Annotated in this window: 55 protein-coding genes and 1 pseudogene (1 of these 56 running past the window's edge); 24 read left to right on the forward strand and 32 right to left on the reverse strand. The window is 73.5% G+C overall.

Going from position 1 to position 56966, the window contains the following annotated elements:
• The coding region (locus VG869_00985) for an amidohydrolase family protein (GenBank protein ID HEV3449754.1) at positions 1-552 on the reverse strand (552 nt) is incomplete at its 3' end.
• A gap of 85 nt (positions 553-637) precedes the next feature.
• Between VG869_00985 and VG869_00990 the strand changes: the two genes are divergently transcribed.
• Positions 638-1855 carry a cytochrome P450 gene (locus VG869_00990; protein ID HEV3449755.1) on the forward strand — a complete coding sequence of 406 codons (1218 nt, stop codon included), beginning with the start codon at positions 638-640 and terminating at the stop codon, positions 1853-1855.
• 31 nt (positions 1856-1886) lie between these two features.
• On the forward strand, positions 1887-2954 hold the full coding sequence (locus tag VG869_00995; GenBank protein HEV3449756.1) for a phosphotransferase family protein: 1068 nt from the start codon (positions 1887-1889) through the stop codon (positions 2952-2954).
• Here VG869_00995 and VG869_01000 read toward each other — a convergent pair.
• Positions 2951-3322: a hypothetical protein gene (locus tag VG869_01000; protein ID HEV3449757.1), complete on the reverse strand. Its 372-nt coding sequence runs from the start codon at positions 3320-3322 to the stop codon at positions 2951-2953. The two genes, VG869_00995 and VG869_01000, sit on opposite strands and share 4 nt — an antisense overlap.
• On the opposite strand from VG869_01000, the gene VG869_01005 reads away from it, so the two are divergent.
• Together VG869_01005 and VG869_01010 are read left to right on the forward strand one after the other, a co-directional pair.
• The gene (locus VG869_01005; GenBank protein HEV3449758.1) at positions 3312-4397 is read left to right on the forward strand and encodes an ABC transporter substrate-binding protein; all 1086 of its coding nucleotides are present in this window, start codon (positions 3312-3314) and stop codon (positions 4395-4397) included. The two genes, VG869_01000 and VG869_01005, sit on opposite strands and share 11 nt — an antisense overlap.
• Positions 4397-5212, forward strand: coding sequence for a coniferyl-alcohol dehydrogenase (locus VG869_01010; GenBank protein ID HEV3449759.1), 816 nt, complete (start codon positions 4397-4399; stop codon positions 5210-5212). Before VG869_01005 ends, VG869_01010 begins: the two co-directional genes overlap by 1 nt.
• A gap of 7 nt (positions 5213-5219) precedes the next feature.
• Here the strand turns inward: VG869_01010 and VG869_01015 are convergent, their stop codons facing one another.
• Positions 5220-6254, reverse strand: coding sequence for an aldo/keto reductase (locus tag VG869_01015; GenBank protein ID HEV3449760.1), 1035 nt, complete (start codon positions 6252-6254; stop codon positions 5220-5222).
• Positions 6255-6303: 49 nt separating this feature from the next.
• Entirely contained in the window at positions 6304-7833 is a 1530-nt protein-coding gene (locus VG869_01020) for an AMP-binding protein (protein ID HEV3449761.1), read from the reverse strand.
• Positions 7834-7944: 111 nt separating this feature from the next.
• On the opposite strand from VG869_01020, the gene VG869_01025 reads away from it, so the two are divergent.
• Positions 7945-9255, forward strand: a complete 1311-nt coding sequence (locus VG869_01025) for a hypothetical protein (protein HEV3449762.1) — start codon at positions 7945-7947, stop codon at positions 9253-9255.
• 31 nt (positions 9256-9286) lie between these two features.
• On the opposite strand, the pseudogene VG869_01030 reads toward VG869_01025, so the two are convergent.
• The 4 genes and pseudogenes from VG869_01030 to VG869_01045 all read right to left on the reverse strand — a co-directional run bounded on the left by VG869_01030 (position 9287) and on the right by VG869_01045 (position 13288).
• Positions 9287-10387: pseudogene (locus VG869_01030) on the reverse strand (alpha/beta fold hydrolase).
• An 11-nt stretch (positions 10388-10398) separates the two neighbouring features.
• Entirely contained in the window at positions 10399-11241 is an 843-nt protein-coding gene (locus tag VG869_01035) for an SDR family NAD(P)-dependent oxidoreductase (GenBank protein ID HEV3449763.1), read from the reverse strand.
• On the reverse strand, positions 11242-12393 hold the full coding sequence (locus VG869_01040; protein HEV3449764.1) for an epoxide hydrolase: 1152 nt from the start codon (positions 12391-12393) through the stop codon (positions 11242-11244). It lies immediately after the preceding gene.
• A 1-nt stretch (position 12394) separates the two neighbouring features.
• Positions 12395-13288, reverse strand: a complete 894-nt coding sequence (locus tag VG869_01045) for an SDR family NAD(P)-dependent oxidoreductase (GenBank protein ID HEV3449765.1) — start codon at positions 13286-13288, stop codon at positions 12395-12397.
• Between the two features lie 150 nt (positions 13289-13438).
• Here VG869_01045 and VG869_01050 point away from each other — a divergent pair, with 150 nt between their 5' ends.
• Complete coding sequence (locus VG869_01050; protein HEV3449766.1) at positions 13439-14266, forward strand: SDR family oxidoreductase; 828 nt, start codon at positions 13439-13441, stop codon at positions 14264-14266.
• A gap of 212 nt (positions 14267-14478) precedes the next feature.
• Here the strand turns inward: VG869_01050 and VG869_01055 are convergent, their stop codons facing one another.
• The 7 genes from VG869_01055 to VG869_01085 all read right to left on the reverse strand — a co-directional run bounded on the left by VG869_01055 (position 14479) and on the right by VG869_01085 (position 22301).
• On the reverse strand, positions 14479-15186 hold the full coding sequence (locus tag VG869_01055; protein ID HEV3449767.1) for a hypothetical protein: 708 nt from the start codon (positions 15184-15186) through the stop codon (positions 14479-14481).
• Positions 15187-15375: 189 nt separating this feature from the next.
• Positions 15376-16305 carry a cyclase family protein gene (locus tag VG869_01060; GenBank protein HEV3449768.1) on the reverse strand — a complete coding sequence of 310 codons (930 nt, stop codon included), beginning with the start codon at positions 16303-16305 and terminating at the stop codon, positions 15376-15378.
• Positions 16302-17483, reverse strand: coding sequence for a phytanoyl-CoA dioxygenase family protein (locus VG869_01065; protein HEV3449769.1), 1182 nt, complete (start codon positions 17481-17483; stop codon positions 16302-16304). Before VG869_01065 ends, VG869_01060 begins: the two co-directional genes overlap by 4 nt.
• A complete protein-coding gene (locus tag VG869_01070) occupies positions 17480-18469 on the reverse strand; it encodes an LLM class flavin-dependent oxidoreductase (GenBank protein ID HEV3449770.1) in 990 nt (329 codons plus the stop codon). Before VG869_01070 ends, VG869_01065 begins: the two co-directional genes overlap by 4 nt.
• Positions 18470-18619: 150 nt before the next feature.
• Entirely contained in the window at positions 18620-19801 is a 1182-nt protein-coding gene (locus VG869_01075; protein HEV3449771.1) for a glucosaminidase domain-containing protein, read from the reverse strand.
• Positions 19802-20076: 275 nt separating this feature from the next.
• Positions 20077-21273, reverse strand: a complete 1197-nt coding sequence (locus VG869_01080; GenBank protein ID HEV3449772.1) for an amidohydrolase family protein — start codon at positions 21271-21273, stop codon at positions 20077-20079.
• 206 nt (positions 21274-21479) lie between these two features.
• Positions 21480-22301, reverse strand: coding sequence for a hypothetical protein (locus VG869_01085; GenBank protein HEV3449773.1), 822 nt, complete (start codon positions 22299-22301; stop codon positions 21480-21482).
• Between VG869_01085 and VG869_01090 the strand changes: the two genes are divergently transcribed.
• Positions 22300-23220, forward strand: coding sequence for an SDR family oxidoreductase (locus VG869_01090; protein ID HEV3449774.1), 921 nt, complete (start codon positions 22300-22302; stop codon positions 23218-23220). The genes VG869_01085 and VG869_01090 overlap by 2 nt on opposite strands.
• Before the next feature lie 35 nt (positions 23221-23255).
• Positions 23256-24062, forward strand: a complete 807-nt coding sequence (locus VG869_01095) for an enoyl-CoA hydratase/isomerase family protein (GenBank protein HEV3449775.1) — start codon at positions 23256-23258, stop codon at positions 24060-24062.
• A gap of 49 nt (positions 24063-24111) precedes the next feature.
• Here the strand turns inward: VG869_01095 and VG869_01100 are convergent, their stop codons facing one another.
• From VG869_01100 to VG869_01110, 3 genes are all read right to left on the reverse strand, one after another.
• Positions 24112-27018 carry an ATP-binding cassette domain-containing protein gene (locus tag VG869_01100; protein ID HEV3449776.1) on the reverse strand — a complete coding sequence of 969 codons (2907 nt, stop codon included), beginning with the start codon at positions 27016-27018 and terminating at the stop codon, positions 24112-24114.
• Between the two features lie 108 nt (positions 27019-27126).
• Complete coding sequence (locus VG869_01105) at positions 27127-28368, reverse strand: ABC transporter substrate-binding protein (GenBank protein ID HEV3449777.1); 1242 nt, start codon at positions 28366-28368, stop codon at positions 27127-27129.
• A gap of 80 nt (positions 28369-28448) precedes the next feature.
• Positions 28449-29582 (reverse strand): ABC transporter ATP-binding protein, encoded by a 1134-nt coding sequence (locus tag VG869_01110; GenBank protein ID HEV3449778.1) that lies wholly within the window; start codon positions 29580-29582, stop codon positions 28449-28451.
• A gap of 645 nt (positions 29583-30227) precedes the next feature.
• On the opposite strand from VG869_01110, the gene VG869_01115 reads away from it, so the two are divergent.
• A complete protein-coding gene (locus VG869_01115) occupies positions 30228-30530 on the forward strand; it encodes a hypothetical protein (protein ID HEV3449779.1) in 303 nt (100 codons plus the stop codon).
• 402 nt (positions 30531-30932) lie between these two features.
• Here the strand turns inward: VG869_01115 and VG869_01120 are convergent, their stop codons facing one another.
• The 4 genes from VG869_01120 to VG869_01135 form a co-directional block, all read right to left on the reverse strand.
• Positions 30933-31466: a hypothetical protein gene (locus VG869_01120; protein ID HEV3449780.1), complete on the reverse strand. Its 534-nt coding sequence runs from the start codon at positions 31464-31466 to the stop codon at positions 30933-30935.
• Between the two features lie 215 nt (positions 31467-31681).
• Entirely contained in the window at positions 31682-32209 is a 528-nt protein-coding gene (locus tag VG869_01125) for a hypothetical protein (GenBank protein HEV3449781.1), read from the reverse strand.
• A gap of 46 nt (positions 32210-32255) precedes the next feature.
• Positions 32256-33005 (reverse strand): SDR family oxidoreductase, encoded by a 750-nt coding sequence (locus VG869_01130; protein HEV3449782.1) that lies wholly within the window; start codon positions 33003-33005, stop codon positions 32256-32258.
• Positions 33006-33096: 91 nt separating this feature from the next.
• Positions 33097-33891 (reverse strand): hypothetical protein, encoded by a 795-nt coding sequence (locus tag VG869_01135; GenBank protein ID HEV3449783.1) that lies wholly within the window; start codon positions 33889-33891, stop codon positions 33097-33099.
• Between the two features lie 131 nt (positions 33892-34022).
• On the opposite strand from VG869_01135, the gene VG869_01140 reads away from it, so the two are divergent.
• From VG869_01140 to VG869_01150, 3 genes are all read left to right on the forward strand, one after another.
• Entirely contained in the window at positions 34023-34940 is a 918-nt protein-coding gene (locus VG869_01140) for a haloalkane dehalogenase (GenBank protein ID HEV3449784.1), read from the forward strand.
• A 35-nt stretch (positions 34941-34975) separates the two neighbouring features.
• Positions 34976-38815, forward strand: a complete 3840-nt coding sequence (locus VG869_01145) for an ATP-binding cassette domain-containing protein (GenBank protein ID HEV3449785.1) — start codon at positions 34976-34978, stop codon at positions 38813-38815.
• A 367-nt stretch (positions 38816-39182) separates the two neighbouring features.
• A complete protein-coding gene (locus VG869_01150) occupies positions 39183-40880 on the forward strand; it encodes a hypothetical protein (GenBank protein HEV3449786.1) in 1698 nt (565 codons plus the stop codon).
• Here VG869_01150 and VG869_01155 read toward each other — a convergent pair.
• Positions 40850-41527, reverse strand: a complete 678-nt coding sequence (locus VG869_01155; GenBank protein HEV3449787.1) for an acyltransferase — start codon at positions 41525-41527, stop codon at positions 40850-40852. The genes VG869_01150 and VG869_01155 overlap by 31 nt on opposite strands.
• Positions 41524-41712 carry a hypothetical protein gene (locus VG869_01160; protein HEV3449788.1) on the reverse strand — a complete coding sequence of 63 codons (189 nt, stop codon included), beginning with the start codon at positions 41710-41712 and terminating at the stop codon, positions 41524-41526. Before VG869_01160 ends, VG869_01155 begins: the two co-directional genes overlap by 4 nt.
• 94 nt (positions 41713-41806) lie before the next feature.
• On the opposite strand from VG869_01160, the gene VG869_01165 reads away from it, so the two are divergent.
• The 4 genes from VG869_01165 (at position 41807) to VG869_01180 (ending at position 44042) form a co-directional block, all read left to right on the forward strand.
• Positions 41807-42382, forward strand: a complete 576-nt coding sequence (locus tag VG869_01165; GenBank protein HEV3449789.1) for a DUF6529 family protein — start codon at positions 41807-41809, stop codon at positions 42380-42382.
• Position 42383: 1 nt separating this feature from the next.
• Positions 42384-42725: a cytochrome c gene (locus tag VG869_01170; protein ID HEV3449790.1), complete on the forward strand. Its 342-nt coding sequence runs from the start codon at positions 42384-42386 to the stop codon at positions 42723-42725.
• A complete protein-coding gene (locus VG869_01175; protein ID HEV3449791.1) occupies positions 42726-43775 on the forward strand; it encodes an ABC transporter substrate-binding protein in 1050 nt (349 codons plus the stop codon). It begins immediately after the preceding gene.
• 96 nt (positions 43776-43871) lie between these two features.
• On the forward strand, positions 43872-44042 hold the full coding sequence (locus VG869_01180) for a hypothetical protein (protein ID HEV3449792.1): 171 nt from the start codon (positions 43872-43874) through the stop codon (positions 44040-44042).
• Positions 44043-44051: 9 nt separating this feature from the next.
• Here the strand turns inward: VG869_01180 and VG869_01185 are convergent, their stop codons facing one another.
• The gene (locus tag VG869_01185) at positions 44052-44906 is read right to left on the reverse strand and encodes a Ku protein (protein ID HEV3449793.1); all 855 of its coding nucleotides are present in this window, start codon (positions 44904-44906) and stop codon (positions 44052-44054) included.
• Between the two features lie 19 nt (positions 44907-44925).
• Between VG869_01185 and ligD the strand changes: the two genes are divergently transcribed.
• The 4 genes from ligD to VG869_01205 are packed head-to-tail and all read left to right on the forward strand — an operon-like array spanning position 44926 to position 48315.
• On the forward strand, positions 44926-45834 hold the full coding sequence (gene ligD / locus VG869_01190) for a non-homologous end-joining DNA ligase (GenBank protein ID HEV3449794.1): 909 nt from the start codon (positions 44926-44928) through the stop codon (positions 45832-45834).
• Between the two features lie 26 nt (positions 45835-45860).
• The gene (locus VG869_01195) at positions 45861-46670 is read left to right on the forward strand and encodes an SDR family NAD(P)-dependent oxidoreductase (GenBank protein ID HEV3449795.1); all 810 of its coding nucleotides are present in this window, start codon (positions 45861-45863) and stop codon (positions 46668-46670) included.
• A gap of 55 nt (positions 46671-46725) precedes the next feature.
• Complete coding sequence (locus VG869_01200; protein HEV3449796.1) at positions 46726-47388, forward strand: hypothetical protein; 663 nt, start codon at positions 46726-46728, stop codon at positions 47386-47388.
• A gap of 9 nt (positions 47389-47397) precedes the next feature.
• A complete protein-coding gene (locus VG869_01205; GenBank protein ID HEV3449797.1) occupies positions 47398-48315 on the forward strand; it encodes a cation diffusion facilitator family transporter in 918 nt (305 codons plus the stop codon).
• 31 nt (positions 48316-48346) lie between these two features.
• On the opposite strand, the gene VG869_01210 is transcribed toward VG869_01205, so the two are convergent.
• Positions 48347-48859: a pyridoxamine 5'-phosphate oxidase family protein gene (locus tag VG869_01210; GenBank protein ID HEV3449798.1), complete on the reverse strand. Its 513-nt coding sequence runs from the start codon at positions 48857-48859 to the stop codon at positions 48347-48349.
• Between the two features lie 25 nt (positions 48860-48884).
• Here VG869_01210 and VG869_01215 point away from each other — a divergent pair, with 25 nt between their 5' ends.
• Together VG869_01215 and VG869_01220 are read left to right on the forward strand one after the other, a co-directional pair.
• Positions 48885-49349, forward strand: coding sequence for an MmcQ/YjbR family DNA-binding protein (locus VG869_01215; GenBank protein HEV3449799.1), 465 nt, complete (start codon positions 48885-48887; stop codon positions 49347-49349).
• Positions 49346-49597, forward strand: coding sequence for a hypothetical protein (locus VG869_01220; GenBank protein HEV3449800.1), 252 nt, complete (start codon positions 49346-49348; stop codon positions 49595-49597). The genes VG869_01215 and VG869_01220 overlap by 4 nt, the downstream gene beginning before the upstream one ends.
• A gap of 9 nt (positions 49598-49606) precedes the next feature.
• Here the strand turns inward: VG869_01220 and VG869_01225 are convergent, their stop codons facing one another.
• The 3 genes from VG869_01225 to VG869_01235 are packed head-to-tail and all read right to left on the reverse strand — an operon-like array spanning position 49607 to position 52133.
• On the reverse strand, positions 49607-50653 hold the full coding sequence (locus tag VG869_01225; GenBank protein ID HEV3449801.1) for a phosphotransferase: 1047 nt from the start codon (positions 50651-50653) through the stop codon (positions 49607-49609).
• Complete coding sequence (locus tag VG869_01230) at positions 50650-51579, reverse strand: SDR family NAD(P)-dependent oxidoreductase (GenBank protein HEV3449802.1); 930 nt, start codon at positions 51577-51579, stop codon at positions 50650-50652. Before VG869_01230 ends, VG869_01225 begins: the two co-directional genes overlap by 4 nt.
• A gap of 23 nt (positions 51580-51602) precedes the next feature.
• Entirely contained in the window at positions 51603-52133 is a 531-nt protein-coding gene (locus VG869_01235) for a gamma carbonic anhydrase family protein (protein ID HEV3449803.1), read from the reverse strand.
• Between the two features lie 23 nt (positions 52134-52156).
• On the opposite strand from VG869_01235, the gene VG869_01240 reads away from it, so the two are divergent.
• Positions 52157-52969 (forward strand): phytanoyl-CoA dioxygenase family protein, encoded by an 813-nt coding sequence (locus VG869_01240; GenBank protein ID HEV3449804.1) that lies wholly within the window; start codon positions 52157-52159, stop codon positions 52967-52969.
• A gap of 6 nt (positions 52970-52975) precedes the next feature.
• On the opposite strand, the gene VG869_01245 is transcribed toward VG869_01240, so the two are convergent.
• Complete coding sequence (locus tag VG869_01245; protein HEV3449805.1) at positions 52976-53743, reverse strand: glucose 1-dehydrogenase; 768 nt, start codon at positions 53741-53743, stop codon at positions 52976-52978.
• A gap of 74 nt (positions 53744-53817) precedes the next feature.
• On the opposite strand from VG869_01245, the gene VG869_01250 reads away from it, so the two are divergent.
• The gene (locus tag VG869_01250; GenBank protein HEV3449806.1) at positions 53818-55887 is read left to right on the forward strand and encodes a helix-turn-helix domain-containing protein; all 2070 of its coding nucleotides are present in this window, start codon (positions 53818-53820) and stop codon (positions 55885-55887) included.
• Positions 55888-55962: 75 nt separating this feature from the next.
• Here VG869_01250 and VG869_01255 read toward each other — a convergent pair whose 3' ends face one another.
• Entirely contained in the window at positions 55963-56745 is a 783-nt protein-coding gene (locus VG869_01255; protein ID HEV3449807.1) for an acyl-ACP thioesterase domain-containing protein, read from the reverse strand.
• A 2-nt stretch (positions 56746-56747) separates the two neighbouring features.
• On the reverse strand, positions 56748-56966 hold the final stretch of the coding sequence (locus VG869_01260) for an acyl-CoA dehydrogenase family protein (protein HEV3449808.1). Its footprint extends 1056 nt past the window's final position; 219 of the gene's 1275 nt are visible here — the last part of the coding sequence; its start codon lies beyond the right edge, outside the window — the gene reads right to left on this strand; the stop codon is at positions 56748-56750.

Here is a 56966-nt window from a genome sequence, read left to right on the forward strand (position 1 = left end):
CTCCCGGACGATCTTCGCCATGGCGGCGATGTCGTCGGGCGACGCCGGCTCGTTGTGCGCGCCCCGGTCGCCCATGACGTAGCCGCGGACGGCGCCGTGGGGGACCTGGGTGGCGACGTCGAGGGCCAGCGGCTGGGCGTCCAGGAAGTCGAGGAACTCGGGGAACGTCTCCCAGCCCCAGCGCATGCCGGCCGCCAGCGCCGTCCCCGGGATGTCCTCGACGCCCTCCATGAGCCCGATGAGCCAGTCGCGGCGCGCCGGGCGCGCCGGCGCGAAGCCCACCCCGCAGTTGCCCATGACGATCGTCGTCACCCCGTGCCACGACGAGGGGGCGAGCGTGGGATCCCACGTCACCTGGCCGTCGTAGTGGGTGTGGACGTCGACGAAGCCGGGGGTGACGACGCAGCCGGTGGCGTCGAGCACGGCGGCGGCCTCGGCGTCGACCCGGCCGACGGCGGTGATGCGGCCGTCGTCGACGGCCACGTCCCCCGGTCGCGGCGCCCCGCCGGTGCCGTCCACGATCGTGCCTCCGCGGACCACCAGGTCGTGCATCGCTCTCCCCGCGTCGTGGACGGCCGTCCGGCCAGATCGTAACGTGTTCCAGTCTGGCCCGGCTGGGCCGACCGAGGAGGACGCTGTGAGTGCAACGACGCTGACCGACGTCGATCTCGCCAACCTCGACACGTTCGTGGCCGGCGTCCCGCACGACATGTTCGACCTGCTCCGCCGCGACGCGCCCGCCTACTTCCACCCGGAGCCCGACGGCCCCGGGTTCTGGTGCGTCGTGCGCTACCCCGACCTCCAGCAGCTGAGCCACGACTGGTCGGACTACTCGAGCGAGTCGGGCATCACGCTCTTCGAGGTCGACGACGAGCAGCTCGAGCAGCAGCGGATGATGATGCTGATGATGGACCCGCCGCGGCACACGAAGCTGCGGCTGCTCGTGAACAAGGGCTTCACGCCCCGCGTCGTCGGCCGGCTCCACGACCGGATCCGGGAGGTGGCGGTCGACATCATCGAGCGCGTGGCGCCCCGCGGCGAGAGCGACTTCGTCGTCGACGTCGCCGCCGAGCTGCCCCTCCAGGTCATCGCCGAGATGATGGGCGTCCCGCAGGCGGACCGTCACAAGGTGTTCGAGTGGAGCAACCGGCTCATCGGCTCCGAGGACCCGGAGTACGCGGTGACCGCCGAGGACGCCATGGGCGCGGCGACCGAGATGTTCTCGTACGCCAACGACCTCGCGACCGACAAGCGCGCCCACCCGAGCGACGACATCGTGAGCACCCTGCTCGCCGCCGAGGTGGAGGGCGAGCGCCTCACCGACCTCGAGTTCGACCTCTTCTTCGAGCTGCTCGCGGTGGCCGGGAACGAGACGACGCGCAACCTGATCTCGCACGGCATGCTGGCGCTCGTCGAGCACCCGGACCAGCGCCAGCTGCTCCTCCACGACCGGTCGCTGCTGCCGTCGGCGGTCGACGAGATGCTCCGCTACGCGTCGCCGGTCATGTACATGCGCCGGACGGCCCGGCGCGACCTCGAGCTGCACGGCGAGACGATCCGGGCCGGCGACAAGGTCGCGCTGTGGTACATCGCCGCCAACCACGACCCGGCCGTGTTCGAGGACCCCCACCGCTTCGACGTCCGGCGCCAGCCCAACGAGTACCTGGCCTTCGGCGGCGGGGGCCCGCACTTCTGCCTCGGCGCCCACCTCGCCAAGCTGGAGATCACGGTGATGTTCGAGGAGCTGCTGGCGCGGCTGCCCGACATCGAGCTCGCCGGGCCGGTCGAGCGGCTCCGCTCGAACTTCATCAACGGCATCAAGCACATGCCGGTCACGTTCTCGCCCGCGGGGTAGCGGCCGTCGACGGCGCTCGGACGACGCCCGCGTGGGTGCTCCCGGACCGGGCGTCGGGCCGCTGACCGACCCGCCCGGCCTCGACCGCGACCGCGTCACGGCGTGGCTGCGCGACCGCGTCGACGCGGCGCCGCCGCTGCGCTTCTCGCTCGTGCCGGCGGGCGGCTCGAACCTCACCTACCGCGTGGACGACGCCGCCGGGCACCGGTGGGCCCTGCGCCGTCCCCCGGTGGCCGCCGTGCTCGAGACCGCGCACGACGTCACCCGAGAGTGGCGGATCCTCGAGGCGCTCGGGCGGCACACCGACGTGCCGGTGCCGCCGACGGTCGCCTACTGCGGCGACGCCGACGTGACCGGCGCGCCCTTCTACCTGATGCGCTTCGTGGACGGGCGGGTCCTCCGCACCGAGGCCGACGCGTCGACGCTGACGCCGGGCGCGGCCGAGACTGCCACCGACTCGCTCGTCGACGCGCAGGTCGCGCTCCACGCCGTCGACCCGGACGCCGTCGGCCTCGGCGACCTGACCCGCCACCGCCACGACTACGTCGCCCGACAGCTCCACCGGTGGCGGGCCCAGGTCGAGCGGGCGAAGGTCCGCGAGCTGCCGCGCCTCGACGACCTCCACGATCGGCTGGCGGCGACGGTCCCGCCGGCGGCGGGCCCCCCGTCCCTCGTCCACGGCGACTACCGCTTCGACAACACCATCCTCGGGGACGACCACCGGATCGTCGCCGTCCTCGACTGGGAGCTGGGCACGATCGGCGACCCCGTGGCCGACTGCTGCTGGAGCCTCCTGTACTGGGTCGACCCCGGGGACCCGGCGCCGTTCCTCCCCGCCGCGCCGACGCTGGCGCCGGCCCTCCCCCGCCGCGCCGAGGTGGCGCGCCGCTACGCCGCCCGCTCCGGGCGCGACCTCGACGCGCTCCCGTGGTTCACGGTGTTCGGGTACTGGAAGATGGCCTGCATCGTCGAGGGCGTCTACACCCGACGCCGCCGGGGCAGTCGGGGCGGCGCCGCCAGCCAGGACCTGGCCTCGATCGCGGACCGGGTCGTCGCGCTGCTCGACCGTGCCACCGAACTGGCGTCTGGCGTCTGTTAGACCGGTCGCGACGCCGCCGCACCGGGGAGCACCGTGGACCGCAGGTCAGTCATCGTGGCCGGTGTGCTGGCGGGCGTGCTCGCCGCCGCGCTCGGCGTCGGCATCGCCCTGAGCAGCGGCGGCGGCGGGCAGTCGGTCCGGACGCCCTCCGGCTCTGCGACCACCACGTCCTCGGCGAGCGTCGCCACGACCACGACGACGGCCACGACCACGACGATCGTCCCGCCGAAGACGGTCCCCACCCTCCCCCCGCCCACGGTGGTGATCCAGCCCGGGTCGTCGACGACCGCGGCGCCGACCACCCCGACGACCGTCCCCGGCGGCAGCGACATCGGGATCACCGCCCGCGAGGTCCGCGTGGCCGTCATCGCCGACGACATCGCGGTGGCCCGCGGGGTCCAGGCCTGGGCGCAGGCCGTCAACCAGGCCGGCGGGCTGGCGGGGCGGAGCCTGCGGGTCGAGGTGCGGCTGGTCACGAGCCCGGCCGGCTACGCCGCCGCCGTCACCGCCGCGTGCGCCACCGACTTCGCCGTCGTCGGGTCGAGCTCCCAGTTCGACGGCCAGAGCGACGCGCTGTCGTGCGGCGTCCCGGAGCTCGCCACCCGCATCTTCGACGTCGCCCACCGCAGCCGCCCGAACGCGTACGCGGCCATTCCCGCCGTGGCCGGGCTGGAGCGGGTCGGCGCGTTCAAGCGGATCCTCGCCACGACGAAGGGCTGCTGCCGGCAGTCCGTGCTCGTCCCCGCCACCGAGCCGGGCCGCGCCGCGACGCAGCAGTCGCTGCGGGCGGCGGTCGAGGTCGGCTTCACGACCGCAGGGACGCCCGACGTCGGGCCGGGCGCCGACTACGCCGGCCTCGTGCGCGACCTCGTCGCCCAGCAGGCGACGTTCGCCCGCAGCGGCCTCGGCGCCGGCTCGACGGTCCAGCTGCGCCAGGCCGCGGCCGCGAACCCGGGCTCGCGGATCGTGAAGGCCTGGTACTGCGACGCCAGCTGCGACGACCCGAGCTTCCTCGCCGCCGGCGGCGCCGCGGTCGAGGGCCAGCTCGTCGACGTGGGCCTGAACCCACTCCTCGACCAGCACCGCATCCCGACGATGGCGGCCTACGTCCGGGCGGCGAAGCGCCTCGGGACGCCGACCACGCTCGCCGGCCTCGAGTCCTACAGCGCCGGCCTGCTCTTCGAGCGGGTGGCCCGACAGGTCGTCGCCGCCAACGGCACCAACGGCCTGACCCGGGTCCGGCTCCTCGGTGCCGTCGCCGGCGTGCACGACTTCGATGCCGGCGGGATCCTCGGCATCACCGACGTCGCCGGCCGCCAGCCGACGGGCTGCTTCGCGCTGCTGCGGGTCCACAATGGCCACTTCGTGCGCTCGTTCCCCGTCGAGCCCGCCGGGCTCGACTGCGGGACCCAGAACCTGCGCACGGTCCCGACGGGAGGCTGATGGCACCGTTTCGATACGACGACCAGCGGGTCGTGATCTCCGGCGCGTCCTCGGGGATGGGGGCGGCGACGGCCGCCATGCTCGTCGACGCCGGCGCCGAGGTGTACGCCCTCGACGTCCGCGAGGTGACGGTCCCGGTCGCCAAGGCCTTCGAGACCGACGTCGGCGACGCGGCCGCGGTCGACCGGGCGCTCGCCGCCATCGGCCCGCCGGTCCACAAGCTCTTCAACGTGGCCGGCGTGCCGCAGACGCACCCGCCCGAGCGGGTGTTCGCGGTGAACTTCCTCGGCTTGCGCCACCTCACCGAGCAGGCGGTGGCGCTGATGCCCGAGGGCGGCGCGGTGGCGAGCGTGGCGTCGCTGGCGGGCATGGGATGGTCGGAGCACCTCGCCGCGATCAACGAGGTCCTTGACCTGCCGGACCTCGATGCCGGCCGCGACTGGGCCGCCGCCCACCTCGCCGGCCTCGGTGACCCGTACTTCTTCTCGAAGGAGTGCGTGATCGTGTACACGTTCCGCGAGGCGCCCCGGCTCAACCGGACGCGCGACATCCGCATCAACTGCGTGAGCCCCGGTCCCGTCGACTCGCCGATGATGGTGGACTTCCGCGCCGCGCTGTCGTCGGCGACCATCGACTGGACCGCGACGCAGGCGAACGGGCGGCTGGGCCGGCCGGAGGAGATGGCGCCGCCGCTCCTCTTCCTGAACAGCGACGAGGCCAGCTACGTGAGCGGCCACAACCTGCTCGTCGACGCCGGCTTCACGGCCGCGATGACGACGGGCCAGGTCGACTTCGCGACCCTGCCCTCGACCTGAGCCGCGGTCAGCGGGGACGCCGGCGGCTGGACCGGGACAGCCCGGGCGGCCGCCACGGGTCGCCGTCGCCAATGTCGGTCCCGGGCGGGACCACGGCGTCGATGGCGTCGAGCGTCGACTCGTCGAGCCGGAGGTCGTGACCGGCCAGGGCGTCCTCGAGCTGGTCCATCGTGCGGGGTCCGATGATCGCCGAGGTGACGGCCGGATGCTCGAGCACGAAGGCGTGCGCGAGGTGGGTGAGCGACACCCCCGCGTCGGCGGCGACGGCGCGGACCTGCTCGACGACGTCGAGCCGCTGCTCGTGGGCCTGGCGCTGCCGCTCGTCGTCGAGGCGGCCGGCGCCGAACCCGCGGGCGAGGCGCGAGCCCTCCGGCGGTGGCTGCCCCCGCCGGTAGCGGCCGGTCAGCAGCCCGCCGGCGAGCGGGCTCCACGGGATGACGCCGATGCCGTAGCGGGCGCAGGTGGGCAGGACCGCCCGCTCGATGCCGCGCCGGAGCACCGAGTACGGCGGCTGCTCGCACACGAACCGCTCCCGTCCCCGTCGCTCGGCCGCCCACTGGGCCTCGACGACGTACTCGGCCGGGAACGTCGAGTGGCCGAGGTAGCGGACCTTGCCCTGGTGGACGAGGTCGCTGAGCGCGCCGAGGGTGTCGTCGATGTCGGTGGCGTCGTCGGGGCGGTGGATCTGGTACAGGTCGAGGTAGTCGGTGTCGAGGCGCTCGAGGCTGCGCTCGACCTCCTGGAGGATCCACCGCCGCGAGCCGCCGCGGCGGTTCGGTTCGGCCCCCATCGGGGCGAAGAACTTCGTGGCCAGGACGACGTCGTCGCGCCGACCCTTCAGGGCCCGCCCCACGATCTCCTCCGACTCCCCGGCCGAGTACACGTCGGCGGTGTCGACGAAGTTGACGCCGGCGTCCAGGGCGCGGTGGATGATGCGCACGCAGTCGTCGTGGTCGGGGTTCCCCCACGCCCCGAACATCATCGCCCCGAGGCAGTAGGAGCTGACCTGCACCCCCGTCCGACCGAGCGTCCGCAGCTCCATCCGCCCACCTTAGGGTGGGCGGCGATCCGACGGCAGCCCGTGCCGTCGGCTACGGCGCCGGCTGCTGGCCCCAGTACGGGGCGCGCAGCTTGAACTTCTGGAGCTTGCCGGTCGCGGTTCGGGCCAGCTCGGTCCGGAACTCGATCGACGTCGGGCACTTGTAGTGCGCGAGACGGTCGCGGCAGTGCTCGATCAGCTCGGGCTCGGTGACCGACGAGCCGTCGGCGAGCACGACGAGGGCCTTGACGGTCTCGCCCCACCGCTCGTCGGGGACGCCGATGACCGCGACCTCGGCGACGGCGGCGTGGGAGAACACGCAGTCCTCCACCTCGATCGAGGAGACGTTCTCGCCGCCGGTGATGATGACGTCCTTCTTCCGGTCCGAGATGACGAGGTACTCGTCGTCGTCGATCGATCCCCCGTCACCGGTGTGGAACCATCCGTCGTCGAGGGCGCGCGCGGACTCCTCGGGCTGGTTCCAGTAGCCGTCCATGACCACGTTGCCGCGGGCCAGGACCTCGCCCTCGTCATCGACGCGGAGCCGGACGCCGATCGTCGGCGCGCCGGCGCGCGCCAGCCGGGCGGCTCGGTCGGGCGGGCTCAGGTCGTCCTCCTCGGCCCGCCGCCGGTTCATGGTCAGCAGCGGCGCGGTCTCGGTCAGGCCGTAGATCTGGACGAACTCCCAACCGAGCTCGGTCTCGATCCGCTCGATGGTCCGGGTCGGCGGGGGCGCGCCGGCGACGGTGACCCGCACCCGGCCCCGGCCGGGGACGTCGCCGGGCCAGGCCCGGGCCGCGTCGAGCACCGTGTTCACGACCGTGGGGGCGCCGTTCAGCAGGGTGACGCCGTGCTGGTCGATGCGGCGGAGGATCTCGGCGCCGTCGACCTTGCGGAGCACGACGTGGCGGGCGCCCATCCCGGTCACCGCGTACGGCATGCCCCACCCGTTGCAGTGGAACATCGGGAGCGTGTGGAGGTACACGTCGCGGTCGCTGACGCCCAGGTGCCACCCGAAGACCACCGCGTTCACCCACACGTTGCGGTGCGTGAGCTGCACGCCCTTCGGACGGGCGGTGGTGCCGCTGGTGTAGTTGATCGTGGCGGTGGCGTCCTCGTCGGCGTCCCAGGGCCGCGGCTCCACGTCATGGCGGTAGAGGACCTCGTCGCTGTCGGCGCCGAGCACGAACCGGTGCCGGGTCGGCACGCCCCGGAGCGCGTCGTCGAGCTCGGGGTCGACGAGCAGGGCGGTCGCGCCGGAGTGCTCGACGATGTAGGCGATCTCGTCGGCGTTGAGCCGGAAGTTGATCGGGACCAGGATGCGACCCCACCCGCTGACCCCGAACAGGGCCACCAGCAGCCGGGCCGCGTTCTGCGACACGATCGCGACGCGCTCGCCGAACCCGATGCCGAGCGCGTCGAGGGCGGCGGCCTGCGCGCTCGCGAGCCGACCCGCCTCGCCGTACGTCAGCGGGCCGAGCGGGCGGGCGGGCTGGTCGGGCTCGTCGACGATCCCGCAGCGATCGCCGTACACGAGGGCAGCCCGATCGAGGAAGTCCCGGACCGTCAGCGGCACCCGCATCGCGCACCCCCAGTCGGTCGACCGCGCGCGGCGGATCGCCTCGGGGACGACCCGCCTCGAGGGACGGTAGTCGGTAAGGTCGGCGAGCCGAGCGGGGCGAGCGGAGGCGTGATGCGGACCGGTTGGGGGGCCGTCCTCGCGACGGCGACGCTGCTGGCGGCGGGAACGCCTGCCGTCGCGCGCGCCGCCGCGCCGACGAGCCGGCCCGGCGTCATCCAGGTCCCGGGCGGCGCGCCGACCGTCCAACGCGCCGTCGACGCGGCCAAGCCCGGCACGCTGATCCTCCTCGCGCCCGGCGTGTACCACGAGGCGGTCACGGTCGGGCGCGCCCATCGCGACATCGTGATCCGAGGCGAGGACCGAGCCCGGACGGTCGTCGACTGTGGCTTCGCCGCCGACCTCAACCACCGCGACGGCTTCAAGGTCCTCGCCGACGGCGTCGCGATCGAGAACCTGACCGCGCAGAACTGCACCGGCAACGGGTTCCTCTGGCAGGGCGTCCGGGGCTACCGGGGCTCGTACCTGACCGCGATCCGCAACGGCGACTACGGGGTCTACGCCTTCGCCTCGACCCGCGGCGTGTGGGACCACGACTTCGCCATGGGGAGCCCCGACGCCGGCTTTTACATCGGCCAGTGCTACCCGTGCCACGCCGTCATCACCGACGTCGACTCCGAGTGGAACGGGCTCGGCTACTCCGGGACCAACTCGGGCGGGGACCTGCTCATCGTCCGGTCCCGCTTCCACGACAACCGGTCCGGCGTCGTGCCGAACAGCGGGAGCGGGGAGGCGAACCCGCCGGAGCGGGCCACGACGATCGTCGGGAACGCCGTCTACTCGAACAGCAACCGCGCCACCGCGGCCATCGACATCGCCGCGGTGGCGACCGGCACGGGCATCCTCCTCGCCGGGGGGGACGACAACCTCGTGGAGCGGAACCTCGTCTACCACCACGACCTCGCGGGGATCTCGGTCGTCCCGCTCCCCGAGCAGGTCCTCCAGCCCGGCCCGAAGGCCCAGAACTTCGACGCTCACCGCAACCGCGTGATCGGCAACGTGGTCCGCACCAGCAACTTCGACCTGGTCCTGGTGAGCACGATCAACTCGGCCACCGACGCGGGCGCCAACTGCTTCTCCGCCAACGCGCACGCGACGAGCATCCCGAGCGACCTCGAGCAGGTGGCCCCGTGCGCCGGGCCGGCCTCGGGCCGGTTCCAGACCGACCTCGGCCGGTTCGCGGCGCTGCTCAGCTCGTCGACCGCGACCCCGCCCGACTTCCGGGCCGTGTCGCTGCCGTCCCCCCCGCTCCTGCCGAACCTCCCGAACCCGCGCCACGCGCCCGTCCGTCCCGCGACGAACGAGCCGTCGCTGCGCGTGGCGCTCAGCCAGGTGGCCGTCCCGGCGCCACCGACACCCGGGTAGGCCGGCCCGCGGCCGAGCCAGTGGCCGCGAGTCAGGCGACGGAGGCGAAGAAGGCGCGCAGGTCGTCGACGAAGAGGTCGGGGACCTCCATCGCCGCGAAGTGGCCGCCGCGGGGCAGCTCGGCCCAGCGCGTCACCCGGTATCGACGCTCGACCCACGCCCGCGGCGGACGCGTGACCTCGCCGGGATACAGCGCGATTCCGGTCGGGACCTCCACCCGGGCCTGCGGGAGCGCCGCCCGTCCCGCCTGGCGCATCTCCCAATACAGGCGGGTCGACGAGGTGGCGGTGCGGGTGACCCAGTAGAGCGTCACGTTGTCGAGCAGCCGGTCGGCGGAGAACGAGGCCAGGACGTCGTCGCCGTCCGACCAGCCCCGGAACTTCTCGACGATCCACGCGCAGAGGCCGACGGGCGAGTCCTCGAGCCCGTAGCCGAGCGACTGGGGCCGGGTGCCCTGGATCTCCTGGTAGCCGGCGCCGTCGCGCCGCCACTCGGCGAGCGCGGCGAGCGCCCGCTCCTCCTCGGCGGTCGGGGCCGGGCCCTCCGCGGGCCGGGGCGCGACCACGAAGTTGAGGTGGAGGCCGGCCACCCGCGCCGGCGCCAGGTCGGCCACGTTGGCGGTGACCAGCGAGCCCCAGTCGCCGCCCTAGGCGCCGTAGCGGTCGTAGCCGAGCGCCGCCATCAGCTCGACGAACGCGGCTGCGATGCGGCGCGGGTGCCACCCGCGCTCGCGGGTCGGGCCGGAGAAGCCGTAGCCGGGCAGCGACGGGGCCACGACGTGGAACGTCTCGGTCAGCGCCGGGAGCGCGTCGAGGAACTCGACGACCGAGCCGGGCCAGCCGTGGACGAGGAGCAGCGGCAGCGCGTCGGGTGACGAGGATCGGGCGTGCACGGCGTGGATCGGCTGCCCGTCGATCGACGCCCGCACGTGGTCGTACCGGTTCAGCTCCGCCTCGAGGCGGCTCCAGTCGTAGCCGTCGCGCCAGTAGCTGACGAGCTCGGTGAGGAAGCCGAGCTCGGTGCCCTGGTCCCAGCCGATGCCCGAGACCTGGTTGGGCAGCCGGGCCCGGGCCAGCCGCCCGCGCAGGTCGGCGAGGGTCTCGTCCGCGACCGCGACCCGGAACGGCTCCACGGCGAGGGGCATCAGTCGAACTGCGCCGTCGGTGGCATGCTCCGGGCGAGGAGCGCGTCGTACCGCGCGCGGACGAGCGGCTCGTAGCCGTCGGTGGTGGGGATCCAGAACTGGCCGGCGCGAACGGCGTCGAAGACGATGGCCGCGACCTCGTCGGGGTGCCGACCCCCGCTGCTCGTCTGCTCCTTGAGGACCTGGGCCACGAAGTAGTGGTCGGCGGCGGTGACCTCGCTCGGCGGCTCGTCCGGCCGGTTCCGCGTCGAGTCGGCGATCCGGGTGTCGACGAGGCCGGGGACGAGGCACGACACCCCGATCGAGGCGCCCTGCGCCCGCAGATCGTGCGCGAGGCACTCGGTGAGGGCGGCGGCGGCGAACTTCGACACGACGTACGGGCCGCTGTACGCGACGCTGATGAGCCCCGCCATGGACGCCGTGTTCACGATGTGGGCGTCGGCGTCCTGCTCGAGCATGCGGGGCACGAAGGCGCGGATGCCGTGCAGGATCCCCCACACGTTGACGCCCATGACCCAGTCCCAGTCGGCTTGGGTCCGCTGCCACACCACGCCGGCCTGGAACACGCCGGCGTTGTTGCAGAGCAGGTGGACGGCGCCGAAGCGCTCGTACGCGGCGTCGGCGAGTCCCCGTACGTCGGACTCGCGGCTGACGTCGGCGCGGATCCCGATCGCCGCCGCGCCGAGGCCGGCGACCTCGGCCACCGCGGCCTCGAGCGCGGGGCCCTCGACGTCGGCGAGCACGACACGCATCCCCTCCCGCGCGGCGTGCCGGGCGAGGCCGAGTCCGATGCCGCTCGCCGCCCCGGTCACGACCGCGACGCGCCCGTCGAACCGGTCCATTCAGCGCCGCGGGCGGAAGCACGCCCGGACGTCGTCCACGAACAGCTGGGGCTCCTCCATGGCCGCGAAGTGCCCGCCCCGGGGCATGTCGGCGAAGTGGACGAGGTTGTACTGCCGCTCGGCCCAGCGCCGGGAGCTCGAGATGAGCTCCTTCGGGTAGCGGGCGTACCCGGTCGGCGTCTCCACCCGAGCGCCGAAGGGCAGGGCCCCCGATCGCAGGGCCCGGTCGAACTCGGCGTAGAACCGCACCGACGAGGTCGGGGTCCCGGTGACCCAGTACAGCATGACGTTGTCGAGCAGCTGGTCCTTCGTGAACGACCGCTCGATGTCGCCGTCACAGTCGGACCAGGCTCGGAACTTCTCCACGATCCAGGCGCAGAGGCCGGCCGGCGAATCTTCGAGGGCGAAGCCGAGCGTGTGCGGCCGCGTCGACTGGATCCGGAAGTAGCCGCCCTCGCCGTCCATCATCCGGGCGAGCCCGTCGAGCCCGGCCTGCTCGTCCGGGGTGTACGTGGCGGGGTCGGTGTCGCCGGGGTCGGGGAAGAGCATGTTGAGGTGGATGCCCGCCACGTGGCCCGGGTCCGCCAGCGCGAGCTGGCTCGTCACGAAGGCGCCCCAGTCGCCGCCCTGGGCGACGTACCGGTCGTAGCCGAGGCGCGCCATGAGCTCCGACCACGCACGGGCCACGCGGGCCGGGTGCCAGCCGCGCTCGTGCGTGGGTCCCGAGAAGGCGTAGCCCGGCAGCGACGGGGCGACGACGTGGAAGGCGTCGGCCGGGTCGGCGCCGTGGCCGGCGGGGTCGTGCAGCGGGCCGAGCACGTCGAGGAACTCGACGACGGAGCCGGGCCAGCCGTGGGTGATGAGGAGCGGGAGGGCGTCCGCGGCCGGCGACCGGGCGTGGACGAAGTGGATGCGCTGGCCGTCGATCTCGGTGGTCGCGTGCGGCAGCTCGTTGAGGCGTGCCTCGCGCGCCCGCCAGTCGTACCCGTGACGCCAGTAGGCCACCAGGTCCCGGAGGTAGACGTCGTCGGTGCCGTAGTCCCACCCCGCGTCAGGGATCGGCGCCGGGTAGCGCGTGTGCTCGAGTCGACGACCGAGGTCCTCGAGCACGGCGTCGGGGACCTGCACCCGGAACTCGTCGACGCTCGCCACGTCAGAGGCGGAGGGCGAAGCCGTCGCGGATCGGCTCGCGCTCGTCGAAGTAGGGCTTGAGGGCGGCGTCGACCTGCTCCGGTGTCCAGCGGTCCTCGACGCGGAACTGCCGGGCGATGGTCGGTCCCGCGAGGACGTTGATCTGGCGGCCCCAGACGACGAACACCTGCCCCGACACCCGGGCTGCGTCGGGGGACGCGAGGTACGCCACGAGCGGCGACACGTTCTCGGGTGCGAACACCTCGAAGTCCCCCTCGGTGACGTCGAAGCCGCCGAGGGGCTCGGTCATCTGGGTGAGCGCGCGGGGGGCGATGGCGTTGGCGGTGACGCCGTGCCGGGCCATCCCGTTGGCAGTGCTGAGCGTGAGCTGGATGATCCCGCCCTTGGCCGCTGCGTAGTTCGGCTGGCCGGCGCTGCCGACCAGGCCGGCCTCCGAGGTCGTGTTCACGATCCGGCCGTAGACGGGGCCGCCTGATTCCTTCGACTGGGCCCGCCAGTGCTCCACCGCGTGGCGGGTCGGACAGAAGTGGCCCTTCAGGTGGACGCGGATCACCGCGTCCCACTCGTCCTCGCTCATGTTGAAGATCATGCGGTCGCGCAGGATCCCGGCGTTGTTGACGAGGACGTCGAGGCTCCCCCAGGTGTCGATGGCGAGCCGCACGAGCTTGCCGCTGTCGTCCCAGCTCGACACGTCGCCGGCGTGGGCGAGTGCGGCACCGCCGCTCGCCTCGATCTCCGCCGCGACCTCCTCGGCGGGGTTGTCGCTCCCGGGCGGCGCGTAGTCGTTCACGACGACGCGGGCTCCCTCCGCGGCCAGCGCGAGCGCGTGGGACCGTCCGAGGCCCCGTCCGGCCCCGGTGACGATCGCGACCCTTCCGTCCAGCATCCTCGGCATGCGCGGCTGACCTCCTGTGCCGTCGCGGCCGCGGGACTCTAACGCCCCGGTCGCCTCGGCGACCCGGGCGCGCGCCGCGCCGGCCGGTGGTACCGACGCGGGCGAAGGCGTCGAGGAGTCGGGCGACGCCGCGCTCTAACGTTCTCGGTCGTGACTCGGCGCGTCGCCCTCGTGACCGGTGCGAGCCGCGGCATCGGCAAGGCCACGGCGCTGGCCCTCGCCGATCACGGCCTCGACGTCGCGGTGACCGCCCGCACCGTCCGGGAAGGCGAGGGCGTGGACGACTCGGACACGGCCGGCCGGTCGGTGCCCGGCAGCCTCGAGACGACGGCCGCGCTCGTCGAGGCCCGGGATGTCCGTGCCCTCCCCGTCCCGATGGACCTCCTCGACCGGTCGTCGCTCGCCGCCGCGGTCGACCGCACGCTCGAGGGCCTGGGGCGGATCGACGTGCTCGTGAACAACGCCGTCCACACCGGCCCGGGGAGCATGCTGCGCGTCGAGGACACGACCGTCGAGATGCTGGAGACGAAGCTGGCGGCCAACGTCGTGAGCCAGTTCGTGCTCGTGCGGACGGTGCTGCCGCACATGCTGGAGCGGGGCGACGGGACGATCGTGGACGTCACGTCGACCGTGGCGATCAGCGACCCGGCGGCACCGGCGGGCGAGGGCGGATGGGGCGCCGCGTACGCGATGTCGAAGGGCGCCTTCCATCGGCTCGTCGGCATCCTGGCCGTCGAGTACCCGCAGCTGCGGTTCCACAACGTTGACCCGGGCTACGTCGTCACCGAGCGCATGGAGGCCAACGCCCGCGCCCTCGGCCTCGAGGGGGTCTATCCGGGTGCCCCGCCGTCGGTGCCGGCGAGCGTCATCGCGTGGCTGGCGACGGCGCCGGAGGCCGCCGAGCTGTCGGGCCAGACCATCTCGGCCCAGCGGTTCGCGAAGGAGCGCGGCCTCCATCCGCCGTGGTGGCGGCGATAGCCGCGCCAGCGATGGGCCTCGCCGACGGTGGCAGCTGATCTCGGGAGTCGCGACGACGCCCGGGCGACGGTCCTCGGAGATCTCGGCGTACCCCCTCCTGGGCCCGAGGGGGCCGAGCCAACGTTCGAGCGCCGTCGCGAGGGACGGTCGCGCGATGGGTCACGAGTCGGGGACGGTGGGTCGACCCGCTCGGGGGTGCCGATCCTCCTCGCTCAGCTCGTGACGGCGCGCGTCGGGAGGCCCAGCGCGGCCTGCAGTCTCGTGACCGAGGCTCCGAGGACCGCCGGCAGCGTCACGGTGATCGGGCTGGTGTCGTTCTCAAAGTCGAAGGTGTCGAGCGCGCGCCCGACGCGGACGATGACGAGCTTCACGTACAGCGACTGCGAGATGCCCCGAGCTGTGAACGTGACGGTGAGCGCAATCGCCGTCTGGTCGTCGCCGGCCGTGACACCTGAGCTCGCGGGCTCGGAGACGACGGCGAGGTGCTGGACCGACGAGGACAGGCCTTTCTTCGCGAGTTCGGCTCCGATCGCGTTTTTGAGGAGCTGCTGCAGGCAGTTGCTCAACGCGGTGCCCTTCGCCGCCGTGAACGGCTTGAGGGCGTGCGCGACGTCCGGGTAGACGACGACGCCGTTGTCGACGGTCACCCTCCCATCCGTGAAATCGGACCGCGAGTCAGCGTGGGTCCCGGTCTTGCTGTTCGCCAGCAGCACCTCGAATTGCCGGCAGACCGGGATCTTCGAGAAGATGCTGCTCGGAAAGGAGCTGCTCGGGCTCCGCGGCTTCGGTGCCCAGCCGTTCGGAAAGTCTTGGAGCGTCAGGACGCCTGCCTGCGCGACGCCCTTGTCCGGGTTCGAGGCCGCCGACGCCGCTCCCCCGGTGATCGCGAGGCCCGCGACCAGCGACACCCAGACCGCCATCGCTCCGGTTCGTCGCATCCGCCCCCCACTTCCCACACGGTGACCAGCTGCCACTTCGTTCTCGATGATCGGCGCGTCACTTCGCATCCTGTACTCAGGAGTCCGCCGTCGGCAACGCAGTCACAACTAGGTCGAAGCCCAATTCGGGCGCTTCGCGGCACGGGCTCGGTCTGGGCCCCTGGTGCCAGTTCAGGTGATGGCGAGAGCGTTGGGCGGGGATCCGATGCCGCCGGGGAGTCGCAGTGGCGCGCTCGTGAACAAGAACTCGTAGATCGCCCGCCGCGCGCAGTCCTCGGCCAGGGCGTCGAGGTCGAAGAACTCGCCGAGCGGGATCCCGAGGAGCGCGAGCACGCGCGCATGCACGGTGTCGTCGAATCCCCCGCCGTGCGGCAGCGCCGCCGAGACCGGGAGCGGCTCGACGGCCGGGTTGTCGACCGCGAGGGCGGCGACCTCGTGGTCCCACAGCCAGGCCGCGAGGTCCGGCCCGGGCCCGAGGCCCGGGGTTCGAAGGTCCTCGAACGAGCGGCTGGCGGTCGAGACCGCCGCTCGGCCGGCGGCGTCGAGGTCGCGGTACCAGGAGAGCCAGCCGACGCGGACGCAGCAGACGTCGCCGGCCTGGACCTCGACGCCCTGCGCGGCCGCGGTCTCGTCGAGCAGAGCCGGCGTCACCACGAAGGGCTCGTCGCCCGGGATCGGCCGTTGTCGAGCCACGTCGAGGAGCACGCCCCGGCCGACGATGCCGTCCTCGGACCACGCCAGGATGCCGGGGGCGGCGCGCACCTGATCGGCGGTGCGACCCCCGAAGAACCCGTTGGAGTGGGCGATGTGGCCGAGCCCGTCCCACTGGGTCGAGGCCTGCGGGAAGAAGTTGTCGAGCTTGTCGTCGAGGACGTTGGCGCGCAGGTTGAAGACCTCGTGGCGCATGGCCTGACGCCCGAAGAACGGCGGGTCGGGGACGTCGAGCGGCAGGTCGAGCGGGAACCGGATCCCGCGCCGCACCAGCGTTGCCGCCGTCCGCGCCCGTTCCGGCGTGAGCGACGACAGCGACCCGACGTCGGGATCCAGGAGGTGCCAGGCGCAGCCGTCGGGAAGCTCCCGATACCGGGGGCGGACGCTCACCGCCCGGCTTTCACCTCGTCGACCGAGCGGACCCGGGCGTCCCGCTCGAAGAGCACGTCGTTGTACCCGCGGCCGGGGCCGACGTACGCGACCGTCTCCGGCCGCACGTAGCTCGCGTAGAGCGCCCGCCGCCCCGGACCTGAGCCGGTCGGCGGCGGCGCCGCGTGCAGCACGTGCGGATCGTGCACGGTCACGTCGCCAGGCTCCGTGTCGACCGCGACCACGGGCAGGCGCGCCGCCGCGGACTCCTGGAGCTGGTGGCACGACGTGCCCTGCGAGCCGGCCAGGAACCGGAGCTGGCCCGCGTCGGCGGTGGCGGCGTCGAGCTGGACGCCGATCTGGACGCCCGGGCAGATGACCGGGTGGCCGCCCAGCCCGCAGTCCTGGTGCCAGGGCAGGTCGGCGAGGCCCTCGACCGCCCCCGGCTGCTTGATGACCGCGGCGAACCCGTCGAGGCAGTCGAGCGTCGGCACCAGCCCTTCAGGGCCGAGGCCGGCGAGGCGCCGGATGCGATCGTCGTCGACGAGGGCCGCGATCCGCGCCGACGCGAGCGTCGTGTAGGTCACTCGGCAGCACACCTCGTCCCCGTCCGCGCGCGTCGCCCACCAGGAACGCCCGTCGCCGGGCCGGGCCGCGTCCACGAGCCGCTCGACCTCCGCGACGAGCTCGTCCACCTCGGCCGGCGCGAACACGCCACGCAGGTGCACGAACCCGGTCTGGCGGAAGAAGCCGGGCCAGTCGTCGTCGGCCAGCGCGAACGAGCGCACCAGCGGGTCGGGAAGCTCCGCCGTGTCGGCGTCGTAGACGGGCCGGCCGTGGAACAGCGCGCGCACGGCCGGCTCCCATCGGGCCAGGTCGTCGAAGCTGCCGCGCGGGAAGGACACCTGGCTCGCGTAGAGGAGCCCGAAGCAGGTCCGGAGCTCGTTGGCGTAGTCGGACCACGCCGGCGCATCCAGCTCGGCGACGGTGGCCGCCTCGGCGTCCCCGGGCACGAGGTCGACCGTCTCCGCGCCGGGGACGTACGTCCAGGACGCGCCGCCGGCGAGGCGGAACGCCAACGGTGCCGCGCCGCGCAGGTCCCGGGCCGCCAGCCGGCCGTGGCCGGCGGCGATGCGACGCGGGAGCTCCTCCTCGTGGAAGCGGTCGAAGTCGACGGGCTCGAAGCGCAGCTCGGTCATGACGCCGGGCGCAGACGCGGGAGCACGGCGCGCTCGAAGAGCTCGATCGACGTCCAGCCCAGCTCGGGGGGGATGCCGCCCATCAGCGGGTGCAGGAGCACCGACCCGTCGGCGTCGGCGGCGAGGGCGACGCACTCGTCGGGTGTGAGCACCTGGTACACGCCGCTGGCCCGGACGTCCTGCCACGTCGTCGCCCCGGCGACGTCGACCGCGGAGCGCTGGGGGCCCTCCTGCCAGGACTCGTAGGTCTGGGCGTCGAAGAGGGCGTGGGGTCCGATCTCGGCCCAGGCCTTATCGGGGTCCTCGGCCACGAAGACGAAGCCCGGTCCTGCCGGCAGGGAGCAGAACCCGGTGTCGAACCCGACGGCCGCACTCTCCTCGGCGTAGATCTCGGCCAGGCGCGGGTCGCCGACGGCGGGGAAGAACCCAGAGCGCAGCCGCGCCGCCCGCCGGGCGGCCACCTCGGTGGAGCCGCCGAGCATGATCATCGGCCCGCCCGGCGTGGCCGGCGTCGGCGTCACGACGATCTCGCGACCCCGCCAGGTGAACGGCTCCCCGGTCCACGCTCGGCGCAGCACGTCGACGGTCTCTTCCACGAGCCGGCCCCGCTCGGCCCGCTCGACGCCGGCCATCGCGAACTCGACGCTGCGATACCCGGCGCCGAGGACGAGGCTGACCCGGCCCGGCGCGGACAGGTCGAGCACGACCAGCTGCTCGGCCAGCCGGACGGGGTCGTGCAGCGGCGCGAGGACGGCGGCGACGTTGAGGCCGATGCGCGAGGTGCGGCCGAGCATCGCGCCGGCCAGCGTGAGGGGCGCGGGAAGGTAGCCGTCGGGCGCGCCGTGGTGCTCCGAGAGGATGACGAAGTCGAGCCCGACGCCGTCGGCCCAGGCCGCCATGTCGAGGGCGGCTTCGTACTGACGGGCGTGGGTCGTCGGCGCGAAGTCGGGGACCCGGAGGTCGAAGCGCAGCCCGAGCATCGCCATCGTCGCTTGCCTCCCGGCCTCGGGGCGCATCGACGCCGCGGACGACGCCCTCGACGGGCGGATGATAGAGGGTGGCGCGGTTTCCGAGCGCGGGCGTCGGCGGCGTGCCGCGGTCCCGGCCCGGGGGCGGCCGGGACCGCGGCCCTGCCCCTATCCTCCGCCTTGCGCGAACGCGACCATTGCGTTGAAGACGTGGATGACCTTCCCGGAGTAGTTCGGGTCGGTCGCCCAGTTGCCGTGCCCCATGTCCTTCCAGGTCGGGGCCCAACCCTTGGCGAAGAAGGTGTCGAAGTTCGTCGCCGCCGTGGTCGGGTCCGGCCCGTACCAGAACGGCGACGGCGGGTGGTGCAGCCTGGCCGCCCGAGACGACGAGTCGGCGTAGTTCAGCAGGTGCTGGATCTGGGCCCGGATCCCGTCGCGCGGCGTCGGGAACGAGGTGCCGTTCCTGCAGCTGTCGCACCAGCCCATCCCGGCGTAGTTGTTCGCGGGTGCCGCCTCAAAGCCGCCGGTCTCGACGACGGCCTGGGCGAAGGCGAAGTCCCCACGCACGCCTTCGTCGTTGCCCTCCTGGATGTACAGCTGGGCCAGGGCGTCGACGCTGGTCTCGATGTGCGGGTGGTAGCCCTGGGAGCGGATCCATCCGCCCATCTGCGCCGCGGTGAGCACCGACGGTCCCTGGATCGGCTCGCGGCCGGCGGCGCGGAGGGCGCCGAGCTCCTTGGCCCGCTGCAGGGCGACGTTGGCGTCGGCGACCCGCTGGTTCATCAGCGCCTGCTCGGCCTGCGCCTGGACCGCCAGCTGGTCGAGCTGGGCCTGCTCGGCTTGGAGCGCGCCCTGCTCGTGCTGCAGCTGGCCCTCGGTCTGGGCCAGCTGGACCTGGATCGCGGCGAGCTGGTCGGCATGCGCGTGGTCGACGCGCGCCGCGTCCTCGGCGAGGACCCGGCGGCGCACCTGGTCGAGGGAGGGGTCGGGCACGAGGGCGTCGTACTGGCCGAGCGGTCCGTGGGCCGTGTAGAGCGCCGCCGCCCGTTGCCGCAGGACGGCCCGCAGCTGGTCCTCCTGCGCCTTCAGGATCGGGATCTGCGCCTGGAGCTGGGCGATCCGGGCCTGGTTGGCGGCCAGCTGCGCCTGCACGGCCGCCCGCTGCTGGTTCGTCGCCGCGACCTTGTCGGCGGCCGCGTGCGCGTCGGCCTGGGTCTGCTGGAGGCTGGCGAGCGCCTGCGCGACGACCGGGTCCTGCGTCTGGGCCGCGACGTGCGTCGCCGCCACCGACACCGCCAGCAGCCCGACGGTGAGCGCGGCGACCCATCCCGTCGGGCGTCGGAGCGGCACGGCGGCACAGGTTAGGGAATCAGCCGCCACATCAGCAACAGAGGCCTCACCGGCGTGGGCTCGCGGTGGCCGCGGCCCTCGCGCCCGCACTGCCCGCTCGATGTCCGGCCGCGGCCGGGCCGGGCTCGCCGTCTCCGCCCGGCCCCCGGAGGCGGTCCTGGTCCCGGCTCGGCTGGGCGCGCGCGTGGCGGGCGGGGACGGGACCGGCGCGCCGGGAGGAACCGGTCGGACGCGCGCTCGGCTCGACGGTCGGCGTCAGGCCGACCGGGTCGTCCTCAGTCGAGCGGCAAGGACAGCATCCGGATCGCGTTGCCGCGCATGATCTTGTAGATGGCGTCCTCGTCGAGGTTCTTCGTGAGCCGCTCGGCGACCTCGCGGGTGTGCGGCCACGTCGAGTCGGAGTGCGGGTAGTCGGTCTCGAAGGTGATGTTGTCGACGCCGACCTCCTCGAGCGAGTCGAGGCCGTGCGCGTCGTCGAAGAAGCAGCCGTAGACGTGCTCCCGGTAGTACTGGCTCGGCGGCTTGCGGACCTTGCTCTCGAGGCCGGCCCAGGCGCGGTTCTGCTCCCAGACGACGTCGGCGCGTTCGAGGATGTACGGGATCCAGCCGATCTGGCCCTCGGAGTACGCGATCTGCAGGCGCGGGTGCTTCTCGAAGACGCCCGACATCAGGAAGTCGACCATCGACATCGCTGCGTTCATGTACGTGAGCGTGGAGCTGACCCCGGCGGGGGCGTCCGCGGACGTCGACGGCATCCTCGACGACGAGCCGATGTGCATGCACACGACGGTGTCGGTCTCGGCGCAGGCGCCGAAGAACGGGTCCCAGTACCCGTCCGCGTCATGGACGGACGGCAGTCCGAGGAACGGGGGGATCTCGGTGAAGCACACGGCGTGGCCGCCGCGACCGGCGCTGCGTCGCACCTCGCGGGCGGCGAGCTCGGCGTCCCAGAGCGGGATGAGCGGCAGCGGGATCAGCCGTCCACCGGACGGGCCGCACCACTCGTCGAACATCCAGTCGTTGTACGCCTGCACGCAGAGGAGCGCGAGGTCCTTGTCGTCAGCCTCGAGGAAGGTCTGACCGCAGAAGCGGGGGAAGGTGGGGAACGAGAGGCTCGCCTCGGTCCAGTTGGCGTCCATGTCCTCGAGCCGGGCCTTGGGGTCGAAGCAGCCGGGGCGCATCTCGTCGAAGGTGATGGCGGTGACCTTCACCTCGTCGCGGTCGAACCCCACCGCCGCGGACAGCCGCGTCAGCGGATAGACGAGGTCCTCGTAGAGCCACCAGTCGCACATGGGGCCGTCGGTGCCGGGCGCGTAGCTGAACTTGCCGCCCACGAACGTCATCTCCCCGAGTGGGGCGCGCATCGTGCGCGGGCCGATGTCCCGGTACTTCGCCGGCAGCCGGTCCTGCCAGACGCCGGGGGGCTCGACGACGTGGTCGTCCACCGAGACGACCTTCGGGAATTCGGCCATACGTCGAGCATAGGCCGGTCCCGTCCGCCACCAGCGGGGGGTCGCGACGCCAGCGCCGCGCCGCTCGGTCGCGTCCCAGGGAGCCGTGAGCGACGCGGACGGCGGCCCGCCGCGCCCGTCGGGGTCGCGTGCCCGTGACCGGCAGCCGGCGCGGACGCCTCGACCTCACCGCCGGTCCGGGCGCTCGGGGCGGAGGGAGGCCCGGGTCACGCCCAGCCGCGGGGGCGGACGGTCCGGCCCCGGTTCCAGATCACGACCAGCCCGACGATCGCCAGCAGGGCGCCGATGACGGCGAGCACGACCGTCTGCTGCACGAACGAGCGCGTGACCGTGTCATACCCGGCGAGGAACGCGGCCCGTTGCGTCGGGGTCCCCGTCTGCTGCTCGAGCAGCGACCGCCCCGGCTTCACGACCGCGACGAGTCCGAGCGCCAGCACCGTCGTCGCGGCGCCGATCGCGATGCACACGCTCCCCCGGCGTCGGGCCGCCACGAGGGCGCCGGCGAGAGCCACGAGGGCGAGGATCGGGACCGCGACCGCCGCGCCCTGGACGACCTGGACCCCCTCCCAGACCGCCGGCGCGTCTCGTCGGCGCAGCACCGTCACCGGCGCCAGCGTGAGGCCCGGCGGGATCCGGCTCGCGACCGTCGGCGGCAGCTGGGCGCGGACCGCGGGCAGGAGCGGGTTCACGTCGAGCTGCAGCGGATCGTGGCCCTGCCGGAGCTGGTCGTGGGTGCTGGCCAGCACGTCGTCGAGAGCGGGGCGCACGGCCGGCGACGCCAGCACACGCGCGACCACCGGGCGCAGCACCACCTCCCGCCCCGCGAGCCCGGGCGCCGAACCCGCGAGCGCGCTGACGACGCGCTCGGCGAGCGCGTCGCGCACCGCCGACCGGTCCAGCACCTGCTCCCCGAGACGCACGAACGGCGTGGTCCCGGCGACCTCGCGCTCGACCCACACGCCGAGGTCGGCGAAGGGCACCAGCAGCACGGCGAGCACCGCGAGGAGGACGGCCAGGGTCGTGCGCATGAGCGCCGTTAGTGTGTCCACCCCCGCCCCGCCCGGAGGCATCATGCCGCTGCCCGCGCCGCCCCCCGAGGGCTCGACCCCCCTGCCGGCCGGCACCTACACGGGTCAGACGGTGATCGTCACCGGCGGCGGCACCGGGCTCGGCCGGGCGATCGCGGTCGAGTTCGCTCGGCTCGGGGCCTCGGTGGCCGTCGCCAGCCGCGACGAGGGGCACCGCACCGCGGGTGTCGCCGCGGTGGCCGCGGCGGGCGGGCGGGGCTTCGGGGTCGCGTGCGACGTGCGCGAGCCGACGCAGCTGGCGGCCGCGTTCGATGCCGTCGAGGCCGAGCTCGGACCGGTGGACGTCCTCGTCAACAACGCCGCCGGCAACTTCCCGGTGCCCGCCGAGGACCTCAGCCCGAACGGTTGGCGCGCCGTGACGCAGATCGTCCTCGACGGCACGTTCTTCGGGTGCCGCGAGCTCGGGCGTCGGCGCATCGCCGACCAGCGGCCGGCGTGCATCGTGAACGTGGGCGCCGCTTACGCCTGGACCGGCGGCCCCGGCTTCGCGCACTCGGCCGCGGCCAAGGCCGGGGTCAAGAACCTCACCGAGACCCTGGCCGTCGAGTGGGGGCCGTACGGGATCCGGGTGAACGGGCTGGTGCCGGGGCTGTTCCCCCACGAGGACGAGGCCGAGCACATCACGGCGGGCGTGCCTGGCCGCGGTCAGGCCGAGGACCGCCGGACGCCCGCGCACCGCGTCGGTCACCCCCGCGAGCTGGGTTGGGCCGCCGTCTACCTGTGCTCGCCCTGGGCCAGCTACGTGACCGGGCACACCCTGGTCGTCGACGGGGCCAACTGGCAGCGGCGCCACCTCCTGATGCCCGAGTTCGCCCCGATCCGCGAGCAGCTCGGGCGCGGCCCGTTCGCGTCCGCCTGACCGAGGCTCGAGGCCCAGACCGTCGAGGAGGAACCGTGACGGAGCCGGAGTTCGTGACGCTCGACGTCGAGCCGCCGCTCGCGATCATCACCCTGGCCCGACCCGAGAAGCTGAACGCGTGGTCCTGGGCGTCGGCCCGACAGCTCGCCGCCCGAGCCGACGAGCTGCGGTTCGACGACCGCGTCCGCGCCGTGCTGCTCCGCGCCGACGGCCGGGCGTTCTGCGCCGGCGTGGACCTCGGCATGCCGGAAGACCGCGTCACCGGGCGCTCCCCCGCCGAGAAGACCCGCAACTACTACGAGCGCTTCCGGTGGGTCCACGAGCGGTTCCACGTGCTCGCCAACCTGCCGCAGCCAGTGGTCGTCGCCGTGCACGGCTACTGCCTCGGCGCCGGCCTCGAGATCGCCATGATGGGAGACATCCGCGTCGCGTCCGACGACGCCATGTTCGCGCTCCCCGAATCGGGCGTTGGGGTCGGGATCGATTCCGGTGGTGACCTCCGCCTGGTGACCGAGATCGGCGCCGGGTGGACGCGTCTGCTCGCCTACACCGGCCGTCGTATCGACGCCGCGACCGCGTTGCGGCTCGGCATCGTCCAGGAAGTCGTGCCCGCCGACGGGCTGCTCGCCCACGCACGCGCGCTGTGCGACGAGATCGCGGGGAAGGCCCCGCTGGCCGTTCAGGCCATCAAGCGGACGATCAACTTCTGGTCTGAACGCGGGATGGCCGAAGCGATGCGGTTCGTCGCGATGAGCTCGGCGCCGAACTTTGTCTCCGACGATATGGCGGAGGGGTACCAGGCGATGGCCGAACGCCGCGAGGTCCGCTTCGAAGGCAAATGACCTCGGGCCCGGCTGGGGCTGACGCCCGCCGGCCGGGCCTGGCCGTCAGTCAGTCGCTGATGCCGAGGTAGGTCGACGCGAGCCGCTCCTCGTCGGCCTCTTCGCGCGAACCGACCCAGACGATCCGACCCAACGCCATGAACGCCACGACGTCGGCCAGTGCCATCACCTCGTGGGCCTTTTCCTCGACGAGCATGATCGCCGCTCCGAGTTCGCGGAGCTCCCGCAACGCCCGGATGACCTCCTGGGCGGCGAGCGGCGCGAGCCCCAGCGTGGGCTCGTCGGCGATGAAGACCTTCGGCGGACGAGCCAGCGCCGGCGCCAGGCTAAGCATCTGCTGCTCGCCGCCCGAGAGCAGCCCGGCCGTTTGGCGTCGCCGCTCGCCGAGGATCGGAAAGCGGGCATAGGCGATCTCGCGCTCCTCCCCTCCCCGCAGCAGCATGCGTAAGTTCTCCTCGACGGTGAGGTCCGGGAAGATCCCCCGCGCCTCAGGGACCAGGAGGAGCCCGCGCCGTTCCCGTTCGTGCGGCGCGAGCTCCGTGACATCCTCGCCCGCGATGAGCACCCGGCCCTCGGTCGGGGTGACCAGGCCCGACGCGACCGAGCACAGCGTCGACTTGCCGGCGCCGTTGGCGCCGAGCAGCGCGAGGACCGAGTGCTCGGACACGGTGACGTCGACGCCGTGCAAGACCTCGGCGCCGCCGTAACCGGCGACCACACCCTCGATCGTCAGGGGGGCGGACGAGCCGGCTGGTGTTGGAGACTGTCGCGTGACGGACGCCGTCGGCTCGGCGGAGGGCGCGGGCTCGGCGTGCAGCTGCTCCTCGGCGACGCCAATCCGGGCCTTCCGTTCACGGTTGACGCGCCGCTCAAGGCGCTGGTGCCCGACGAGCGCGAGCAGCCCATCGGGGTTCTGGGCGAGGTTGATCGCCCCAAGCCCGAACAAGATCGGGACGAAGGTCGACGCGGTGGTCAGCTCGCCGAACGCGCCGGTCAAGAAGTCGTGGCCGATCCAGGTGAAGATCACGGCGGTCCCGGTGTACGACAAGCCGGCGAGCAGCGCCCCGCCGGGCCGGCGGACCCCGAACACCACCGCCACCGCAAGCCAGATCAGCCCGGTCAGCGGCACCGCGTTGGTGTTCGTCGCGGCGCCGTTGACCATGCCGAGCATGACACCACCGAGACCCGCGATTCCGGCCGACACCGCGAAGATCAGCACCTTCGTCCGCTCCGGGGACATCCCGGACGTGCGGGCCGCGACCTCGCTGCTCCGCACGGCGAGCATCGCCCGTCCCGACGCGGAGCGGAGGAGGCTGTGGATGACGAGGGTGGCCAGCCCGAACAGCACGAGCATGAGGACGATCTGCTCGGACGGCTTGGAGAAGTCGAGGTGATTCGTCGCGCCGGGCACCAGCAGCCGGTTGAGCCAGTTCAGACCCGGGATGTCGAGGGATGGCGCGTTGATCGTCCATCCGAACGAGCCGTGGCTGATGGCTTCGGTTCCGAACGGGACGAGCGCGGCGAAGAACGCGAACGCGAACGTCGCCAACGCAAGCGCGACAGCCCCCAGGCGCAGCACTGGGAGCGCGATGAGCGCCCCGAGCGTCGCGGCCACGAGGATCGCGACCACCGCCGCAAAAAGGAAGTTCAGATGGCCGTGACGAGCGACGAACGGCGCGTTGATTCCCCAGTCGCGGTTCAGAGCCCACCCGGCCGCGAACCCTCCCGCGGTCACGAAGGTCGCCTGCGCCAGGCTCACCATGCCACCCAGCCCCGTCACGACCACGAAGGAGAGGAAGATCAGGCCAAAGACGAGGCCCTTGGCGATGATGCTCTGCTCGTAGGTGTCGGCCTGGAGCCACGATGCGTTGAACCATTGGAGGGAGAACGCGGCGAGCACCAACACGGCGACGGCCCACGGGAGCCGTCGACGCCACCGTGGGAGACCCGATCGATGGTCCCGCGGAGGGGCCTGGTCGGCAGCGACGCCCGCCTCTCGTCGTCGGTCGCGGGCGACGAAGTAGAGGATGATCAAGGTGAGCAGGAACGGAATCGAGCTTCGGAAGCCGCTCAGCCGATTGAGGAAGCCCGGGAGGAAGCTGTCGCCATAGCCGGCGACGAGGTCCTGAACGACGCCGAGTCCGAGCCCGGCCGCGAACGCGATGGGGATCGACCGCAGACCTCCCGCGGCGACCGCGCCCAGCGACCCGAACACCACGAGCGTGAAGATCGTCGAGTCGAGCTGGAACAACGGCGCGATCAGGACGCCGCCGAGGCCCGCGAGCAGCATCGTCAAGATCCACGCGGTGGCCGACGCCCGACCTGGGTTCACGCCGCGTAGGGAGGCGAGACTGGGCCGGTCGACAACCGCGCGCATCTCGAGGCCGACGCGGGTTCGTCGGACGACGTACCAGAGGACGAAGGCCGCGACCGCGGCGGCGGCGAACACCGCCAGTTGGTCGCTGTCGAGGTGGACGCTGCGGAGTCCGAGCCAGCCGAATCGGAACACGCGCGGGGGCGCAGGTCCGATCCCGGGGGCGATGCCACCGGTGGAGCTCGTGTCGGACACCTTCGGAAGCGTGAGTCCGAGCACGGTGTCGCCGAGGGTCTCGACGAGCCAGATGGCCAGGTTCGGCAGTGCGACCAGCAGGCCGATCGTCCCGACGATGCGCGCATAGACCGGCGCTGAGGCCAGGCGGCGCAACAGGATTCGGTCGAGCGACAAGCCCATGAGCGGGGCGAAGACCAGCACGGCGAGGATCGCAGCCGGGACGATGGGGATGTGCTGCCCGGAGTGCAGCTGGTAGTAGACGTACGCGGTCGTGAAGGCGACCGCGCCGTGCGCGAAGTTGAAGATGCCCGAGGTCTGGTAGGTGAGCACCAACCCGGACGCCATGATGGCGTAGATCCCGCCGGTGACCGTGCCGGACAGCAGCAGGTTCAGGAACTTCTGCACCGGTGGCCTCTCATCACCGACATCGCCACGGCGAACTTCTCGGTGACGGCCTGGCGGTGGCGAGCGAGCGTCACCTCTCGCCCACCACCGCCTCGATCCGTCAGATGCCTAGTACTTGATCGTCTTACCGGTCTTGGAGTTGACGTCCTGGTAGCAGGCGTACGGCACCACGATGCTGTACTTCGTGCCGTCGCTCTGCGTCAGCAGACCGCACGGTGCACCCAGGGTCTGCGCCGCGGGGTACTTCGTGGGTCCGACAATCCCGGGGACCTGGTAGGTCATGGATCCCATGGCTTTCGCGAGTCCCTCGGGCGTCAGGTTCTTGCCCGCCTTCTTCAGCGCGGCGACGAACGCGTCGGCCGAGAAGTACGCAGCCAAGACTGCCTGCGTGATCGGCGCAGATCCGGCGACGGCCTTGATGTCGCTCGTGATCCTCTGCATCGTCGCATTGGCCGTGTCCTCGGGCAGGTCGAACTGCGTGAAGACGGTCTCACCCTTGGCGGCCGAGACCAGACGCGGGTCGTACGTGACGGCGTTCGTGAGGAGGCCCTGGAACCCCGCTGCCAGCAAGCCGTTGGAGAGCTTGAGCACGTTGCCGTACGCCGTGGTCACGAACACGACGTCGGGCGGTTTGCCCGCGTTGCTCGTCATTAGAGCGTTGACGTACGGCGACACGTCGCCTGGCGGTGGGTTCGCGGGGACCGGGTTCTTCTGGTAGACGACCTTGAAGCCAGCGAGCTTGGCCTGCTCGCCGATCACGAGCGCACCGGTCTTGCCGGTGTCGAGGTCCTCAGCGATGACGGCCGCGGTCTTCCCCTTGGCCCCACCTGGACTGCCGTGTGCCTTGAAATACGCGCTGGCGAGCGCACCCCAGGTCGTCCCGGTGGTCGGGATCGACGGCGGCGGAACGATGCAGCCGGTGAAGCCAAACGCGTAGGGGTTCTTGCAGAACCCGGCGTCGATACCCCAGCCGAAGAACGGCACGTGCTGCTGGGTGAGGAAGGTCGAGGCCTGCAAGACAGGCGTCAGGGTCGGCACGACCGCGAACACTTGATCCTGCTGGACGAGGCGCTGGGCCTCGGTCAGGTCGGTGTTCGGATCGCTCTTGTCGTTGGCGGTCTCGACGTAGTTGATCTTGCGCCCGAAGACGCCACCTTTGTTGTTCTCGACCTGGAACCGTGCCGTGGTACCGATCTTTAGCTCGTCGGCTGTGAAGTTCGGTCCCGCGCCGATCCCCGCAACATTGATCGATGTTGCGGTCACACCTCGGGCATCGGTCTGGGACCGTGCCCCGGCAGTCTCGGTGGCCACGATTCCGGTCGACGCGAATGCGCCGACCACCGCGGCCACCGCACTAGCGGCAACCCACCTTCTTCGTTTCACCGGTTCCCCCTTGTTGGTATCTCATTGCAGAACTTTTGGTGCTCGCCTCAGTCGTCACCCAGGTAGGCGGCACGGACCGCCGGGTTCGCCCGGATCTGCTCGGGCCGGCCCTCCGCGAGCAGTTCTCCCAGATGCATCACCACGATGCGGTCGCATTGGCGCATCACGAACCCGACGTCGTGCTCGACCAGCAAGACGGCGCACGATTCGTGGGCCCGGATGTCCTGGATTCGCTCGCCGAGGCGTGCGGCTTCGGTCTCGTCCAATCCAGACGTGGGCTCGTCGAGGAGCAACACCCGAGGGGCGTCCACGATGGCTCTCGCCAGCTCCACCATGCGCCCGAGCCCGATGGGCAGCGACCCTGCGGTTTCGTGCCGGACGGGCGTCAGGCCGCAGAGGTCGGTGACATGCGCGACGCGGGCCCGTCGCTCCTTCTCCCGCGTCAACCGCGTCGGGAAGGAGACGAGATCGGCTGCGAGGCCGCCCCCGCCGCTGCGCCATTCGAGCGCGGCGAGGACGTTGTCTTCCACACTGAGCCATCCAAACGTCTGCACCCGCTGGAACGTGCGCCGCAGCCCGAGCCGGGCTCGACGCACCGCGGAGAGCCCGGTGATCTCGCGACCGTCGAGCTCGACTCGACCCGCGTCGGGGAGCCGGATTCCGGAGATGACATCGAAGAGCGTTGTCTTCCCAGCGCCGTTGGGGCCGATCAGGCCCCGGACCTCGCCGGCGTCGAGACGCAGGCTCACCTCCTGCAGCGCGGTGATGCCTCCGAAGCGGACGGTGATGTCGGAGAGCGCTAACGCGGGGTGGGATTCACTCCCATCACGATGCGTCGTATCGATCGCGCCCTGCACGGTCGTCACGCCCGGCACTCCCCCTGTCGCGCGATCTGACGGTATATCAGCCCATGGCGTCCGGGAGCGTTCACTCCCGTCCGGCCCCATCACGAAACGGCAGGTCAGCGCCCATCGCGCCGGGCACAGACGGACCGGCGCGGGCTCAGAAAAGAAGATCGCGTCGACCCTCTTGCCGTCGCCCATGTCCTTGCCCCTTTGCCCCGGCCGTGTTGCCCTGCCGGCGTAGAAGCAGCCCCGCGACAGCGATGGCGCCGTCTTGGTGGTGGCCGGGGTCGCGAGCACCGCCAAGATCCCAGCAACGGTGACGCCAAGGCTCTTCATTGCTCGACCCCCATTTGACGGGGTGACGCTCGTACGGCGTGTTCGAGCGGGCCCTGGCTACCTACGGGCCGACGACCATGCCTCGGGGCATTCCGCTGCCGGCTGAATCCAGCAGAGCGGCGCCGGGGGCGCGCCATCGGCACCCACGTGCCTCGGGAGCCGCCTGGTGGTGGGGCGATCGTCTCTGTGCTGTGGGGACGCCTACCGAAGCCACAACCGGGACGGGGCAGTCAAGCGCCGAGGACGAGACGCCGACCTACTGACGTGGAGCTGCGTCGGCGGCTGCGTACGGATGACGTCCGGCCCGACGGTGGTGCCCGATGGTCCCGTCGCCGGGTGGTCATGATCGCCCTGCTGGCGTCCATAGGCGTCGCAGCGGGTCTCGGTCTCGCTGCCTGGGGCGACCAGACGATCCGGGGAACAAACGGAGTCGTGGTGTCAGAGACCCCTCACTATTCGACGCTCACGACGACAACCACTCCGGCGGTGACCAGCGTCGGAGCGAGCACGTCCTCTCTCCCGCCCGCGTCGACCGCGCACGTCACGGCACCGAAGGCGGCGGGTGGAGGTACCCACAACTCGACCCGGCCGGTCCCGCCACCCCCTCCGCCGCCGCCACCCCCGCCCGACCCGGGCGGGCCAGCCGTGGCGCTTGCCCAAGCTGCGGACTGCGTCCAGACCTGGGACATGAACCAGCTCGTGGCGAGCGTGCAGGCACCCGCGGGGCTGGCGGGGGTCGCGCTGGTCGCCGCTCACTCAAGCGACGGGACGGTCTTCAACGGCGCCATGGACGGCGACGGGGCCACCTACCGAGCCGACATCGGTCCTTTTAGCGACTATCCGGATCCCCAGACCGTGACCTGGACCGTCACCGTCACCGACGCCGCGGGGCGCACCACCCAGGCCGCCAAACAGTTCTCGGTCTCATCGGAGCCCTGCTCGCCCTAACCAAGACCGCGGCGTCGATACGGCCCCGTGCACTCCGGCTTGACGAGCCGCCATTGGCGTCGAGGTCGCGGTGGCGAGCGGTGTCGCAGTCGTGGACGACGGCGGCCCGGACGCAGTCCCTGGCGCCCGACCGGCCCCCGACCCGACCCGGCAGGCGAGCGGCCGGTCAGCGGGCGTTCAGAACGAGCCGCGCCGCCGGCGGGGACGCCGTCGAGGTCGGACCGGAGCCCCGCGCCGGCCGTCTGGTCTGAAAGCCCGGTCTTGGTACTCGACCGCAGCGCGATCGGACGTCATGCTTGAGGCCCGCGCCCGAAGTCGGACCGGCCGCCGAGCGTTACTGGGCCGGCAGCAGCAAAGACCTCGCCGACGACTTCGTGCAGCACGTCCCTAGCACCCACGGGCTCACCGAGGACGGGTTAGGCATGCCCGATCAAGAACGCGGCCGGCGTTGACCCCGCTGGCCCAGCAGCTCGGCCGAGCGGCCAGGTCGCTCTGGACCCGCCGGCCCCGGAGACGACCGGCGTTCGCCGCCAGGCGGGCGAGCCGGTCCGACCGAATCGACCCGTTGGTCCTCGCCGCCGCGGTCGTGGTCGCCGCGTTGATCCCCGCCGGGGCGTTCCTCCTGATCCGCGGGTCGGGCGACGCCGGGCCGAGGACCATCGCCAACACGCCCGACGTCACCGCGCGGTCACCGACGACGTCGGCGTCGCGGCAAAGCGCCACGACCGCAGCGCCGACGACGACGTCGACTCCGTCGTCTACCCCGGCGACATCGTCCGCCCCGAAGCCATCCCGCCGCCCGGCCACCGTCCTGGGTCCGGCGGGCCCCGGGAGCCCGCCCTCGCCCGGGACCCGGCCCTGCTCGGCGTCCGTCTCCCCAGCCCAGACGCCCACGACCATCACGATCCCGTTTCCGACGACGACGAGCACCGCCACGACAGCGCCACCTTCCAGCACCACGCCGCCGGCACCGGCGCCCCCCGGACCCTGCGGTCCATAGCGGGTCGCAGCCGCGACTGGCAGCGAGGTCGGTCCGCGGATCCCAGGGATCGCGCGTGGGGGTCGAGCCGACGCGGGTCAGGGCGCCGGCCGCCGTGCGGGCGCGCGCTCCGCCTGCTTGGCGCGACCACCGCGACCCCCGACGGAACGGCTCAGGAGCCGGTGGCGTCCACCCGTTCGACCAGCGCGGGGGCGAGCTGGTGGAGCAGGTGGTGGATGTCGCGGGCGCACGCCTCGAACTCGGGCAGGTCACCGCCAGCCGGGTCGTCGACGTCCTCCCACGGCTCCAGGGCTACCGTCTCCAGCCCCAGGCCGGCCACGCGCTCGGCGAAGGATCCAGGGCCCACGGGCAGATCCCGGGCCAGCCGGCGCAGCGTCCCGGTCCGGGCCGCGGCCTCAGGATGGGTGCGACGAACGTAGGCGACGTGCTCGCGCGCCAGCCCGACCACCAGGTCGGCGCTCGCCACATGCGGGTCGCGGAGCTGTGTGCTCCGGTGCCCGGGCGCGGTCACGTCGAGGCCGGCCAGTGCCTCGCGAGTCCGCCAGCTCATTGGCATCCCCTCGACGACGTGCGTCCCCGCGGTCGTGATCTCGACGTCGTCGAGGTGCGCCGCGAGGATGGCGCCGGCCATGACCGAGCGAGCGGCGTTGCCGGTGCAGACGAAGACGACGTGGGGCACGGTCTCTGCGGCCTGGCGGACGGCGCGCCCTACGCCGCCGGGCTCGTCATACCCGCATGATCTGGCCGCCGTCGACGTTCAGCACGTGACCGGTCACCCACCGCGCCTCGTCTGACAGGAGGAACAGGCACGCGTCGGCCATGTCCTCCGGCGTCCCCATGCGCGCCAGCGGCATGGTCGCTAGCAGCTGGTCGATGATCTCCTTCGGCACCGTGGTTCTCGTCGCCTCGGTGTCGGTCGGGCCCGGCGCGATCGCGTTGACGCGGATCCCCATGGGCCCGAGCTCCCGGGCGAAGGACTGCGTGATCCCGTGGATGGCGAGCTTGGCGATCCCGTAGTACCCGGCCCCCATCCACGCCGCGGTCGAGGACTGGTTGACGATCGCACCGCCGCCGCGCTCGGCCATCGATGCGAACACGGCCCGCGTGCAGAGCACGGCCCCGGTCATGTTCACGGCCATGAACTTGTTCCAGTACTCCATCGGCATGTTCGTGAGCCCGTACAGCTCCATGCCTCCATAGATCGCGGCGTTGTTGACCAGGTAGTCGACGCCCCCGAAGGCCTCGACGGCGGCGGCGCCCATCGCGATCGTCGAGTCCTCGCTCGACACGTCGGTCGGGACGGCGACGGCAGTGCCGCCGGCCTGCTCGATCTCCTTCGCGACCCGCTCGCCGGCCTCGGCGTCGAGCTCCGCCACCACTACACGGCCACCCTCCCGTGCGATCGACTTGGCGTACTCCTCCCCGATGCCGCGCCCGGCGCCGGTCACCACCGCCACCTTCTCGTCGAAGCGCATGGGAGCCCTCCTCCTCGCCGTCGCCTGACCCTATCGAGCCGACGTCGACAGCGCGCCCGCTCGGTTCGGGGTTGCCGGCGGCGCGGGTCGATCAGGCCGACCCGCAGAGGGTGGGCACCTGACTCGGGCGCTGCCCGGTGACGGAGCACAGCACGCTGGCCGTGCCCTCCCCGATTCGCCCGTCCCGGAAGCCGACCCGGAACGTCGCGTCGAAGCCCTTGAGGTCGGCTCGGAGGCTGCCGTCCAGCTCGAACGTCTTCACGTGGGCGTCCGGCACGTTGGCGGCGGTGAGCATCAGTGACGTCCCGTTCAGCCGGCCCGTGACGGTTCCGAAGGCGTCGGTCTGCATCGTGACCGGCGCGTTCGGGGTGCTGAGGATGACGGTCCCGTCGATGTGGCGCACGCCCTTCGCGCCACCGCCGAACAGGTCGCCGGTGAGGTTCAAGGTCACGTGCAGCGTCCCCGCGGTCGGGTCGATCCGCACCTCAAGCGACGCCGAACCGGTGGTGTTGAACGTCGTGTTCGTGAAGGTCCCGACATAGAGCCCGTCGTACTGCTGGGCCAAAACGACGACGGGGTTCGACGAGCGGGGAACCGCGCTCGTTGCCGGTGGCGCCGAGGTGACGGTCGTCGGGACCGTCGATGCCGCGACGTGCGTCCGGTGCGCGGCCGGCGTGGCGCGATGGCTGTCGCTGCCCAGGGCGAGGACCGTGGCGACGATCCCAGCCCCGACGACGGCGGTCGCCGCGATCCCCGCGGCCACCAGCCGACGGCGGCGGCGGCGGCGCCGGGCCACGCGAGCGCCGATCGCCGGCGGCGCGCCGGACGGGGGCCGCGGTCCGCTCGGGTCGGGCTCGGGCACGGGACGATCGCGCTCGTCCGGCACGATCGGAGCGTAACGGCCGCGTCCGAGCCCGACGTGGTCCGCACCGACCGCCGGCTGGCACACCGGCGCGGCGGCGGTCAGGATCGGAGTCCCGCCAGCCGCGGCTGGGGGCCCACGAAGGAGGGCGGTCGGTGGAGGTGCTGCGAACCCCCGACGAGCGCTTCGCGCGCCTCCCGGACTTCCCGTTCGAGCCCCGCTACGTCGACGTCCCGGACGGAAGCGGTGGCTCGCTGCGGGTGCACTACATCGACGAGGGACCGCGCCGCACGCCGCCGGTCCTCCTGATGCACGGCGAGCCGTCGTGGTCGTTCCTCTACCGGAAGATGATCCCCGTCCTCGTGGAAGCGGGCCTTCGCGCCGTCGCCCCCGACCTGGTCGGCTGCGGCCGGTCCGACAAGCCGGTGTCCCGCGACGACTACACGTACCAGCGCCATGTCGACTGGATGGCGGCGTTCCTCGAGTCGGTGGACCTGACCGGTGCGACGCTCGTGGGTCAGGACTGGGGCGGGCTGATCGGCCTCCGTCTCGTCGCCGAGCAGCCCGAGCGCTTCGCTCGGGTGGTGGCCGCCAACACGTTCCTCCCGACGGGCGAACGCGACCCGGGGGATGCCTTCCGCGCCTGGCAGCGGTTCTCGCAGGAGACGCCGGTGTTCGATGTCGGGCGGATCGTGAACCGCGGCTGCACGACCGACCTGGACGCCGAGGTGATCGCCGCCTACGACGCGCCGTTCCCGAGCGAGGAGTTCAAGGCCGGGGTCCGACAGTTCCCCCTCCTCGTGCCCACGACCCCGGACGATCCGGCTTCGCTCGCGAACCGTCGGGCCTGGTCCGCGCTGCGCGCGTGGACCAAGCCCTTCCTCACCGCCTTCAGCGACCAGGACCCGGTCACCGCCGGCGCCGACCGCGTGCTCCGAGCCGAGATCCCGGGCTGTCAGGGCCAGCCGCACACGACCATCGAAGGCGCGGGTCACTTCCTCCAGGAGGACCGCGGCGAGCAGCTCGCTGCGGTCGTGGCGGCATTCGTCGGCATGCCGCCCGACGCCGCCTGACCCGATCGAGGAGCCGATCCGTAGACTCCCGCGCCGTGATCGCGGCCCGCCGAGTTGGTCCCGCGATCCTCGCGATCGTGATCGACGCCGCCGTCGGGCGGTACCTCCCGGGCGGCGTGGTGGTGCGAGGCGCGGTCGTCGTGCTGCTGGCGATCGTGGCGCTGGCCCTGGCGCCGCGCCGTTGGGATCCGGTGATCGTCGGGCTGGCGGTGGTGGCGTTCGCGACCGCGGCGTGGCACGTGCCCGGCGGCGTCCTGGTGCAGGGCATGATCATCGGCGCGCTGACGTCGCTGCTGGCGTTGGGCCTGGCGCTGGTCTGGCGGGCCAACCGGGTCATCAACTTCGCCGCCGGAGACCTCGGGGCCGTGCCGGCCACGCTCGCCGTGCTCTTGACCATCAGCACCGTGGCCGCGAGCTGGTGGCTGGCCCTCGCCGCCGGGCTCGTGATGGCGCTGGTCGTCGGCGCGGCGGTCGAGCTGCTCCTGGTCCGGCGGTTCGCGAGGTCGCCACGGCTCGTGCTCAGCGTGGCCACGATCGGGATCGCCCAGGTCCTGGCGGCCGGCTCCCTCCTCCTCCCGCGCTACTTCACGGTCCGGACCGGCACGATCCCGCAGCCCTTCAACCTGCACCTGACGATCGACCCGATCGTGTTCGGCGGCGCCGACATCGTCGCGGTCGCCACCGTGCCGCTCGTCCTCGTCGGGCTGGCCCTCTTCCTGCGGCGCAGCGACGTCGGGATCGCCGTCCGCGCCGGGGCCGACCGGGCCGACCGGGCCGCGTCGCTCGGCGTCCCCATCCGCCGGCTCCAGACCGTGGTCTGGGTCCTGGCCGCGGTGCTCGGGTTCCTCGCCGTGTTCCTCCGGTCGTCGATCCTCGGCCCGCCGATCGGGCAGGTCCCGGCGGGCGGCATCGGGCCGGCGGTGCTCGGGCCGGCGCTGCTCCTGCGGGCGCTCGCCGCGGCCGTCGTCGGGCGTATGGAGCGGCTCCCCACCGTGGTCGGCGCCGCGGTGGTGCTCGGCATCGTCGAGCAGTCGGTCGTGTGGCACTGGCACGAGCAGGCGTACGTCGACCCGGTGCTGTTCATCATCGTCGTCGTGGGCGTCCTGGCGACCGGCGGGACGTCGATCGGGCGCGTCCGCGAGGGAGAGGTCTCGACGTGGCAGGCCGCCCGCGAGGTCCGCCCGGTCCCGCGCGAGCTCCGTCGCCTGCCCGAGGTGCGCGTCGCGAGGGCGGTGCTCGCGGTCGGCGTCGCCGCCCTGCTCCTGGCCGTGCCCGCGTTCCTCTCCGCCAGCAAGCTGGGCCTGGCCGCGGCGATCCTCATCTTCGGCATCATCGGCGTGTCCCTCGTGGTGCTCACCGGCTGGGCCGGTCAGGTGAGCCTCGGCCAGGTCGCGTTCGTCGGGATCGGCGCCGCGGTCTCGGGCGCGATCACGGCGCGGCTCGGGTGGGATCTCGCGTTCGGGCTGCTCCTGGCCGGTCTCGTCGGCGCCGCCGTCGCCGTGGTGGTGGGCCTGCCCGCGATCCGCCGGCGCGGACTGACCCTGGCCGTCACCTCGCTCGCGTTCGCGCTCATGACGTCCGACTACCTCTTGAACCGAACCTTCTTCGGCGAGGGCACGACGATCAACTGGCTGCCGGCGACCCGGATCACCCGTCCGCCCCTGTTCGGGGCGATCGCCATCGACACCGACACTCGCTTCTACTACCTCTGCCTGGTCGGGCTCGCGGTCGCGGTCGCGATGGCGTACGGGGTTCGGCGGAGCCGCACCGGGCGGGCGATCATCGCCATGCGCGAGAACGAGCGGGCGGCCGAGGCGTTCGGAGTGAGCGTCCGCCGCCTCACCGTCTTCGCCCTGGCGTTCTCGGGGTTCCTCGCCGCGTTCGCGGGCGCGCTCTTCGTGTACCAGCAGTCGGGCCTGGATCCGAGCCCCTACCAGCCGGCGGCCAGCCTCGAGGTCTTCGCGATGACCGTCATCGGCGGGCTGGGATCCATCCCGGGCGCGGTGATCGGCGCCACGTACGTGCGCGGCGTCGACTACTTCCTGGCGTCGCAGTGGCAGATCCTGGCGACTGGGGTGGGCCTGCTCGCGGTCCTGCTCGTCCTGCCTGGGGGTCTCGGCGCCGCCCTCGCCGACGCCCGCGACGCCCTGCTCCGTCGCGTCGCCGCCCGCCGCTCGCTCGCCATCGGCTCGTTCACCGACGAGACCCCGGAGGTGGGCGACGCGCCCCCGGCGGCGGCGGGGCTCGCCGCCGCGCCCCGCCGCGACGACCGCCGGCTCCGACTCGTCGTCGACGCCGTCGACGTCCGCTATGACGGCGTCCAGGTGCTGTTCGGCGCGCACCTCGAGGTCGCGGCCGGCGAGATCGTCGCCCTGCTCGGCACCAACGGCGCTGGGAAGTCCACGCTCGTGCGGGCCGCGGCCGGCCTCGTCCCGTGCGACCACGGCGAGGTGCGGCTGGACGGCGAGGACCTGACCCGGCTGCGCGCCGATCAGATCGCGCATCGCGGCGTGGCAACCATGCCGGGCGGCGCCGCGACGTTCCCGTCCCTCACCGTCGCCGAGCATCTGCGGCTCGCGGCCTGGACCTTGCGGCACCGACCCGACGAGGCGCGCGCGGCGCGGGCCGCGGCCCTCGACCACTTTCCGATGTTGCGAGAGCGCCTGGCGGAGACCGCGGGGAACCTCAGCGGTGGCCAGCAGCAGATGCTGGCGCTGGCGATGGCGCTGGTCGGCTCGCCGCGCGTCCTGCTCATCGACGAGCTGTCGCTCGGGCTGGCGCCGGCGGTGGTGGCGTCGCTGCTCGACGTCGTCCGGGCCGTCGCCGCGGCCGGCACCGCCGTCGTGATCGTCGAGCAGTCGGCCGAGCTGGCCCTCTCGTTCGCCGACCGAGCCTCGTTCATGGAGAAGGGCCGCATCCGCTTCGAGGGGCCGTGCGACGAGCTGCGCGGCCGGCCCGACCTGCTCCGGTCGGTGTTCCTCGCCGGCATCTCGGTCACGGGCGTCGCCGCTCGCGCCGCCGCGCCGGCGGCGCCCCGCGACGGGCACCGCCTCGAGGTGCGAGGGCTCACGAAGCACTTCGGCGGCATCGTCGCCCTCGACGACGTCTCCTTCACGGTCGAGCCGGCCGAGGTCGTCGGGATCCTCGGGCCGAACGGCGCCGGCAAGACCACCCTCTTCGACGTCGTCAGCGGGTTCGAGCGACCGGAGCACGGGTCGGTCGCGCTCGTCGCCGCCGACGGGCGTCGCGTCGACCTGGTCCACCGCAGCCCGTCGGGTCGCGCCCGCGAGGGCCTCGGGCGCTCCTTCCAGGACGCCCGCCTGTTCCCGGCCCTCACCGTCGCCGAGACGATCGCGGTGGCGCTCGAGGATTCGATCGAGGTACGCGATCCCGTCGCCGCCGCGCTGTGGCTGCCCGCCGTGGCCACCTCCGAGCGCGACGCCCGTGATCGGGTCGACGAGCTCCTCGAGCTGTTCCGCCTCGGGGGCTTCGCCGACAAGTTCGTGCGCGAGCTCTCGACCGGCAGCCGACGGATCGTGGATCTGGCCGCCGTCGCGGCGCAGCACCCCGACGTCCTGCTGCTCGACGAGCCCTCGAGCGGCATCGCGCAGAAGGAAGCCGACGAGCTCGCGCCCCTCCTGCTCCGGGTCCGCGACGACCTCGGCGCCAGCCTCGTGGTCATCGAGCACGACCTGCCCTTCCTGCGTCGGGTGGCGAGCCGTTGGGTCGCCCTCGACCTCGGCGCGGTCATCGCCACCGGCAGCCCCGACGAGGTGACGGCCGATCCGGCGGTCGTCGCCGCGTACCTCGGCCGCGACCGGGGCCAGACCCGCGACCCCGAGCCGATCTCGACCGACCGAGGCCCGGAGCGGTGACCACGCGGCGACGTCCCGCGCCGACGCTGGCCTGACGCTGCCGACGGACGCGGCCGTGCTAGCCCGTAGGCACGACCGACGCCGCGGGTCCATGGCTCGCGCCACCGCCGACGGGACCGGACCGACCTGCCGAGGAGTGACGGAGCCGACCTTGCGGGTACACCAGCCCTCATGAACGAACTGCAGCCGGACCGGCCGCGGGTGACGGCGTCCATCGTCGCCCGCCGCGGCGGGGCTCCCGCACCTCCGGGCGCCTGGAAGCGGCCGCCGACGCCGGACCCACGCCGCCCCGACCGTTCCGGCGCGGTGACCCGCCTCGCCCCGCGCCCGGCCCGGGACGCGACGCCGGCCGACCCCTCGCGCCGCCGTGGCTGAGGCGCGCCGACGGGGGGGCCCGTCCCGGCGCACCATCCTGACCCGGTACCTGCCGATCGTCGCGGTGGTCGCCGTGATCGGGATCGTCGCCGCGGTGGTCAGCAGCGGCGGCGGGGGCGGGAAGTCGACGACGACGACCGCTCCGACCAAGGGCCTGCCCCTGACGTTCGACGAGGCCCAGGCACGCGGCGTGCACGTGAACTGGGGGCCGAAGTGCGACACGAGCACCGGCCGGGTGGCCGTCCCGCTGTCGTACGCGCCGCCGTGCATCCAGCCGCGGAACGGCGGCAACAACGGCGGCGCGACGGCGCCCGGCGTGACCGCGGACACGATCACGATCGCCCTCTACCAGTCGCAGCCCGACCCGTTGGCGGAGGCGGCGCTCCAGCAGAGCGGCAGCGACGAGAGCCTGGCCGCCGAGGCGCGCACCGTGCAGGCGTATGTCGACTTCTTCCAGTCGCACTACGAGACCTACGGCCGCCGGATCCGCGTCGTCCCGATCCGGGCCAGCGGCACGCCCGACGACGACGTCTCGGCCAAGGCCGACGCCGACCGGGTGGCGAACGAGGTGCACGCGTTCGCGTCGTTCGGGGGACCGAGCCTGACCAGCGCCTACGCCGACGAGCTGGCGTCGAAGGGCGTCCTCTGCCTCGGCGAGTGCGTGCTCGCCGAGACGAGCTCGTTCCTCCAGTCGCGCGCCCCCTACGTGTGGCCGTCCCTCGCCGCGCCGGACCAGGCCGCCCTCCCCTGGGCCCAGTTCGTGACCAGCCAGCTCAGCGGCCGCCCCGCCGCCCACGCCGGCGACCCGAAGCTCCGCGCCCAGCGGCGGGTCTTCGGCGACGTGCGCTTCGACGACGGCACCGGGATCTTCGACGCGACGTACAAGCAGTTCGCCCACACGCTGGCCGCGAAGCACACGAAGATCGCGGTGGACCTCAAGTACCAGCTCGACCTCACCCAGGCCCAGGCGATCTCGCGGACGCTCATCGCGTCGCTGAAGACGGCCCACGTGACCACCGTGTTCGTGGCCGCCGACCCGGTCTTCCCCCAGTTCCTCACCAAGGAGGCGACCGCCCAGGGCTACTTCCCGGAGTGGGTCGTGCTCGGCTACGCGTACACCGACACCGCCGTGTTCGGCCGCCAGTACGACCAGCGGCAGTGGGCCCACGCCTTCGGCGTCTCGCTGCTCCCGGCCCGCACCGACGACTCCGTCGACCAGCTGGCCACCATCTTGAGCTGGCAGACGGGCCGCCCGCCCGAAGCGAAGACGTTCCGGGTCCTCGTCCAGGCGCCCCTGATCTTCTTCACGGGCGTGCACCTGGCCGGGCCGCACCTCACCGCGGCCAGCTTCCGCGACGGCCTCTTCCGCTATCCCGCCACCCGGCCGCTCGTGCCGACGCTGCTGCACACGTCGTGGGGCCGCCACGGGATCTGGCCCGGCACCGACTACACGTGGGGCGACGACCTCACCGTGATCTGGTGGGACCCGAACGTCAGCGGCCCGGACGAGGTCGGCAACCAGGGTCGCGGGCTCTACCGCTACGCGCTCGCCGGCCGCCGCTACCTCCCCGGGCAGTGGCCAGCCGACGTCGGCCTCTTCGACGTGGGGCACTCGATCACGGTGCTCCACGCCCTCAGCGGCGACGAGCGTCCGCCGAGCTACCCGTCGCCAGCCTCAGGGACCCGCTGATCGGTCGCGTCGCGCACCACGCGGGCGGGGTTGCCGACGGCCACGCTGAAGTCGGGCAAGGCGCCGGTCACGACGGACCCGGCGCCGACGACGACGTGGCGGCCGACCGTGGCGCCCGGGAGCACGATGGTGCCGTGCCCGAGCCAGGACCCCGCGCCGATGCGGACGGGCTGGGGCGGCGCGAACTGCTGGCCGATCGGCGCGGTCGGGTCCTGGTAGCCGTGGTTGGCGTCGGTGATGTACACGTGGTGCCCGGTGAAGACGTCGTCGCCGATGTCGATGCGCTCGTGCCCGACGATCCCGCTGCCCTTCCCGATGAGACAGCGGTCCCCGATCGACACCACCGCCGCGCCCCCGAGCTCCTGGGTCGGTGACACGCCCGCCGACAGCGTGGCGTAGGGGCCGACCACCGTGGCGGCGCCGAGCTCGATGTAGCGCTCGCCGAACAGCGCCGCCACCGGGAAGCAGATCGCGCTCCCGGCGCCGAAGGCGCGGAAGCGGCGGGCCCGGGCGCTGTCGGGCCGGATCGTGGCCCAGTCGGTGAGGAGCTCCCACGCCGCGTCGAGCAGGTCCCCGACGAGCCGACGCCCCCGCGACGGGTGGGCCGGCCGCGGGGCCCCGTCTCCCGCTCGGTCCGGGGTGGTCACCGCTGCCAGCCCTGCGGCCGCAGCCGCTGCTCGCGGGCCGCGGCGCGCAGGCGCCGGAACATGACGGCGACGCCGACGATCGCCAGCACGCCGAGGGTCACCACCGCGGCGACGAGCACCGGCGGCCACGTGGGATCCATCCGCTCGGCCGCCGCGCCGAGCGGGACGGCGACGGCGGCGAGCATGGCCGGACTGTAGGCGGCCGGTCCGCTCGGGCCGCGCGGTCCCTTGTCGGGAGCGCCGCGCCCGGGCAGGATGCTCGCGAACCGGAGGGGGGCGATGGCGGCATCGGCACCGGTCAGGGCCGGCGTCTCGACGACCACGAAGCTGCTGGTCATCCTGGTGGCGGGCGCCGCGGTGTCGGTGGCGCTCGGCGTCTACGCCAACGAGCACACCGCCACCGGGGAGCGGCCGTACACCCTCTTCTTCAGCGGGACCATCCAGCTCAAGGTCTGGTTCGCGACCGCAGCCGTGGCGCTGGCGTGCGTACAGCTGCTCCTCGCCGCCCGGCTCTACGACAAGATCTCGATCCCCCGCCGCGCCCCGGCGTGGCTCGGCGACGCGCACCGCCTCGTCGGCACGTTCACGTTCGCGCTGACGCTGCCGGTCGCCTACGCGTGTCTGTGGGCGCTGGGCTTCCAGTCGGGCAGCACCCGGGTGCTGCTCCACGGCCTCCTCGGCTGCGTCTTCTACGGGGCCTTCGCCGTCAAGGTGCTCGTCGTCCGGACCCGCGGGCTGCCAGGCTGGGCCATCCCGGTGGCCGGCGGGCTCCTGTTCGCCGCGCTCGTCGGGCTCTTCCTGACCAGCAGCGTCTGGTTCTTCACGTCGTCGTCCGCGGCCCGGCCGATGTTCTGACGTGTTCCGCTGGGTCGTCAACGCCGCCGAGACGCTCGCCGCCGTGGGGGTCGTCGTGGTCGTGGTCTTCCTGTTCGCCAACGAGCCCGGCACGGCCAGCGCGGGCTCGCCGGGGGCGCGCATCTTCCAGGCCGACTGCGCCAGCTGCCACGGCGCCAGCGGGGAGGGGGTCGTCGGGCCCCGGCTGGCCGGTGGCGTGGTCGTCCGCCGCTTCCCGAACGAGGCCGACCAGATCGCCTTCGTCGCCGCCGGGCGAGGCGCGATGCCCGCCTTCGGGGCAACCCTCAGCCCGGTCGAGCTCCGGCAGGTCGTCGACTACACGCGCACGGGGCTCGGCAAGTAGGTGTTCGCGCCGGCGCCGATCCGCATCGGGTTGCTCTTCGACTTCCCGCAGCGCGACGGCGGTGACGACTTCGAGGCGTCCCTGCGACGCGGCGTCGATGAGGTCGCCGGCGAGGGTCGCCTCGACCGCGACGTCGAGTTCCTGCGGGTCGAGGCGACCGGCCTGCCGATCGGCACCGAGCACGCCCTCGTCGGCGGGTTCCGCGACCTGGACGCCGCCGGCTGCCTGGCGGTCGTCGGCCCCTCGATCAGCGACAACGGCCTCGTGGTCGCCCCGCTGGCCGACGCCGCCGGCCTCTCGTGCCTCAACTACACCGGCGGCGAGCGCACCCGGGGCCGCTGCGGCTTCCACTACCAGGTGGGGTCGCTCGAGGAGGAGCCGGTCGTGCTGGCCCAGCGGCTGGCGGCACGGGGCCTGCGGCGCCCGGCGGTCGTCTTCGACCGCTCGCCGGTGGGACGCCGCTACGCCGAGTGCTTCGACGCCGCCACGACCGGCGCCGGGCTCGAGCTGGCCGGGACGGCCGGCATCTCCCCGGTCGCCGAGCAGGTCACCGCGACCCTCGAGCGACTGCGCGCGCTCGAGCCCGACGCCCTCGTGTACCTCGGGCTCGGCGTGTCGTCCCATCCGGTGGCGGTCGGGCTCGCCGAGCTGGCCTGGGGCGTCCCGGTCGTCGCCAACTCGGCCCTGCTGTTCGGCTACCTCCGACCCGACTGGCGCGACGCCTGGGCGGGCTGGGAGTACGTGGACGTGGTCGCCGACGACAACGAGCGCCGGCGCCAGCTCGCCGCCCGGGCCTCCGCGGCCGCCGCCGGGCCGATGGGCTGCGCCGCCCTCGACATGGGCCGGCTCGTCGCCGAGGCGGTCGTGCGCGCCGACCACCTGACGCGCGCCGGGCTCCGCGACGGCTTCGAGCGGGTGAAGCGCCTCCCCGCCACCTGCGGGCGGGACGGCACGACGATGGGCTTCGGGCACTTCGACCACGGGGCCCTGCACGGCGACTACCTCGTGCTCCGCACCTGGGACGGCGGCCGGAGCGTCCAGGTCGACTAGCCCGCTCGGGCGTCACACCCCCGTGGTCTGCTCGGCCGGGTCCCCGGACCGACCGAGGGCCGAGAATTACACTGCTGTCATTCAGGGAGGGACGCCATGGACGCCACCGGCACCGTGATCACGACGGCCGAGCCCGCGGCCCCGGTTCGCTGGGAGCCGTGCGCCGAGCCCCGCCTCGGCGAGGCGGTCGGCACCTGTTCCTCCTGCGGCTGGCCCGTCGACGACCACGGCGCCGAGCGGCTGGCCGCCCCGCCCCGCGCCGCCTGAGGCCTCGCCTCAGGCCGACTTCCGCGACCGGGGGGCGCGCTTCTTCGCCGGCGCGCCCCGCTCGGCCCCGGCGGCCGCCGCCTCGGGCGCCCCGGCTCGGGCCAGGCTCGCCTCCAGCGCCGCCATGAGGTCGACGACCTTGCCCGGCTCCTCGACCGTCGGCTCGGCCACGATCTCCTCGCCGGCGGCCTTCCGCCGGATGACCTCCAGGAGCTGCTCCCGGTACTCGTCGTGATACCGCTCGGGCTCGAAGTGGCCCGACAGGGCCTCGATGAGCTGGCGGGCCATCGCCACCTCGCGCTCGCTCGGGTCCGCCGGCGCCGCGTCCTCGGGGATCAGCCCGCTGCGCGCCTGCACCTCGTCGGCGTAGCGCATGGTCTCGAGGCAGAGGATCCCGTCCAGCGGCCGGATGGCGACGAGGCTCTCCTTCGAGCGGATGACGACGCGGCCGATCGCCACCTTGTGCAGCTCGCTCATCGCCTCCACGAGCAGCCGGTACGGCTTCAAGGCGGCGGCGTCGGGCGCCAGGTAGTAGGGCTGCTCGAAGTAGAGGGGGTCGATCTCCTCGAGGTCGACGAAGTCCTCGATCTCGATCATCCGGCTCGCCTTCGGGGCCAGCGCCCGCATCTCCTCGTCGTCCACGACCACGTACTGGCCCGGCGAGATCTCGTAGCCCTTGCGGATCCGCTCGTTCGGCACCTCGTCGCCCGTCGCCTCCGACACCTTCCGGTAGCGGATGCGGGCGTTCGTCCCGTCCTCGAGCTGGTTGAACCGCACGTCCTGGCTCTTGGTGGCCGAGACCACCCGAACCGGGACCGCGACGAGCCCGAAGCTGATGCTGCCTGTCCAGATCGCGCTTGGCACCCCACTAGGTTCGCAGAGCGTGCCGGCCGGATCCAAAGCGGTCATCGACGTGGCGGGCCGCCGGCTGACCCTCTCGAACCTGGAGAAGGTCCTCTACCCGGCGGCGGGGTTCACGAAGGCGGGGGTGATCGACTACTACGTCCGGGTCGCGCCGACGATGCTCCCCCACCTGGCCGGCCGGGCCGTCACCATGGTCCGCTTCCCCAACGGCGTCGACGGCGGGTCCTTCTTCGAGAAGCGCTGCCCGTCCCACGCCCCGGCCTGGGTCCGCCGAGCCCCCTCGGAGGGGGACCTCGTGGCCTGCGTCGTCGACGACGCGCCGACGCTGGTCTGGACCGCGAACCTGGCCGCGCTCGAGCTCCACACCCTCCAGGCCCGGGTCGACGACCCCGACCATCCCACCTCCATGGTCTTCGACCTCGACCCCGGCCCCCCCGCCGACGTGCTGGCCTGCTGCCGGGTGGCGCTGGACCTCCGGGACACGCTCGAGCGCCTCGGGCTCGCGAGCGTGGTGAAGACGTCGGGGAACAAGGGCCTGCACCTCGCCGTGCCCGTCCGCGGCGCCACCGCCGACGCGACGAAGACCTTCGCCCGGAGCCTCGGCCAGCTCCTGGCGGCGCAGGCACCGGACCGCGTGACCGTGGTGATGGCGAAGGAGCAGCGGGCCAACCGGGTCTTCGTCGACTGGAGCCAGAACGACCGGCACAAGACCACCGTGTGCGCCTACTCCCTCCGGGCGCAGCCGCGGCCGATGGTGTCGACGCCGGTCGCCTGGGACGAGATCTCGGACGCCCTCGATCGCGGCGACCCGGCCGCGCTCAGCTTCGAGGCCCCCGACGTCCTGACCCGGATCGATCGGCTCGGCGACCCCTACGCCGCGAACCTCGACACCGACCAGCCCCTCCCGAGGCCGGTCAGCAGCGAGTGACGCGAGCGCGCCCCGAGCCTGTGGCGATGGACCTGCGAGGCAAGGTCGCGATCGTGACCGGCGCCAGCCGCGGCGTCGGCGCCGCCACCGCCGTCGCGCTCGGCGCCCTCGGCGCGCGCGTCGCCTGCGCGGCGCGCGCCACCGACGCCTCGCCGCTGCGGCTCCCCGGCACGATCGACGCCACCGTCCGCCGCGTCGTCGAGGCCGGCGGCGAGGCCATCGCGGTGCCGACGAACCTCGCCCGCGACGAGGACGTCGAGGCGATGGTGGCCGCGACCACCGACGCCTTCGGGGGCGTCGACGTCCTCGTGAACAACGCCGCGATCACGTTCCCCGGTGACCTCGGGATCGAGCTGAAGCGGTTCGACCTCGTGCTGAACGTCGACCTGCGCGCCCCGCTGCTCGCCATCCGCGCCGTGGTCCCGTCCATGCGGGCGCGCGGCGGGGGACGAATCCTCAACGTGTCGTCGGCGGCCGCCCTCAACTACATCCCCGGGCTCATGGCCTACGGGATGGCGAAGCTGGCCCTCGAGCACCTGACGGTGTCCGCCGCGGCCCAGCTGCGCGAGGCCGGCATCGCCGTCAACACCTTCCGGATCGACGTCCCGGTGGCGAGCGAGGGCTTCGTCGCCAACGCCCCCGAGCTCGACCACTCCGACTGGGAGCCCTCCGAGGTCGCCGCCGAGGGCATCGTCTGGATGCTCGGGCAGCCCGACTCGTACACCGGCAACAACGTCGGCATGGCGCGCCTTCGGGCCGACGAGGGGATCATGGGCGGCGGCGGGCGGGCCCCGACGGGCGGGCTCGTCGTCGAGAACCCGATGCGGCTGCCCTAGCCGCGCCGCGGCGTTGCCGCGAGCCCCGCCAGGCCCCCTCCTACATTGAGCGTCGATGCCGCCGCGACCACCCCGCGACTCGCAGCGCGCCCGCGTCTACCGGGCCGAGCTGCCGCTGGCGGCCAGCCCCCTGCCGGGCCTCGCCGCCTGCGCCCGCTTCGCCGACCGCGTCGTCGGCACGCTGTGGTGGCACGCCCGCTTCCCGGAGCTCACCCTCGAGCGGCTGCCCCGGCTGCGGCCCGGTTCCGGGGCCCGCACCGCCTTCTTCAGCGAGACCGACGACGGGCTCGCCATCACGCTGCCGCGCCGCTACCGCACGAAGGGCATCCTGCTCCACGAGCTGGCGCACTGGGCGCTGCACGACCAGCCCGACCTGCCGACGCACGGCGCCACCTTCGCCCGCCTCGTGCTCGACGCCACCGACGAGTTCTGCGGGCCCGAGCGGGCCCGGGCGCTGGCCGACGCCTACCGGTCCGAGCGGGTGCGGATCGGCGCGCCCCCGCGCCAGGGCCCGGACGGCCGCTGGCGCTACGGCTGGGACGAGCGCCTCCGCCTCGCCGTGGGCCGCCGGCTCGCCGTGCACGTCGACGGCGACGCGCCGATTCGGGGCGTGCTGGAGACCACCGAGCAGCGCGGCGCGACGCTCGTCCTGCGCGACCGTGACGGCACGCGGCGCGTCGACACCGCGGCCGTCTGGGCCGTGGAGCGGGCCCGGTAGCCTGCGCGCGTGCAGGAGGCCAGCCGGCGGGCGGTGCTGGCCGCGCTCCTGGCCAACCTCGGCATCGCGGTCGCGAAGTTCGCCGCCTTCGCGCTCACGGGAGCCACCGCGCTGCTCGCCGAGGCCATCCACTCGGTCGCCGACTCCGGCAACGAGGCACTCCTCGCGCTGGGGGGCCGGCGGTCGCGGCGCGAGCCGACCGCCGAGCACCCGTTCGGCTACGCCCGCGAGCGGTACTTCTACGCGTTCGTCGTCGCGCTCGTCCTCTTCTCGCTCGGGTCCCTGTTCGCGATCTACGAGGGCGTCGACCGCCTCGCGCACCCCAGCGACGTCGGGAGCCCGGTCGTGGGCTTCGCCGTGCTGGGCTTCGCGTTCGTGCTCGAGAGCCTCTCCCTGCGCACCGCGACCCGGGCGGCCAGGGGGCAGCGCGGCGACGCCAGCTGGTGGCGGTTCATCCGCACGACGAAGGCACCCGAGCTGCCCGTGGTGCTCCTCGAGGACTTCGCCGGCCTCGTCGGGCTGCTGCTCGCCGCGCTCGGGCTGACCCTCACCGTGGCCACCGGCGACCCGGCCTACGACGCCGCCGCCAGCGTCGCCATCGGGGCCCTGCTCGGCGTCATCGCGGCGCTGCTGGCGGTGGAGACCCAGAGCCTCCTCATCGGCGAGGCCGCCTCCCCGGCGGACCAGGCCGCGATCCGGGCCGCCATCGTGACCAGCCCCGACATCGACCGCCTGATCCACCTCCGCACCCAGCACCTCGGGCCCGAGGACCTGCTGGTGGCGGCGAAGATCGACCTGGCCCCGCGCGCCGACCGCGACACCGCCCGCGCCATCGACCGGGTCGAGGCCCGCATCCGGGCCCGGGTCCCGCACGCCCGCGTCATCTACCTCGAGCCCGACGAGTACCGCCGCCGCGACGGCACCTAGCGAGCCGCCCCTTCGGTGCTGGGGCCGACGGTCAGCGGCCCGGCCCGACCGGCCCGCCGTCGAAGGTCCAGCGGGTCGGCGAGCCGACGAAGTCGGCCTCGGTGAGCCCGAACGCCCGCCGCGGGCGGAGCTGGAAGCAGACGTTCTCGGTGAAGAACTCGACCGAGTAGCTCGTCTCGTACTTCCGGTTGACCGCGTCGGCGAACGCCGCGATCGAGTCGGCGTCGTCGACCCGAGCCACGGCTCCCTCGACGATGACCGGCTCGAGGGCGTTGTCGGTGGTGATGACCGCCTGCGGGTTGCGCTCGAGGTTCCGCGTCTTCCGGGCCCTCCCGCCGGCGCTGAACCACACCGCGTCGGACCACCAGACGCCCCACACCGGCGTCACGTGCGGTCGCCCGTCGGGCCACACGGTGGCGAGCCAGTAGTCGTGCGACGCCGCGAGCCGCTCGGTCGCCCACGACCACGGCAGGAGGCCCGTCCCGACGTCGGCGGCGGCGATCCCGTAGTCGGGCATGTGGGGACGGCTGGCGTGCGGCTCCATGGCGGTCCTCCCGGCCGTCCCGATGATGCTCCAGTCGGGGCGACGCCGGGTCGGCCAGAATCGGGCCGTGACCCCGGACCCGCTGCCTCGGCTCCGACGGCTCTGCCTGGCCCTGCCGGAGACGACGGAGCGACTCAGCCACGGCGAGCCCACCTGGTTCGTGGGCGGCCGCACGACGTTCGTCATGTACGCGGACCACCACCACGACGATCGGGTCGCCTGCTGGTGTGCTGCGCCGGCCGGCGCCCAGCGCGCCCGAGTCGCCGAGGACCCTCACCGGTTCTTCGCCCCGCCGTACGTCGGAGGGCGCGGCTGGGTCGGCGTGTGGCTCGATGTGCCGGTCAACTGGGACCAGATGGCCGACCTGGTGGCCGACGCGTACCAGACCGTCGCCCCCAAGCGGCTGGTGGCGGCGCTCGACCGTCGAGGCCCCGCGACGCCGGCTCCCGCCGGGCGCGAGCGGCCGCGCAGGAGCGGAGGACGGCGATGAAGAAGCTGGCCGACTACGGCGCCGACGACCACCCCGCCGACGACCCGGAGCGGGCCCGGCTCGCCTGGGCCGTGGCCGCGCTCGACGACTGCGACGGCTGCGAGGCCGAGCGGGTGGAGCTGACGCTCGAGGAGATGGCGCGGCCGGGCACCGGGCTCGTGGCGCACCTGGCGCCGTCGACGGCGCGTCGGGTCCGCGCCGCGCTGCGGGCCGCGCTCCAGGACATGGGGGAGGACCCCGGCCCGTAGCCGGGCGGGCTAGAGCGGCGGGGCGAAGGCGTCGAGCGACGCGATGGCCTGGAGGCTCCGGTCGAGCAGGGCCCGGCACACCTCGACGTGGCGGGCGTCCTCGATCGTCAGCGCGCCGGCGGCGATGACCGGGTAGGCGAACCCGAGGGCGGCCCCGTAGCGGTACATCTCCCACGCCCACTCGGGTGGGGCCTCGACGCCCAGCTCGGCGAGGTCGGCCACGTAGGTGTGGAACGCGGCCTCGTAGCCGGCGCGGTCGTCGACGTTCAGGCTCTGGGTCACCAGGTAGGCGAGGTCGCGGGGCCCGACCGAGCGGTCGACGAGCTGCCAGTCGACCGCGACCACCTCCCCGTCCGGGGTGAAGAACAGGTTGTCGAGCCGCCAGTCCGCGTGCGCGAGCACGAGCGGCGGCTCGGACAGCTTCGCGAACAACGCGGGGATGCGCGCCGGGAACTCGTCGCCGAAGCGTCGCACCGCGGGGGTGATCGCGTCGGGGAACAGCTCCTGGAACCGGGGCCACGCCAGCTCGTAGGCCATCGCGACCGCGCCGGGATACGGATCGTCGCAGAGGCGGGGCAGCCACTCGACCTCGGCCAAGGCCGGGTCGTCCCAGAAGCAGGCGTGGAGCCGCGCCAGCGTGCGGATCGCCGGCCGCGCCTCGCTGACGGTGCAGCCCGCGACCTGGTCGAAGGCCCGGCCCCGCGGTGCGACGTCCTCGAGGAGGAGCACCGTGTCCTGGGTCGCGGGGTCGTGGGCGGCGTAGTGGCACGCGGGGTGCCCGATCGCCGTGCGGCCAGACAGCTCGGTGTAGAACCCGACCTCACGCCCGTACATGTTCAAGACCGTGGCCACGAAGCGGGTCTCGTCGGTCGGGGCGGCCAGCTTGGCGATCAGGACGCTCGACCCGTCCGGCCCGGCAAGCTCGACGCGGAAGAGCTGGCCGACGAGGCCGACGCCGACGCCGAGCGGCGTCGACTCGACGCTGGTGATCCTCCGCCCGAGGGCCTCGGTGCACCAGGCGGGGGTGAGGTCCGCCGCCGTCCGCGGGATGCTCATTCGGCGTCGACGCCCGCGAGCAGCCACTCGGTCAGGCGGCGCGGCGTCTCGACGAGCATCGGGAACAGCGCGTCTCGGCGGGGCAGCCGCACGTGCCGGCGCCGACGCTCGATGGCGTGGACGAGCGCGTCGGCGACGTCGTCCATGTCCAGGTCCAGGGCCAGGTGCAGCGAGGCGAGGCGCGCCAGCGCCCGTCGGGTCGGCTCGTGCCCGCGCAGGCTCTCCATCATCGTGCCCGTGACCGGGCCGATCTCGGCCAGGGTGGTCGTGATCGGCGTCCCCTTCAGCTCGGCGCGCAGCGAGGCCGTGAAGTGGCTGAGGCCCGCCTTCGAGGTGGCGTAGGGGACGAGCCCGGGCAGCGCGTTCGTGCCGGCGATCGACGACACGTTCACGATGTGGCCGCGGCCGCGCTCCCGCATCCGCGGGATCACCGCCCGGCAGAGCAGCATCGGCGCCAGCAGGTTGACGGTGACCAGCGCCTGGATCCGGTCCGGCGCCAGGTCGGTGAACGAGCCGGTGAGGTCGAGGCCGGCGTTGTTGACGAGGATGTCGACGGGCCCCCGCGTCGCGATCTGGTGCACGAGCGGGTCGATCGTGTCGAGGTCGGCGAGGTCGGCCGGGTAGGCGGCGCCGCCGAGGTCGGCGGCGAGCTTCGCCAGCGGCTCGGCCGAGCGGGCGACGAGCGCGAGGTCCGCGCCGCGCGCCGCGAGGCGGGTGGCGAGCGTCGCGCCGAGGCCACGCGAGGCGCCGGTGACGACGACGCGGGAGCCGGCGACGTTCAGGTCCGTGCCCCCCGGCGGCGACGGGCGACGCTCGGCCCGCGCTTCGAGTCCCCCCGCACCCGAACCCTCCCCCTCGGCGCCGCGTCCTGCGTGCTTCGTGCCGCGGAGCGTGGCGCGCGGCCCGACTATATCGGCGCGGGGAATCGGCGCCGGGCCGGCGCGTGGTGCTAGCGGCCGGGCCCGTCGAGTCGCCGCAGCTCGGCGGCGTAGCGGCGGCCGTTGCGCACGTAGTTCGCCGCGTTCGGCTCGATCATGTCGGGCGTGACCGCGTCGAGGCGCAGCGTGGCGGGCACGCCGAGCGCCATCGCCCGGGAGGGCACCTCCATGTCGTTCGGCACGAGGGCGCTGGCGCCGACCAGCGCGTGGGTGCGGACGGTCGCCCGGTGGAGGACCACCGAGTTGGTGCCGACGAGCGCCCGGTCCTCGACCGTGCAGCACTCGAGGTGGGCGAGGTGGCCGATGACACAGTCGTCGCCGATCACGGTGGGCAGCTCGGCCGTGCAGTGGATCACCGTCCCGTCCTGGATCGAGGTCCGGGCCCCGATGCGGATCCAGCCGTAGTCGCCGCGCAGGACCGCCTGCGGCCAGACCGTCGAGCCCGGCCCGATCGTCACGCTCCCGATGACGGTGGCGTCGGGATGGACCCACGCCTCCGGGTCCACGTCGGGCACGGCGTCACCGAGCGCGTAGATGGCCACGGCGCTGAAGGTAGCCTCGGGTCGTGCTCGACACCCTCTCCGTCGACGAGCACGTCGCCGCCATCGACCGTGACGGCTACGCGATCCTCGAGGGCGCCATCGAGCCCGAGCTCGTCGACGCGCTCACCGCCGACCTGGCTCGCCTCGAGGACTGCTTCCAGGTCCAGCCGTCCGACAACAGCTTCGAGGGTTCCCGAACCGTTCGCATCTACAACCTGCTCGCCTTCGGCAAGCTCTACGAGGCCATCCCCGTGCACGAGCACGTGCTGCCCATCGTGGAGCGAGTCCTCGACCCGGGCTGCCTCGTGTCCTCGCTCTCGTCGATCGCCATCCTCCCCGGCGAGACCGCCCAGCCGATCCACGCCGACGACCAGCTGATCCCGCTCCCGAAGCCGCACGTGCCGACCGTGTGCAACACCATGTGGGCCCTCACCGACTTCACCGAGCGCAACGGCGCCACGCGCATCGTCCCGGGGACGCACACCGCCGACCACTCCCCCGACTACGGCGCGCCCTACGACTCGATCGCGGCGGAGATGCCGAAGGGGAGCGTGCTGGTGTGGCACGGCAGCCTCTGGCACGGCGGCGGCGGCAACCAGACCGACGAGCGCCGGGTCGGGATCGCCATGAACTACTGCGCGGGCTGGATCCGCCAGCAGGAGAACCAGCAGCTCGGCATCCCCCGGGACGTCGCCGCGGGCTTCTCGCCGCGACTCCGCCGTCTGGTCGGCTACGGCATCTACACCGGGCTCATCGGCCACATCGACAAGCACGACCCGGTCGAGATGCTCGGCGAGGCGCCGGCCGACGACCCGATGGTGTGGGACCAGATCTGACGCTGGTCACGTGACGACGGCGCCGCCGTCGACCGCGAAGGCGTGACCGACGACGAACGAGGCGGCGTCGGAGAGCAGCCACACCATCGCCTGCGCGATCTCGTCGGGCCGGGCCAGGCGGCCGATCGGCGCCGACTGCGCCATCGCCCGCTCGATCGCGGGGTCGCCGCCCATGAAGCCCTCGAGCATCGGCGTGCGGGTGCTGCCCGGGCACACGGCGTTGATGCGGATCCCGTCCTTTATGTACTCGAGCGCGGCGGCGCGGGTGAGGCCGACGACGCCGTGCTTGCTGGCGACGTAGGCCGGCAGCCCCGCGAACCCGACCAGTCCCGCCCCCGACGACGTGTTCACGATCGCGCCGCCACCCTGGGCGAGCATCGCCGGGATCTCGTGCTTGAGGCCCAGGAACACGCCGGTGAGGTTCAGGGCCAGGACCCGGTTCCAGTCGTCGAGCGAGTAGTCCGCGGTCGACGCCGACGGGCCGGTGGTGCCGGCGTTGTTGATCGCACCGTCGAGGCGACCGAAGGTGTCGAGGGCGACGGCCACGGCGGCGGCCACGTCGGGCTCCCGGGTCACGTCGGTGGGCTGGAAGGCGGCGTCGCCGCCCCCAGCCCGCACGTCGCGGACGACCGCCTCGCCGTGGGCGGCGTCGAGGTCGGCCACCACGACCCGGGCGCCGCGGTCGGCCAGCAGCCCCACCGCGGCGGCGCCGAGGCCGGACGCGCCGCCGGTGACGAGCACGACCTTGCCCTCGAACTCGGGCGCCTCGTCCATCCGCTCCCCTCGCCGACGCCGGCGCCGGACCATACGCCCTACAGCCTCGGCGCTCGCGCGCCGATACGCGTGCCATGGCGAAGACCGCCGAGCGGAGCGGGTCGGACCAGCCCTCGCCGAAGGACGTCGGACGCCACCTCCGCCAGGTTCGGAAGCAGCAGGGCCTCTCTCGAGGGGTGGTGGCGCGGTCGGCCGGACTGACGCGCCGGGAGCTCGCCGCGTACGAGCGGGGGCGCGCCGAGGTGCCGGAGAGCGACCTCTGGTGCCTGGCCGGGTCGTGCGGCGTCGAGGTCTCCGAGCTCCTCCCCCAGCGCGACTCGCTCCAGATCAGCCCCGACCTGGCGACGATCGGCGTCGGCGACACCATTCGCCGGCTGCGGGAGCCGGCCCAGCCCGACGGTCTCCTCCGCGAGTACCTGGCCATGATCTACGAGCTCCGGAGCCTCCCGCCTGGCAGCCGCGTCCCCCTCCGCGAGCCCGACCTCGCCGCGCTCGCCACCGCCCTCGGCGGCACCCCCGACGCCATCGAGCAGAAGCTGATCGAGCTGATCGGCGCCTCGCCCGACGAGGCCGCCCGCATCCGGGCGATGATCCTGCAGCCGCGGTCCCTGGCCAGCCCTGCGCCGACCCCCGCCGACCCCTACGCGGCGCTCCACACCGACGAGGTGCCGCCGGCGGTCGAGCAGTTCTTCGCCAGCCCGGGTCCGACCGACCCCTTCGCCACCCCCGACGCCGGCGCGGCCCCAGCCGACCCGAACGCCGTGAATCCGGACGCGTTCTGGCCTGGCTCCGCGCCGACGGCGCCCCCGACGGCCCCCCCGCCCGCGACCGGGCCGACGGCCGACCCGTTCGCCGCGCCCGCCCCCTTCTCGCCCGAGCCGGCCCCGGTGATCCCCGAGGTGCTGCGACCCCCCGCGCCCCCTCCCCCCGCGCCGGCCGAGCCGATGCCCACCGCCGCCCAGTGGCCCGCGCCGGAGCCGGTCGCCGGAGCCCCCTCGAACCCCTTCGAGGGCCCGGTGGACCCGCAGGCCGCCGCCGCCGCGACCCTGCGCGACCCGTTCGCGCCGCCGCCGGCCGAGGACCCGCTCGTCCCACCGCCGCTGCCCCCCGACCCGTTCGGGGTCCCGCCCGCCGCCGGCCAGTCGAGCCCCGGCGCCGCCATCGAGCCCCCGCCCGCTGCGCCCGCTCCGCCCGAGCCGCCGAGCGGCAACGGGCACGGCGTCGTGGTCGACGACCCCTTCGCCGACTCCGGCCCCGCCGAGCCGATCCCCGAGCCGATCGACCTCGGCGTCCAGGTCCTCGACGCCATCGTCGTCGACGACCCGATGAGCGCGCCGTCCCCGGCGCCGCCGGCGACCGAGCTCGCGGCCCCGGAGCCCACCGAGGTCCGGGGCGACGACGTCGACGTGCTGACCCCCGGCCGCCCCGACGAGACCAGGCCGATCATCGGGCCGGCGAACCCGATCACCTGGAACGCGGGCACCGGCGCCCCCGCCGCGCCGGTCCCGGCGCCTCCGGCCGCCGCGCCGGAGCCCCTGGCCGCGGCGCCGGTCCCTGAGCCCCCGGCCGCCACGCCGGTGGACACCACGCCTCGGTTCGAGCGCGCGAGCGCCCGGTGGCAGATCGGCGGGATCTTCCCCGCCACCGCCATGGCCGACGACGGGACCCTGGCGCTCCGCCGGGCCGACGCCCGCTGGGCGCTCACCGACCTCACCGCTCCCGGCGACTGCATCCTCGAGGCCGCGTTCGACTTCCGCGCCGGCTCCGGGTTCGGCGTCATCTTCCGCGGCTCGATCGACGAGGGCGAGCGCATCACGGGCTACTCCTTCGACGTCGACCCGATCGCCGGCGGCGGCGGCTACCTCGTGCGGCTTTGGGAGGGGAACCGGCAGCACTGGCGCCCCGTGGCCCAGGCGCCGGTCACCGACCCGGCGCTGCTGTACGGGCGCCACGTCGTGCGCATCACGCTGCGGGCCGACCAGCTGACCGTGGTCGTCGACGGCGACCAGGTGCTCGACGTGCCCGCGCTCAGCCGGGCCACCGTCGAGCTCGGCCGCGAGCCCTGCCGAGGCGACCGGGTCGGCGTGCAGGCCTGGTCCACGACCGAGGTCACAGTCGAGTCCTTCCGGGTCGCCAACCTCTGAGTCCCGACCGGCGACGCCTCGCCGGGAGGAGCCGACCGCCGAGCCCGTGACCGTCGGCCTCGCCGCCAGCGCCGGTCAGCCGAAGGTCACGAGCGCCGAGGTGCGCACCTCGTCGTCGCAGGTGAGCCAGCAGGCCAGCCGCTCGCGGTCCGGCGCCGTCCGCAGCTCCACCGTCTCGCCGAGGTCGACGGCCACCCGGTACTCGATCTCGGCCCGAGCCAGCCGTCGTGGCGCGCGACGCGCCAGCTCGTCCTCGACCGCGGCCCACGACGCCGCGTTGTTCACGTGGTCCACGACGTCGACGTCGGTGACCCGCAGCGGCCACGGCCGACGGTCGCAGCCACGCGGCGGGGGCGGGTGCCGCAGCCGGCTCGTCACCCGACGCGTGCCGGCGGCGCCGCCGTACAGGTCGAAGAAGCGGTCCCGGATCGGCGCCGGCCGGCCGGCGTCGTCGACGTACACCCACAGCGCCACCGCCTCGGCGGCGACGCGGCCGTCCACGACGGCGATGGTGCGCCGCTCGGCGAAGCGGCGGCCGGCGCCGCTGCAGAAGGTGGTCAGCTCGACGTCGTCCTGGAACCGCGGCAGCTCGCCGAGGGCCAGGGCGAGCCGGCGCAAGACCCACACCCCGACGAGCCCGACCTCCTCGACGTCATCGTCGGCGACGTCCTGCAGGTAGCGGGCGAGGGCGTCGAGCCGGAGCCGGCCGCCGGCGGTCACGTCGCCGAGGCGGACGCGGCGCCGCCGGGTGACCCGGCGCCCGGCTTCCGGCAGCGGGAGGAACTCCTGCGGGTCGACGACGACCGACGGCGCCGCGGGCCGCCCGGTCGCGCGCACGTCACCGGCGGGCGTGGCCACGGTCAGCCGCCCTGAGTGCCGACCTTGAGCTCGCGGAACGGCGTCTGCTTGTCGGGACCGGGCTCCTTCGGCAGCCCGAGGACCCGCTCGCCGATGATGTTCTTCTGGATCTCATCGGTGCCGCCGTAGATCGAGGGCGCCGGCGCGAAGAGCGTCATCGCCTGGGCCACGCCGCCGCCCGTCGTCTCGGGCCCCATCACCATGCCCTCGGGGCCGAGCAC

It is taken from the genome of Acidimicrobiia bacterium, from assembly GCA_035948415.1.
Classification (GTDB): Bacteria; Actinomycetota; Acidimicrobiia; order IMCC26256; family PALSA-555; genus PALSA-555.

Bases quoted from the DNA above. Each gene is read 5' to 3' on its own strand.
- VG869_01015 (HEV3449760.1), bottom strand. From the start codon at position 6,254: ATGGAGCTGCGGACGCTCGGTCGGACGGGGGTGCAGGTCAGCTCCTAC.
- VG869_01045 (HEV3449765.1), bottom strand. From the start codon at position 13,288: ATGCCGAGGATGCTGGACGGAAGGGTCGCGATCGTCACCGGGGCCGGA.
- VG869_01130 (HEV3449782.1), bottom strand. From the start codon at position 33,005: ATGCGCTTCGACGAGAAGGTGGCGGTGGTGACCGGCGCCGGGCGCGGC.
- VG869_01215 (HEV3449799.1), top strand. From the start codon at position 48,885: ATGCTCCAGTCGGGGCGACGCCGGGTCGGCCAGAATCGGGCCGTGACC.
- VG869_01055 (HEV3449767.1), bottom strand. From the start codon at position 15,186: ATGGCGGTCTGGGTGTCGCTGGTCGCGGGCCTCGCGATCACCGGGGGA.
- VG869_01020 (HEV3449761.1), bottom strand. From the start codon at position 7,833: ATGCGGGTGCCGCTGACGGTCCGGGACTTCCTCGATCGGGCTGCCCTC.
- VG869_01195 (HEV3449795.1), top strand. From the start codon at position 45,861: ATGGACCTGCGAGGCAAGGTCGCGATCGTGACCGGCGCCAGCCGCGGC.
- VG869_01210 (HEV3449798.1), bottom strand. From the start codon at position 48,859: ATGGAGCCGCACGCCAGCCGTCCCCACATGCCCGACTACGGGATCGCC.
- VG869_01065 (HEV3449769.1), bottom strand. From the start codon at position 17,483: ATGACCGAGCTGCGCTTCGAGCCCGTCGACTTCGACCGCTTCCACGAG.
- VG869_01225 (HEV3449801.1), bottom strand. From the start codon at position 50,653: ATGAGCATCCCGCGGACGGCGGCGGACCTCACCCCCGCCTGGTGCACC.
- VG869_01080 (HEV3449772.1), bottom strand. From the start codon at position 21,273: ATGGCCGAATTCCCGAAGGTCGTCTCGGTGGACGACCACGTCGTCGAG.
- VG869_01200 (HEV3449796.1), top strand. From the start codon at position 46,726: ATGCCGCCGCGACCACCCCGCGACTCGCAGCGCGCCCGCGTCTACCGG.
- VG869_01085 (HEV3449773.1), bottom strand. From the start codon at position 22,301: ATGCGCACGACCCTGGCCGTCCTCCTCGCGGTGCTCGCCGTGCTGCTG.
- VG869_01070 (HEV3449770.1), bottom strand. From the start codon at position 18,469: ATGGCGATGCTCGGGCTGCGCTTCGACCTCCGGGTCCCCGACTTCGCG.
- VG869_01160 (HEV3449788.1), bottom strand. From the start codon at position 41,712: ATGCTCGCCGCCGTCGCCGTCCCGCTCGGCGCGGCGGCCGAGCGGATG.
- VG869_01220 (HEV3449800.1), top strand. From the start codon at position 49,346: ATGAAGAAGCTGGCCGACTACGGCGCCGACGACCACCCCGCCGACGAC.
- VG869_01250 (HEV3449806.1), top strand. From the start codon at position 53,818: ATGGCGAAGACCGCCGAGCGGAGCGGGTCGGACCAGCCCTCGCCGAAG.
- VG869_01010 (HEV3449759.1), top strand. From the start codon at position 4,397: ATGGCACCGTTTCGATACGACGACCAGCGGGTCGTGATCTCCGGCGCG.
- VG869_01025 (HEV3449762.1), top strand. From the start codon at position 7,945: ATGCGGACCGGTTGGGGGGCCGTCCTCGCGACGGCGACGCTGCTGGCG.
- VG869_01035 (HEV3449763.1), bottom strand. From the start codon at position 11,241: ATGGACCGGTTCGACGGGCGCGTCGCGGTCGTGACCGGGGCGGCGAGC.
- VG869_01110 (HEV3449778.1), bottom strand. From the start codon at position 29,582: ATGAAGAGCCTTGGCGTCACCGTTGCTGGGATCTTGGCGGTGCTCGCG.
- VG869_01245 (HEV3449805.1), bottom strand. From the start codon at position 53,743: ATGGACGAGGCGCCCGAGTTCGAGGGCAAGGTCGTGCTCGTCACCGGC.
- VG869_01000 (HEV3449757.1), bottom strand. From the start codon at position 3,322: ATGACGGCCACGCGGACCTCGCGGGCGGTGATCCCGATGTCGCTGCCG.
- VG869_01180 (HEV3449792.1), top strand. From the start codon at position 43,872: ATGGACGCCACCGGCACCGTGATCACGACGGCCGAGCCCGCGGCCCCG.
- VG869_01090 (HEV3449774.1), top strand. From the start codon at position 22,300: ATGAGCGCCGTTAGTGTGTCCACCCCCGCCCCGCCCGGAGGCATCATG.
- VG869_01165 (HEV3449789.1), top strand. From the start codon at position 41,807: ATGGCGGCATCGGCACCGGTCAGGGCCGGCGTCTCGACGACCACGAAG.